The sequence below is a fragment of the Photorhabdus cinerea genome, from assembly GCF_011189575.1.
Classification (GTDB): Bacteria; Pseudomonadota; Gammaproteobacteria; order Enterobacterales; family Enterobacteriaceae; genus Photorhabdus; species Photorhabdus cinerea.
Genome location: NZ_PUJW01000009.1, coordinates 1 through 57,671 on the forward strand (window position 1 = coordinate 1; position 57,671 = coordinate 57,671).

Genomic DNA, 57,671 nt, shown 5'->3' on the forward strand with positions numbered 1-57,671 from the left:
TGTTGTTCACTCTTCAAGACTTGTCAGTATTTTTTTGTGATACCGTCTTGTGAGTGCCCACACAGATTGTCTGATTAATTGTTAAAGAGCAGGCTGCCATAAAATCGCATGTTCCCGGTCAGCCGGGTGCGTATATTACGCTGTTCGCCCGCAGAGTCAAGCGCTTATTCACGTTGCTCTGCCTGACCCCACCAGCTTTTTTCTCAGCGGGGTGTCGGTCAGTGGGGCGCATTATAGGGCGTTCTTCGGCGCTGGCAAGTGTTTATTTGAAAAAAAAATCCGCTTGATTACCAATTAATCGAAAACAACGCTAAATTACGATTTTTTACACAAAATGGAAAAAAAAGAGGCAGTTCCCTACCTCTTCATCTTCAATTTCTTCAACTTAGTATAAAATTACTGTTTTGCTATGATATGGCCATTTTCCATATCCAGAGTAACTGGTTTTCCTGGCAATAGCTGGCCGGAAAGTATCTTTTGAGCTAATGGGTTTTCAATCTCCTGCTGGATAGCCCGCTTCAATGGTCGTGCACCATAAACAGGATCGAACCCAGCTTCTGCCAACATTTCCAACGCTTGCTGAGTAATTGTAACTTGATAACCGCGTTCTTCCAGACGTTTGTACAAGCGCTGCAATTGGATATCTGCAATCTCTGATAAATGCCGACGCCCTAATGGATGGAACACAACAGCTTCATCAATACGGTTAATAAACTCAGGTCTGAAATGATGGCTAACAATTCCCATCACAATATCTTTCATTTCACTATAATTCAGGCTGCCTAAACGTTCCTGGATCACGTCCGACCCGAGATTAGAAGTCATGATTACAACTGTGTTACGGAAATCGACAGTACGACCTTGCCCATCAGTCAATCGACCATCATCCAGTACTTGCAATAAGATATTGAATACATCCGGGTGCGCTTTTTCCACTTCATCAAACAAAATAACGGAATAAGGTCGGCGACGAACAGCTTCTGTCAGATAACCACCTTCCTCATAACCAACATACCCTGGAGGTGCTCCCACCAACCGTGATACCGCATGCTTTTCCATAAATTCAGACATATCGATACGCACCATTGCGTCATCGCTATCAAACAGGAAATTCGCTAACGCCTTGCACAACTCAGTTTTACCAACTCCGGTCGGACCAAGGAACAAGAATGAACCAATCGGACGGTTTGGATCAGCTAATCCAGCGCGGCTACGACGAATCGCATTGGAGACTGCATTTACTGCTTCATCCTGACCAATAACACGTTTGTGCAATTCTTGCTCCATGCATAACAGTTTATCTTTTTCACTCTCAAGCATTCTGGAAACAGGAATACCCGTCCAACGAGCAAGAATTTCAGCAATTTCTACATCGGTAACTTTGTTACGAAGAAGTTTCATATTCTTACCTTCAGCTTGTGTGGCTGCGGCAAGTTGTTTTTCCAGTCCGGGTATTTTTCCGTATTGAATTTCAGACATCTTCGCTAGGTCACCACTACGGCGGGCCTGTTCTAGGCTGATACGGGCGTTTTCTAGTTCTGCTTTTATATGCTGAGTACCAGTAAGCTCAGCTTTCTCAGCTTTCCATTCTTCTTCCAGCTCAGAATATTCGCGTTCTTTTACAATCAGCTCTTCATTAAGCATTTCAAGCCGTTTTTTACTGGCACCATCAGACTCTTTTTTCAATGCCTGCTGTTCCAGCTTTAATTGAATGACCCGACGTTCCAAGCGGTCCAACGTTTCAGGTTTTGAATCCATTTGCATACGCAGACTAGCTCCGGCTTCATCGATCAAGTCGATAGCTTTGTCTGGCAACATACGATCTGAGATATAACGATGAGATAATGTTGCTGCCGCGACAATGGCAGGATCTGTAATCTGTACATGATGATGTAACTCATAACGTTCTTTCAGACCGCGCAAAATAGCGATAGTGTCCTCCACTGAAGGTTCTGCAACGTAGACTTTTTGGAAACGGCGTTCCAATGCCGCATCTTTTTCAATGTATTGACGATATTCATCTAGTGTTGTTGCACCAACACAGTGAAGTTCACCACGAGCCAAAGCGGGTTTCAACATATTACCGGCATCCATTGCCCCATCAGCTTTACCCGCACCAACCATAGTATGTAATTCATCAATAAACAGAATGACATTACCTTCCTGTTTGGAAAGATCATTCAGCACACCTTTCAAGCGTTCTTCAAATTCACCACGATATTTAGCCCCTGCTAACAGAGCTCCCATATCCAGAGAAAGAACCCTCTTATTTTTCAGCCCTTCTGGAACTTCGCCATTAATAATCCGTTGAGCCAGCCCTTCAACGATAGCCGTTTTACCAACCCCTGGTTCACCAATCAGCACTGGATTATTTTTAGTACGGCGTTGCAATACTTGAATAGTACGGCGAATTTCTTCGTCGCGGCCAATCACCGGATCAAGCTTGCCTTGTTCAGCTCGTTCAGTAAGATCAATGGTATATTTTTTCAGAGCCTGGCGTTGATCTTCCGCTCCCTGATCATAAACTTTTTCACCACCACGCACCTGCTCTATTGCCTTAGTGATTTTTTCTTTTGTTGCTCCAGCAGTTTTCAGTATGTCATTCAATGAGCCACGTTCTTCCAGTGCTGCCAGAACAAATAATTCAGAGGAAATAAAATTATCTCCCTCCTTTTGTGCTAGTTTGTCGCACAAGTTTAAATGACGAATTAAGTCGTTAGATGGTTGTACATCACCACCAGCACCCTGTACCTGTGGCAAACGTTCTAAAACCTGCTCAAGTTGGTTGCTGAAACGACCAGTATCGATCCCAATTGACGTTAATAATGGGCGAATAGAACCACCGTCCTGTTTCAACAGTGAGCTCATCAAGTGAATTGGTTCGATAAATTGATTATCATTCCCCAGTGCAAGGGACTGGGCGTCAGCGAGAGCAAGCTGGAATTTATTAGTAAGACGATCCAGACGCATAACACCTCCAAATACTAATCAGAATTTCGCTACTGGAGATTAGATGAGGCCATTCCTCAAATATTCAAGGTTTATTCTGAAAAGCAAATTGTGAGACATTATCTTATGCGCCAGCGGATCGCCCCATGGAATAGGTTATATCAGCCAGATTAAAGTTGCCATACGTCCGGTGATCCCATCACGACGATAAGAGAAAAACTTCTCTTTATTATTGACAGTACACTCGGCACCCCCAAAAATCGCTTTTACACCAATAGATTGCAATTTTAATTTTGCCAACAAATATATATCTGCTAAGTATTTCTCACCAAAATGCACAAAAGCTTTGCTCAGATCAGAATTCTGGACCACAAACGCGTCCATAACTTCATTGCCAACCTCAAATTCTTTCGCGCTAATCGCAGGTCCTAACCAAGCTTGAATCTGATCAGGCTTAGCTTTAAATTGCCTAATCGTATTTTCCAGTACTCCAGCACATAAACCGCGCCAACCTGCATGAGCTGCTGCAATCTCATCACCGTCAGAGCTACAAAATAGCACAGGTAAACAATCTGCTGTCATCACAGCACAAACTTGCCCAAGAATGTTGGTGTAAACCGCATCAGCTTTATTATTTTCCACTGGCTGACCATTGAGTCTCACAACACGAGTGCCATGAACCTGTTCTAACCAAACTGGCTGCTGAGGCAATTCTGCCACCTCAGCTAATATCTGCCTGTTTTGGTCAACAACATCAGGATTATCTCCAACATGCTTACCAAGATTTAAACTATCATAAGGTGGCAAGCTGATTCCGCCCAAGCGAGTAGAACTACAGGTTTTTACTGTTGTAGGTTGTGGCCAGTTTGGAAAAATAAGCGATGTCATCTACCAATCCATATCATCTTTGAACACTTCTGCATCAGCTTTTAATGCATTAATCAGAATGACCATATCTTCAGGTAGTTCAGCATGCCATTCCATTTCAATGCCTGTAATTGGATGATAGAGACGCAACATTGTTGCGTGCAATGCCTGACGATCAAAGTTGCGCATCACATCGCGAAATTCATCGGAAGCCCCTTTTAGAGGGCGAGGACGACCACCATACAGAGGATCTCCCACCAATGAGTGGCTAATATGAGCCATGTGAACACGTATCTGATGTGTTCTACCTGTTTCTAGCCTCAGACGCAAACGGGTATGTGCCCTGAAATGCTCCATCACCCGGTAGCGGGTAATAGCAGGTTTTCCCATCGGATGCACCGCCATATGCGTTCGTTTTGTCGGATGGCGTGAAATTGGCTCTTCAACTATTCCACCCGCAGTCATTCGTCCTGTCGCTACAGCTTCATATTCACGAGTAATTTCGCGTAGTTGAAGTGACTCTACTAAACGGGTTTGAGCTGGAACAGTTTTAGCTATAACCATAAGCCCAGTCGTATCTTTATCGAGGCGATGAACAATGCCTGCCCGGGGAACATCGGCTATTTCAGGGTAGCGGTATAGCAGAGCATTTAATACCGTACCATCTGGATTTCCCGCTCCCGGATGAACGACCAAATCACGCGGTTTGTTTATTACTAGAATATCATCATCTTCATAGACAATATTTAACGCAATATCCTGAGGTTCCCAACGCGCATCTTCCTCAATGATAGCATCAATTGAAACTTCTTCACCTCCCAGCACTTTTTCTTTTGGCTTATTGATTAATTTACCATTAACCTGAACTCTATCATCCAAGATCCAATCTTTTATGCGTGATCTTGAATAATCAGGGAACAATTCGGCCAAAGCCTGATCTAAACGTTGACCGAGCTGAGATTCGGCGACTGTTGCATTAAGTCGTATTTGTTGTGCCATATATTGTTTCTACACTTACGTTGAGTTTTGACGGCAGAGCCGTTTAATTTAATATAGTGTGCTATTGTAACTCGATCTTTTACCGGGAGCTTCATGGATAGTCTCCCAGAAAAACACTCATAGGATAATCAACACGTGATGATACGCATGAAATATCTAGTGGCAGCAGCCACATTGAGCCTGGTACTTTCCGGGTGCTCTGGTAATAAGAATGTTGTCCCCGACAGCACACCTTCAGAAATTTATTCTGCGGGTCAGGAAAAGCTGCAAGACGGTAACTATAAAGGTGCCATCACGCAATTGGAAACCCTCGATAACCGCTATCCATTTGGCCCTTACTCGCAGCAAGTACAACTTGATCTGATTTATGCTTATTATAAATCCTCTGACTTACCAATGGCATTAGCTTCTATTGACCGCTTTATGCGCCTAAACCCAACTCATCCCAACATTGATTATGTTCTGTACATGCGAGGATTAACCTCGCAAGCACTGGATGACAGCGCACTGCAAAGTTTCTTCGGGATCGACCGTTCAGATCGTGATCCTGAACATGCCAGGGCATCATTCAGAGATTTCAGCCAGTTAGTACGTTATTATCCTAACAGCCTGTATGCTACCGATGCCAGAAAACGTTTAATGTTTATCAAAGAGCGCCTGGCAAAATATGAACTTTCTGTTGTGGAATATTATAACAAACGTGGAGCTTATGTCGCAGTAGTAAATCGAGCTGAACAAATGCTGCATGATTACCCCGATACGCAATCAACCCTCAAAGTGCTGCCTTATATGGAAAAAGCCTATACACGTTTAGGCTTAACAGCACAGGCAGATAAAGTAGCAAAACTAATTGCTGCTAATCCAGCATAAAGAAGTATAAAATAAAACAGCAGTTCCGGCTGTTGTTTTATTTTTACTCATAAAATTCAAAAAAGGCCGTTTGTCAATAGGGTTAATAATGGCTCAACTTATCAATAATGGCTCATAAGCCCCCACCCCGCAACAGGTATTCTTCGTATTCTTATTATTAATCACAATTACTTCAACTACTTGACAAATACCTGATTAAAAGTGATTTAAATCACCTTTTTTGTGAAAAAGAATTGTATGCTGAAATCATTAAAGGCGGATCATCAATGATGAGAGGTAACTATATGATAGTGAATATTACCAGCAAAAAAATGGAAATTACCCCAGCAATTCGCAACCACGTAGAAAACCGTCTGAACAAACTAAATAAGTGGCAAGTGAATCTGATAAACCCTCATATTATTCTATCAAAAGGGCCACAGGCTTTTATAGCTGATGCAACCATAAGTATACCAAATGGTACATTGGTTGCCGGTGCAAAACATGAAGATATGTATATTGCTATCAATGAGCTGTTAGCAAAATTGGAGCGCCAGTTAAATAAAGTACAGCACAAAGGTGAAGCACGTCGTACTCACAACAGTGTTAAAGAATCAAATCTTAACCTCCAATAAAATAACTATATCCTGTCTCTAACGCGTCCAATTTGGACGCGTTTTTTTATTGACAGAAACAACGACATGAGGTTAATTAGAGTATATTGTTTATGCAGACGGTAAGTACAATGAATATAAACCTGTTTTTCTTCTCTTTCTTTTTTCACCTTCTCTTAAGGGAGGCTTTCGTCATTTAAGAAAGAACAAGAAGACGAACAGTCAGCCTCCCAATCGGGGGGCTTTTTTCTGTCCACTGTAAACATATTATTATCAGAATATGAATAACCAATTAGGAACTCATTATGGATCAAAACAATTTGCTGAAAATACGGAAAAAAGTCAGCGAACTTGATTTAAAGTTACTGGTTTTACTGGCAGAACGTCGCCAATTAGCTTCTGATATTGCGCAGACTAAACTACAGGATAATCGTCCTATAAGAGACAAGGATCGTGAACGGGAGCTGCTGGATGTTCTAATTACGAAAGGGAAAAATCACGGGCTTGATGGCTTTTATATCACTCGTCTGTTTCAAACGATTATCGAAGATTCTGTACTTACACAACAGGCATTATTGCAACAATACCTTAATCAAACACCTTACGATTCAGCCCACATTGCATTCCTTGGTCCTCGTGGTTCCTATTCTCATATCGCAGCCCGCCAATATGCTGCACGTCATTTTGATCAATTGATTGAATGCAGTTGCCATAAGTTCCAGGATATTTTTTCCTTGGTCGAAACAGGTCAAGCTGATTACGGGATGCTGCCGATTGAAAACACCAGTTCTGGCTCTATCAATGATGTTTATGACTTATTGCAACATACCAACCTGTCAATTGTAGGCGAAATAAATATTCCTATTAATCATTGCCTACTGGTTGCAAACGATACAAAACTATCGAAGATAAAAACGGTTTACAGCCATCCTCAACCATTCCAACAATGTAGCCAGTATATTAATCAATTCCCACATTGGAAAATCGAATATTGCGAAAGCACTGCCGCAGCCATGCAAAGGGTAGCTGAAGAGAATTCACCAGATATCGCAGCCTTAGGCAGTGAAGTTGGCGGAGCACTTTATCAGTTACAAGTTTTGGCTCAAAACTTGGCAAATCAACCACATAATATTACCCGTTTCATCATCGTTGCTCGTCAGCCTATTGAAGTTTCAGGACAGGTACCGGCCAAAACAACATTTATTATGGCAACTGGACAACAAGCTGGTGCATTGGTAGACGCACTTATGGTTCTAAAAAAACATAATATTATTATGAGTAAACTGGAATCCCGCCCAATTAATGGCAATCCATGGGAGGAGATGTTTTACATTGATGTTCAAGCCAACCTCCGTTCAATCAATATGCAGAACGTCTTGAAAGCATTGGCGAAAATCACTCATTCACTGAAAGTACTAGGTTGTTATCCGACAGAAAGTGTAGTTCCTGTTAGCCCATCCTAAATAAAAAAAACCGGGTACCAAGATATCCGGTTTTTTTCATTATTGGCGGTTATCATTCGCTTGCTGAAGTAATACCCGGCTCTCTTTCATAAAGCGAAATGCATAATCACCAAACCATTCACTAACGCTTTTAAAACTACTGATAAAAGCTTGTTTATCCTGATTTTCCAGTATCTCAAGCGCTTGTCCAAAACTTTGATGATAACGGCGTATCAAATCAATATTCTCTGGTGATGACATAATAATATCAGCGTAGAGCTGAGGGTCCTGTGCAAATAACCGCCCGACCATAATTAGTTCTAATCGATAAATTGGCGAGGATATTGATAATAATTGCTGCAAATCAGCACCTTCCTGTGCAAGATGTTTCCCATAAACAAATGTTGTGAAGTGGCGTAATGCTTGGATAAAACTCATGTTTTTATCATGCTGTTCAGGATTTATCTGGTACAAACAAGCCCCCCAAACCAGCAATTGTTCCAAAAACCACTGATAAGCTTTGGATTGGCGTCCATCACAGTAAACAACAACTTGTTTTACCAAACTACCTACATCAGGTCCAAACATAGGATGTAATCCCAACACAGGACCTTTATGCACATCAAGCATAGCCTGTACTGGCTCCCGCTTAACGGATGCCAAATCCACCAAAATGCAATGATCAGGCAATGGTGGTAAACGACGAATAACCTCTTCCGTTAAATGAATAGGTACACTGATAATGACCATACCTGCACCATTCAGAATCTGCTCTGCGTCAGGCCAATCCTGTGATTCCAAATTTCTGACCTTATAACCAGATAAAGTTAACAGGCGACCAAACAGTTTCCCCATTTTGCCTAAGCCACCAATAATAACTATCGGTCCCAATTGAGGGCAAAGAGTCTTAAACCCTTTATTATTTTCGCTAGTATAAGACTCCCGCATAATACGACGCAGAATATCTTCAATTAAATCCGGTGGAACACCAAAATTTTCAGCCTCTTGACGACGCGAAGCAAACATCGCAATTTCTCTATCAGGCGCATAAATTGGCAGCCCATTCTGGCTCTTTACTTCACCAACCTCTGCAACTAATTCCAGGCGCTTTGCCAGTAAAGACAGCAACGCTCTATCCACTTCATCAATCTGATCCCGCAATTGAGATAATTCAGCTACCATATTTATTACCCTGCTTTTTTCATTGTCACAATTCTTTGCGACAATTGCTGACTGATTTGCTGATGCAATTTTCTCAAAACCGCTTCTGTAGTCTGCCAATTAATACAAGCGTCGGTTACTGATACGCCATATTTCATTTCACTACGAGGTTGTTCAGAAGATTGATTACCCTCATTAATATGGCTTTCCAACATAATACCAGTAATCGATTGATTGCCTGAGACGATCTGTTCTGCTACAGAATCCAAAACTAAACTTTGGCGACGAAAATCTTTATTAGAGTTACTATGGCTACAATCAATCATCAAGGACGGCAATAATCCAGACTGCATCATTTGCTGTTCACATTCCATGACATGTTCAGAACTGTAGTTAGGTGTCTTGCCACCACGCAAGATAATGTGTCCATTTGGGTTACCATGTGTCTGTAACAAACACACTTGTCCCGACTGATTTATCCCCATAAAACAGTGCGGCATAGCAGCTGCACACATCGCATTAATGGCAGTACTTAAGCTGCCATCAGTCCCATTCTTAAAACCAATAGGCATGGATAGGCCAGAAGCCATTTCCCGGTGCGTCTGGGATTCAGTCGTTCTTGCTCCAATTGCCGCCCAACTAAACAAATCTCCCAAATATTGTGGAATATTCGGATCTAAAGCTTCTGTTGCAAGAGGTAATCCCATTTTAACTAAACAGTGAAGTAAACGGCGAGCAATATGCAGACCCGCTTCTACATTAAATGAACCATCCATAAATGGATCATTAATAAGACCTTTCCAGCCTACTGTTGTACGAGGTTTTTCAAAATAGACACGCATCACTATATACAGATTATCACTTAATTCAGAAGAAAGTGCTTTCAAACGATGAGCATAATCCAGAGCCACATCCACATCATGAATAGAACAAGGACCACACACTACCAATAAACGAGGATCGCGTCGCTGAATAATATCGGCAACTATTTTACGTGCATTTTCAATAGAATGCTGATCATCATTATTCAACGGATACTGTTGCTTTAGTTTTTCGGGGGTTATAAGAATTTGTTCATCTCTGATGTGAACATTATTTAGCGCATCTTTCTGCATGACCATTTCGGTTACCTCCTCCAATTGATATTCTGTATTAATTTATTTTTATGTATCTGACCGATAACATATCACACAAAGTAAAGAATACAATCCAATTGTGTAAATAAAATCAAAATATCGTAAATAATTTTTTACAAAATTGGTGTTTTGACCTAAAAAAAATATACAATCAATATTTATTAACAATAGAAAATTATTTCCAAAATAAATACATTAGAGATAATTATATTTTTAAATGAGAAAGTATTTTACCAAAAGAAATTAACACCAAAACACAAGTAGTAATATTTTGTTGTTATTTCTGTATATTTAAAATTAGAACCATCAAACGATAATAAAATATTTATTACACTTCATTACCAAAAGAACAAATAACATCAACCTTGAGATTCATATTTAAAAAAATCATTCAGATTCATTTATATAAAATTATTGAATTACACTAACAGAATATTAAGTAATAGTTATATTCTTATATTACTCGGCATGATTATGTAGGAAATTAGTGTCACCAACTCTTGAAAGCAAGTTATATTCCAATAAAAATTTTACACCGCTCTTTACCAAATTGAATAACTAAGGGCCGGAAAGTCCGGCCTTTCCATTAAAATATTCGTTATAGAGCTTGCTGTAAGAAAGCAACCAGTTCCTGATTAACTTTATGTGGTTGCTCCAATGTGGAAATATGACCAGCATCCTGAATCACAACGTAGTCACAGCAAAGTATTTCAGCCATCAAATAACCTTCCAAAGGTGGACGAGGAATATCCTGCTCACCAGTGATGACAAGAGCAGGAATATCCAGTTTTTCCAACAAATGAATTCTATCCTCACGCCCAAAAATCATTCTCCCTAACGGAATAATGCTATTACGTAATGTTTCTGCAGGAATTTTTACCAAGCGCTGAGTCAATTCATCCACTAAATTCTGAGTTGGTTGCTGACTGAAAAAGATTGGTACTATCTGTTGTAAAAGAGGCTCAGGAATAGAGCCAACCTGCTCTATCATATCCAGTATAGCAAAGTATTTTTTATGAGTAACTTCAGGCTCTAACCCCACAAAGGTATCCATTAGCACCAATGCTTTGACTCTGTCCGGTACCATAGCAGCTAATTCAGTTCCCCACATACCACCAGCAGATAAACCAATTACAGCAAACTCTTTAATTTTAAGTTGATCCATTAACGCCAGGTAATCTTGAGCCAAATCAGCCAAAGTCTTATGTTGCTCTGGTAATTCCGCCGAGTTTCCATGCCCCCATAGATCAGGAGCAATTACCCTATATTTTTTACTTAACACATCGATCTGTGGGGCCCACATATCGGAGTTAAACAAATAACTATGCCCCAGCAATAGCGGGAAACCTTCACCTTCATCCCGGTAAGCCATTGTTTTATTGTGTAGCTGAATAGTTTTCAAAAAAAATCCTTATGTTAGTTAGTCACGTATAAAATCATTCTAAAATACTCGAAATAATTGTCTTTAAGATTATTACGCTTAGACAATAAGACATTGTCGAATAATTCACCGATGAATTATAAATAGAAAAAAAAGAGGTCAGCAATTGCTGACCTCTTTAACGATAACTTTCGGATGTAACGAAAGCGTATTATTTTCTGCCCAGGCGCTCTTTAATACGAGCAGCCTTACCAGAACGCTCACGCAGATAGTACAATTTAGCTCTACGAACAGCACCACGGCGTTTAACATTGATGCTGTCTACGACTGGGGAGTGAGTCTGGAATACACGCTCAACGCCTTCGCCGTTAGAAATCTTGCGAACAGTGAATGCAGAGTGCAAACCGCGGTTACGGATAGCGATAACCACGCCCTCGAATGCCTGCAGACGTTTCTTTGAACCTTCTACGACCCATACCTTAACTTCCACGGTGTCACCCGGACGGAACGAAGGTACGTCTTGCTTCATCTGCTCTTGTTCAAGCTGTTTAATAATGTTGCTCATAATAATTCTCTTACCCTAGGTAAACTGATATATCAAAGACATTCCCTTCAGGGATATGTCTGGATTAACTCGTTGCTTCAGTCAGATTCCCGTTGGAACTCTGCTAGCAATATCCTTTGCTCGTCAGTCAGAGCTAGGTTTTCCAGAAGTTCAGGTCTTCTAAGCCAAGTCCGGCCAAGCGATTGTTTCATACGCCAGCGATTAATTTCAGCATGGTTACCCGACAGCAGAACTGACGGAACTTCCATACCATCTAATACCTCTGGGCGGGTATAGTGCGGACAATCCAGCAATCCATCAGCAAAAGAATCTTCCTCCGCCGATGCCTGATGCCCCAGAACTCCTGGAATAAACCGGGAAATGGAGTCAACCATAACCATCGCAGGGATCTCTCCGCCACTGAGCACGTAATCACCTATAGACCACTCTTCGTCAATCTCAGTTTGAATAACTCGCTCATCTATCCCTTCATAGCGGCCACAAATCAGAATCAGTTTCTCATTTGCTGCCAGCTCACAAACTCCTTGTTGATTGAGTTTGCGCCCTTGAGGTGAAAGATAAATCACCTTCGCACCTTCGCCTGCCGCAGTTTTTGCTGTATGAATAGCTTCTCGTAAAGGCTGAACCATCATCAACATGCCTGGACCACCACCATAAGGGCGGTCGTCAACAGTACGATGCCGGTCATAGGTAAAATCCCTCGGATTCCAGCATTCAATACTTAACAGGCCCTTTTTTACTGCTCGGCCAGTTACCCCATAATCGGTTATTGCGCGGAACATTTCAGGAAACAGGCTAATAACCCCAATCCACATTATAGCGTCCCACTCATTTCAACCGTTTATAACCGGAGTTTAAAAACCAGGGTCCCAATCTACTTCAATGGTTTTAGTAGCGAGATCGACTTTCTTGATAACCTGCCCATCAAGAAACGGGATTAGCCGCTCCTTGATACCGAATGCATCTTTCAGGTTTGCTTTAACTACCATTACGTCATTAGAGCCGGTTTCCATCATATCACTGATAGTACCCAGGCTATAACCTGCTATGTTCACTACCTGGCATCCCATAAGGTCCTTCCAGTAGTAATCACCTGTATCCAGCTCCGGTAGTTGTCCTGAATCTACGATAATTTCGCAATTAGTCAGTAAATTCGCAGCATCCCGATCATCAATACCTTTAATTTTGATGACCATATCTTGATTATGGTGTTTCCAGGCTTCCAATTCGATGTGTTGCCACCGACCTGCCCGTTGAATAAGCCACGGTTGATACTCAAAAATGTTTTCGGCGTGTTCGGTGGAAGAAAAAACTCTGAGCCAACCACGAATACCATAAGCTGAACCTAGTTTTCCCAATACAATTGGTTCCACTGGAAGCTTAAAACTGGCTTGCTTGCTCATAGTTACCACCGCGACAGATTAAGCTGCTTTTTTTGCATCTTTGATCAGTGTAGAAACACGATCAGACACAGTTGCACCCAGACCAATCCAATGTTCAATACGGTCCAGATCTAAACGCAGTGTTTCCGCATTCCCTGTTGCAATAGGGTTGAAAAAGCCAACGCGCTCAATAAAGCGACCATCACGCGGGCTGCGGCTATCGGTCACTACTACTTGGTAAAACGGACGCTTTTTTGCGCCGCCACGAGCTAAACGAATTGTTACCATAACATCCTCATTAGTTAACAAAACAGCCAGACTTCATCGAGGAATGAAGTCCGGTTGTCAGATAAAAAGCCCGAAAAGTTTACTCACTTTGGCGCAAAAAGCAATCCAAAGTGGATATTCTTCGAGACTTTATCAATTAATGGCCCATAAATCCGGGTGGCATCATGCCCTTCATACCACGCATCATTTTCGCCAAACCACCTTTTTTCATTTTCTTCATCATGCGTTGCATTTCATCGAATTGTTTAAGTAGGCGGTTAACATCCTGAACCTGGGTACCGGAGCCACTAGCAATACGTCTCTTACGGGAACCTTTGATAATTTCTGGTTTTTCCCGCTCCTTACGTGTCATCGAATTTATAATGGCTTCCATTTTTACCAGCACTTTATCATCCATCTGGGATTTCACTGCATCTGGTACTTGAGACATCCCCGGCATTTTGCTTAACATACTGGCCATACCGCCCATATTGCGCATCTGCTTAAGCTGGTCCAGAAAATCATTTAAATCAAAGCCATCGCCTTTTTTCAGTTTAGAAGCCAGTTTTTCTGCTTGGGTACGATCAACTTTACTTTCAATCTCTTCAATCAGGGAAAGAACATCCCCCATCCCAAGAATACGAGATGCAATACGATCTGGGTGGAAAGGTTCCAGTGCATCTGTTTTCTCACCAACACCCAAGAATTTAATCGGCTTACCGGTAATATGACGAATAGACAGCGCAGCACCGCCACGGGCATCACCATCGACTTTAGTCAACACAACACCTGTCAGTGGCAATGCTTCATTGAAAGCTTTTGCCGTATTAGCAGCATCCTGCCCCGTCATAGCATCAACAACAAATAAGGTTTCTACCGGATTGATGACTTCATGAACCTGTTTGATTTCATCCATCATGGCTTCGTCAACATGCAGACGACCCGCGGTATCCACTAAAAGCACATCGTAGAATTTCAATTTGGCGTGCTGTACCGCTTTCATCACGATATCAACCGGTTTTTCCTGAGCATCAGAAGGGAAGAAATCGATGCCGACTGTTTGCGCCAATGTTTCAAGTTGTTTGATAGCAGCTGGCCGATAAACGTCCGCAGATACAACCAAAACTTTTTTCTTCTGTTTTCCCTTCAGAAAGTTACCCAATTTAGCAACGCTGGTCGTTTTACCAGCACCTTGCAAACCTGCCATTAATACAACAGCTGGAGGCTGAGTAGAGAGATTCAGTTCACTGTTAACTTCTCCCATCGCCTTGACCAGCTCATTCTGAACAATTTTGACAAATTCCTGGCCGGGTGTAAGGCTCTTATTAACTTCGTGGCCTACCGCGCTCTCTTTAACGCACGAAATGAAGTCACGCACTACAGGCAATGCAACATCAGCCTCAAGTAAAGCCATGCGAACTTCGCGCAGTGTCTCTTTAATATTGTCTTCAGTCAGTCGCCCACGGCCACTGATATTGCGCAATGTGCGCGATAGTCTGTCGGTTAAATTATCAAACATTGTCTCTGCTCAATTTTTAAAAATGGGCTGCCTGTAAAGCGTATTCTGAAAATTATAACACGATGATAAAGGGATCTCTGCACAGAGATTTGCACTAATGAATTAACAACGGTTGGAGGCTACCTTTGCTGGCGCTATACTTAAGTTTTAGTTCAACCTAAAACTATCGCTAAAACGACTAACGCTATGCCAGTATTCTCTATAATTGCTTTACTCGCTTATTTACTCAGCCTGGTACTAATTATTCCCGGCTTATTGCAGAAACCAAATGGATACCGCAGGCTGGCATTGATTTCTGCGATTGTCGCCTTAATTTGCCATGCTATTGCGCTTAAATACCAAATTTTTCGCGTCAGCAGTGGGCAAAACCTCACACTTCTTAACTTGGGTTCTATTATCAGCTTGATTATCTGTATTATCATGACAATCGTCGCTTCCCATGGTCGAGCCTGGTTCTTGCTGCCCATAGTATATAGTTTTGCCATGATAAATCTGGCATTAGCTAGCCTTATGCCAGGTGAGTTTATTACCCATTTAGAAGCCAGCCTTGAATTATCCATTCATATCGGGTTAGCACTTCTTGGTTATGCGACTCTACTTATTGCCGCACTGTATGCGTTACAGCTTGGGTGGTTAGATCATAAGCTTAAAAATAAGAAACTGACTTTTACTCAAAATATGCCACCATTGATGTTCATTGAACGCAAAATGTTCCATATCACTCAGGTTGGCGTGATATTACTAACTCTGACGCTCTGTACCGGCATTCTTTATATGGATAATATTTTCAGTAAGGAAAATATCCATAAAGCCGTCTTGTCTATCGTCGCCTGGTTTGTCTACATTGTTTTATTATGGGGTCATTACCATGATGGATGGCGTGGTAAACGAGTTATCTGGTTTAACCTAATTGGTGCATTTACCCTGACACTCGCCTATTTCGGCAACCGACTATTGCAGGAAATCATGATTTATTAAAAACATGATTTCCAATCAATATTTAGAAGGAAACCTGCTTTGGAGCATGTCTCAACAAGCACATTAATCATTATCTTAATTATTATGCTTATTGTCTCTGCATATTTCTCTGCTTCAGAGACAGGTATGATGACACTAAACCGCTACCGCTTACGTCATCTGGCAAAGCAAGGAAGCCGCCCTGCCCGTAGAGTTGAGACATTACTTCGTTACCCCGACAGACTGATAAGCCTGATTCTTATCGGCAATAACTTGGTTAATATTCTGGCCTCTGCACTTGCTACTATCATTGGCATGCGTCTTTATGGCGATGCCGGAGTTGCGATCGCAACGGGGATTCTAACCTTTATCGTGCTGATATTTTCTGAAGTTATGCCGAAAACAATAGCCGCCCTCTACCCTGAAAGGATCGCTTTTCCGAGCAGTTTCCTGCTGCAACCATTACAGAAAATCATGATGCCGTTAGTTTGGCTACTAAATAAAATCACTTTAATGCTAATGCGTTGCCTTGGTATCAAACATCCTGCTAGCTCCAGTGCTGCAATCAGCAAAGATGAATTGCGTACTATTGTGAATGAAGCAGATGCTAAGCTATCACGGCATAATCAGGATATGCTGATTTCAATTTTGGATCTGGAAAAGGTAACAATTGGCGACATTATGGTTCCCCGTAATGAGATTATTGGTATTGATATTAATGATGACTGGAAATCCATCATACGGCAGTTAACTCACTCACCTCATGGCCGGATTGTGCTTTATCGTGATTCACTTGATGATGCTATTGGTATGCTCCGTGTGCGTGAAGCTTACCGACTAATGACAGAGAAAAAAGAGTTCACCAAAAGGAATCTGATTAAAGCAGCGGATAAAATCTATTATGTCCCGATCAGCACACCACTTAATGTCCAATTGGTGAACTTCCAACGTAATAAGGAAAAAGCCGGGCTTACTGTTGATGAATACGGTGATATTCAAGGGCTGGTAACTGTTGAAGACATCCTTGAAGAGATTGTTGGTGACTTTACAACATCAATGTCTCCTTCTCTGTCTGAAGAAGTTTTACCGCAAAGTGATGGCACTGTTTTAGTTGGCGGGACAACTAATATCCGCGAATTGAATAAAGCCTTTAACTGGGCATTACCTGTTGATGGACCACGAACTGTTAATGGTATGGTACTTGAAGAGTTAGGAGAAATACCTGCTCTAAATGTACAGGTACAGATTGGTAAATATAATTTTAAAGTACTTTCAATGAACGATAATGTGATTAAACAAGTTCGAGTAACTCCTATCAGCCAACTTCCTGAGCAAGAAGTACAAACAGCCTAAACAGCTGCTGAAGAGAACCCCACAAACCCCACACCGTTGGAGGTACGTAACCCGCCTCCAACGGCATATTCCTGTTAATATCTTATCTCATCACTGCAAAACTACACACGCAATTCGGTCAGTTTTTCTTCTGGCAATGCTAATTCATCATTCTTATTAACACGAACATCTGAATCAAGAATATGGCGCGCAATATCCTGAGCCTCGGCCAGTGAATGCATGTGATAAGTACCGCACTGATAAACATTCAGCTCTGGAATCTGACTCTGGTCTTTCACTTTCAAGACATCAGCCATAGCCGCTTTCCACGCATCTGCAACGCGCATTTCTGCCGGTGTACCAATCAAGCTCATATAAAAACCTGTTCGGCATCCCATTGGGGATATATCAATAATTTCAACACCATCACTATTAAGGTGGTTGCGCATAAAGCCAGCAAATAAATGTTCAAGTGTATGAATGCCCTTCTCAGGCATAACCTCTTCATTTGGTACACAGAAACGTAAGTCAAAAACTGTGATGGTATCACCATGAGGAGTTTTCATGGTCTTAGCAACTCTTACTGCGGGTGCGGCCATACGAGTATGGTCAACAGTAAAACTATCTAGTAAAGGCATTTCTTCATCTCCACAAAAAATTCAGATTTTTACAAGCACATGAAACCTTTTTATCTGCCACCGGTCGTAAAGAATGAAAGACGCGTAATTATTATCCTATTTCCTAAAAGATTCTCTTTGGTCACTTTTACTTACCAGTGGTACTAGTAACCATGTTCTTTTCTAGCATCCTGTCTGTTGTTTCAGATACTCATCAAAACTGATGGTATTTGCTTGTTCCAACGAGTCTTGTCGCTCCACGGAGGCCCTGCGTTCTATAGCGAACTGTTCGTCGCTAATAACCTCATATTCTTCATTAATCAATTGCTGATGATATTCATCTGCCAGCTCCAACCCAAAACTACCAATGCCTTGGGTTTTCATTTTTTCCAGCACACGAGCCGATAACGTCAGTGATGAATCATCAAACATAGCAATCAATTCTCCGCAAACTTTCTGATATTGTGTGCCAGAACAACTATCCAATATTACAGCAATCTGTTTCAAGTCATTGAATAATTTTTTGCCAACTTTTGCTAACGGCTCTTCCACGCTTCCACAACCAAGACTAATCACTTGCTCTGGTTTACGCCCTTCAAGGATTACCCTATTCCAGTTTTTGCGGCAACAATCTAACTCATCACTGCTCATTTCCTGCTCTTCAGCGAGCACACACCATATTAAAAATAGATCAAGAAAGCGAATTTGTGTTTCATCGACACCGATCGCTGTGAATGGATTAATATCCAATGAACGGACTTCGATATATTCCACGCCCCCGCGTAATAAAGCATCAGAAGGCGATTCATTCTCTTTTGTCACACGCTTAGGCCGAATTGGTGCATACAACTCATTTTCAATCTGTAAGACGTTTGTATTAAGCTGAATATGTTTATCACCTTGCTTAATTCCCAACTTAGCAAACTCTTCAGAGGGTTTGTGAATTGCTTTTTTCAGTTCCGCTACATAGGTTCGTAAGTTATTAAACGTAATATTCAGATCACTTTGTGATTTATTGGTATATCCTAAATTACTCATTCTTAATGAAGTAGCATAAGGCAGATAACAAGTGCCCCCTTCTATCTGTTCAAAAGACAAAGAAGTCTCTCTACCACGCAAGAATGAAGAACAAATCGCCGGAGAAGCGCCAAACAGGTACGGGATCACCCATCCAAAGCGATAGTAGTTACGGATCAGACGGAAATAGCCATCAGAGATCTTATCCTTACCACTCTCCACATCTTCAACGCCAGCCCATGCCTGCCAAAATTCAATTGGCAATGAAAAATTATAATGAACTCCGGAGATGGTCTGCATTAAAGCGCCATAACGATTTTTCAAACCTTCACGGTATAAGGTCTTATAACGACCAATATTCGATGTACCATACTGAGCCAGAGTGATGTTTTCTTCTGCATCAATAAAACATGGCATACTCAAAGGCCACATTTTTTCTTTATCCAGCACACGTGCTGTATGACGATGAATATCTCTAAGAAATGAAATAGTATTTTTTATGTCACTATCGACTGGTGTTATGAATTCCAACAATGACTCAGCAAAGTCAGTAGTAATCCATTTATGGGTAAGCGCTACGCCAAGTGCTTTTGGGTGTTTCGTTACTGCCAAATGACCATCTGTAGTAACACGCAATGTTTCACGCTCAACACCGCGACGAATTCCCTTTAAAATTGTCGGATGCGCCTCTAACCATGACAGAGCTTTTGATACGTCCGGGATCAATTCGACCTCCCGTAGTGTTTTAGAAGAATTTTTATAAGCGTTTACTTTATATTAAACAAACCAAATTGTCGCTGATTAGATATATAAGCAAAAACGTTTCCGCTTCATACAGGAAGCTAATCATGGAATTAGGAATAAAGAAAAAGCCCCGGCTAAATAGCCAGGGCTTAATATGGTGCATCCAGGAGGATTCGAACCTCCGACCGCTCGGTTCGTAGCCGAGTACTCTATCCAGCTGAGCTATGGATGCATGTCAGTTTTTCACTCTGGTAAAAAGCAGTAACTGCTTTGATTACCCGAATGGTACCTTGGATGATTTCATCTCAAGGTTAATATGGTGCATCCAGGAGGATTCGAACCTCCGACCGCTCGGTTCGTAGCCGAGTACTCTATCCAGCTGAGCTATGGATGCGTGGTCTAAATGGCGGTGAGAGAGGGATTCGAACCCTCGATGCAGCTTTTGACCGCATACTCCCTTAGCAGGGGAGCGCCTTCAGCCTCTCGGCCATCTCACCGTACGCTTTCTTTCGAACTGTGGTTTAGAACTTTTGTTTAAGCTCCTCGTCACTGCGTGGCGCACATATTACTTTCCCAGACTTATAAGTCAAACAATTTTTCTAAACCTGTGTTTGTTTGGATGCTTCACGCACAAAATGACTAGTTTAACACCAAAAAGTGTACTTTATCAGCAATAAACTATTGCATTCCCAAGTGAAGTTTATGCAAATCATTATTCGCCACAAGAGCACCATGACGTTGCTTTTTCTTACAACAGAAAAACAAAAAAAGAGGTGGCAATAGGTAGGAATTTAAGAATTAAGACCCCACAGGATATTAACAGGGGTGAGATACCTCAAAAATGGCGCCCGGTTCTGAAGAGATAGGACGCCAACTTAGAGTCAATAAGTTGTTGGCTGAGATTTTTCGGCCTGAATCCGCTGATAAATTTCTTCACGGTGAACAGAAACTTCTTTAGGGGCATTTACACCAATACGAACTTGGTTACCTTTAACCCCCAGTACTGTAACTGTTACCTCATCGCCTATCATGAGCGTTTCACCAACTCGACGAGTCAGAATAAGCATTCTTTGCTCCTTGAAAATTTAAAAGAGTCGGGTCATTAGGTTTCCCCGCTATTATCCATCAAACACCGTGAAAACGTAAAACTATGGTATATGCTTAAAGTATAAGCAATTTTGAGCGCATTTCCTACATATTATAGTTTAGCCAAAATAAATAAATATGCACTCAACCTTTTAACAATTTCACAACAAGATTTCAAGGCACCATCAAAATACCTATTATGGTGCCTTATAAACTCAGGTAATTTGGGTAATGCCGCTTATAACCGCGATGCTACCCACTCTCCTACGCTATCCAAAGCAGAAGGTAATGCCTTAACATCAGAGCCACCTGCTTGAGCCATATCAGGGCGACCACCACCTTTACCACCGATTTGCTGAGCTATAGAAGAAATTAATTCACCTGCTTTTATTCTAGCAGTCAGATCCTTTGTGACACCAACAATTAAGCTGACTTTATCATCACTTATAGTAGAAAGCACAATAATTGCCGAACCTAGTTGATTTTTCAGATCATCGACCATAGTTCTCAACATTTTAGGCTCTGTATTATTTAACTGGCTTACCAGTAATTTCACCCCCTTCACTTCTTTCGCTTTGCTTGCCAAAGAAGAGCTTTCCTGTGCTGCATTTTGATCTTTAAGTTGTTGAAGCTCTTTTTCTAGCCCCTTGGTTTTATCCAGTATTACCCGTACTTTTTCGTTCAGATTATTGATATCACCTTTCACCAATTGAGCAATATCCTGAAGAAAATCAGACTGTTGATATACAGATTCCAGTGCCTTTTGGCCTGTAATTGCTTCTATCCTACGTATACCAGCAGCAGTGCCAGATTCAGCAGTAATACGGAATAAACCGATATCACCAGTACGGCTTGCATGAGTTCCTCCACATAATTCAGTGGAAAAATTCCCCATTGACAGTACACGGACTTGCTCTTCGTATTTTTCACCGAATAATGCCATTGCTCCTTTGGCCTTTGCTTCTTCCAGATCCATCAATTCAGTAACTACAGGTGAATTCTTACGAACTTCAGCATTAACCAGATCCTCTATTTGACGGATCTGTTCTGGTTTCATCGCCTCAAAATGAGAGAAATCAAAACGAAGATATTTATCATTAACCAAGGAACCTTTCTGAGATACGTGCTCACCCAAAATCTGACGTAGTGCAGCATGTAACAGATGGGTTGCTGAATGATTTAAACGGATTGCATCACGGCGTTCTATATCAATAACAGCATTGATCTCATGGTTTACACTTAAGGTACCTTTTTCAAGCTTACCAATATGACCAATAGCGTGACCATATTTTTGTGTATCAATAACACAAAAAGCACAATCAGCATTACTCAGAATACCTGAGTCACCAACTTGTCCACCGGACTCAGCATAAAAAGCGGTCTTATCCAGTATAACAATCGCTTCTTCACCCGCTTGAATTTGGTTGACTGATTCACCATTACGAAAGATAGCGGTTACTGTTGTCTGCTGTTCGTTATGATCGTAACCAGAGAAATCACTGCGCTCATCAATCTTAATCAGTTCGTTATAATCGGCACCAAAACCACTTGATTCACGGGCACGACGACGCTGATTTTCCATTGCTACTGCAAAACCGTCTTCATCAACCTTAATATTACGTTCACGACAGACATCAGCGGTTAAATCCACAGGGAAACCATAGGTATCGTACAGACGGAATGCTGTTTCGCCATCCAGGATATCACCAGACAGTTTTACTAGTTCATCGTCCAGCAACTGAAGCCCACGTTCCAGCGTACGGGCAAATTGCTCTTCTTCTGTCTTCAAGACCTGCTCAACAATTGTTTGCTGACGTTTAAGTCCTTCTCCGGCAGCTCCCATCACTTTTATTAATGGAGCAACTAATTTGTAAAAGAAGGTATCTTTGGAACCCAGCATATTCCCGTGACGAATCGCGCGGCGGATAATACGGCGCAGCACATAACCACGGTTTTCATTAGAAGGAATAACTCCATCACAAATCAAGAAAGCGCATGAACGAATATGATCAGCAATAACCCGCAAAGATTTATTACTCAGATCATCTGTAGCACCTGTGACATTAGCTACAGCTTCAATCAGGTCACGAAACAGATCGATCTCATAGTTGGAATTGACGTGCTGTAGTACAGCCGTAATGCGCTCTAGCCCCATTCCAGTATCTACGGATGGTTTTGGCAATGGTTCCATTGTGCCATCAGCATGGCGGTTGAACTGCATAAAGACGATGTTCCAGATTTCAATATATCTGTCACCATCTTCTTCTGGGCTTCCAGGCGGTCCACCCCAAATATGGTCACCATGATCATAGAAAATTTCAGTACAAGGGCCGCAAGGTCCAGTATCACCCATTTGCCAGAAGTTATCTGATGCATAAGGAGCACCTTTGTTATCACCAATGCGGATAATTCTTTCTGCGGGTATTCCGACCTTATTTTGCCAGATATCATAGGCTTCATTATCTGTATGATAGACAGTCACCCATAATTTTTCTTTAGGCAAATTGAACCAATCTTTGCCCGTCAGAAGTTCCCAAGCATAGTTAATAGCATCATGTTTGAAATAGTCACCAAAACTGAAATTACCCAACATCTCAAAGAAAGTATGATGACGCGCGGTGTAACCTACGTTTTCTAAATCATTATGCTTACCACCGGCACGAACACAGCGCTGAGTAGTTGTTGCTCGGGAATAAGATCTTTTGTCCAGTCCAAGAAATACGTCCTTAAACTGATTCATTCCTGCGTTGGTAAACAGTAGTGTTGGGTCATTATTTGGAACCAAAGAACTACTTGGTACTACCTGATGCCCTTTAGTATGAAAAAAGTCGAGAAACGCTTGACGGATCTCAGCGGTGCTTTTGCTCATAATTGTCCCGAAATCAAGCTGGAAAAAACAGATTTATGAATTGGTCAGGTGGAATGTTTCATCACCTATTTTCAACTCACGAATAAACAAAGTGGGGATAAGATAAAATTTCTTCCATTAGAAGTAAAATCCCAGATACATCCATTCGCTGGCAACATTGTAAATCGTCTGGGTATTTTCTGAAAGCATGATCGCATTATACGGATAACACTTGCTCTCTCAAGAAAGAACCGCACTATTATTAACGCGGTTTAAGTCTGATAGTAAACTAAGTTTAGTAGTAAAAACTTTTACCGACGTAATACCTCCAATCTTTATTACACGAAACTTACTACTTCATAAGGCCATAGCTGCTTGTTCTGAATAGATCTTATACCCGTTATCTTTCAAGTTGCCTCTTTGTTGGCTGCACTCACTCACCCCGGTCACAGAGTTATCTATGCTCCCGGGGATTCGCTCCCTTGCCGTCGCGAGGCATCTTGAAATCCATTGGGTATATATAAGATTCCGCATAGGCAAAAGCAGTATATTTCACCACGTATATCCAGAATATAACGCATTACTCTCGCTTTTATCCCTGTCCGAATTAGACAGGGCCTACGGGAATTTTTGCTAATACAGGGGCTATTATCGATATAGTTAGATTAAAATTCTTCGCTATTCATCTCTTCGCTTCCGCTGTCTTCATAATCAGAAGCAGCACTGCTGAATTCGCCAGCATTATGTAACAGCATTTCGCGTAATTTTTTATCTAACTCAGTAGCAATTTCAGGATGTTCTTTCAGGTAGGTAGTAGCATTTGCTTTGCCCTGGCCAATTTTATCGCTATTGTAGCTGTACCATGCACCTGCTTTTTCCACCAGTTTATGCTTCACACCTAAGTCGATTAACTCCCCATAAGTGTTGATACCTTCACCATACATAATCTGGAATTCTGCTTGCTTAAATGGCGCGGCCACTTTGTTTTTCACAACCTTAACGCGGGTTTCACTACCAACAACCTCTTCACCATTTTTTACAGAACCAATACGGCGAATATCCAAACGGACAGAAGCATAGAATTTCAGTGCGTTACCACCAGTTGTTGTTTCAGGGTTACCAAACATAACCCCAATTTTCATACGGATCTGGTTAATAAAGATCAACAGTGTATTGGAACTTTTCAGGTTACCCGCCAGTTTGCGCATTGCCTGGCTCATCATACGTGCGGCCAACCCCATATGAGAATCGCCAATTTCACCTTCTATCTCAGCTTTCGGTGTTAAAGCAGCAACGGAGTCTACGATAATGACATCAACAGCACCAGAACGTGTCAGCGCATCACATATCTCAAGAGCTTGTTCACCCGTATCTGGCTGAGAACATAACAGGTTATCAATATCAACACCCAGTTTCTTAGCATATACAGGATCAAGAGCATGCTCAGCATCAATAAACGCACAGGTTTTACCTTCACGTTGTGCTGCGGCAATAACCTGTAATGTCAACGTTGTTTTACCCGAGGATTCTGGACCATAGATTTCAACAATACGCCCCATCGGCAGACCACCAGCACCTAACGCAATATCCAGTGACAGTGAACCAGTGGAGATAGTTTCAACGTCCATTGAACGGTCTTCGCCCAGACGCATGATGGAACCTTTACCAAATTGTTTTTCAATTTGGCCTAGTGCCGCTGCCAGTGCTTTTTGTTTATTTTCATCAATAGCCATTTTTACTCCCTCGTAAGCAATGAAAGGTTACCTCACTGCCGATGAATAATTGTCTGATACCAAAATGTTGCCTGCAATTATACTGTATAATCATACAGCATCAAGCTAATTTTTTATAATCTCTGATAGCAATGTCTTTAGAGAATAAATTGCAGCTTGCAGGCGAACTTCATTTCGATCACCGTTAAAACAACAATGGTGGGTGACAACTTCTATCCCATTTGCTGTACGGTGTGCAAACCCAAACCATACTGTACCAACAGGTTTTTTTTCACTACCACCATCAGGCCCAGCAATACCACTAACAGAAACTGCAAGATCTGCCTGCGCTGCTTTCAATGCCCCTGTTGCCATTTCTCTCACAACTGGGTCGCTGACAGCACCATGTTGTTGTAAAACCGTTTCTGATACACCAAGCATCTGATGCTTAGCTTTATTACTGTACGTCACAAAGCCCCGGTCGAAGTAAGCGGAACTACCAGCAATATCCGAGAGCGCTTTCGCTAGCCAACCACCTGTGCAAGATTCAGCAAAGGTCACCCACAATTCTTGTTGTTTCAGTTTCTTTCCCAACTCAATACTAAGCTGAGTCAAAATTTTTTCATCCATAACACACCTTTTATCCAGTAAAAGATCAATTTTTCTGAAACCGATTCCAAATCCACAAACTAGCGATTGTCAGCATAAACAACATACCAAAACCTATTCCTACAGTAACAACCGGGACACCTATTTTAATGGCCAGTGAATACAAGCCAAGCATCAGCAACATGGCTGTATTTTCACCCAAATTCTGCACTGCAATTGCATTACCAGCTCCGACTGTTTGTCTGCCTCTTTCCTGCAATAATGCATTCAGTGGAACAACAAACAAACCGCCAAAAACACCAAGAATAATTAATATGACATGAGAAGCCCAGATATTCTGCTGAGCAACAAAAATTACCACCATCACACCAATTAAAATGCCGACCGGCATACAACGGTATACTGTTTTCAGTGTAATAAGACGGGCAGCAACACCTGCACCGATAATAACCCCAATGGCTACCATCACATTGAGTACTGTTGGTGTGCTGTTATCAGTAATTCCCAGAACGACAGGTACCCATAAGACCAATAGAAATCTCAATGTTACACCCGCTCCCCAAAACAAACTGGTGCCAACCAAAGAAAACCGTGCTCCTTTGTTATGCCACAGAATACAACATGCTGAAATAAAGTCTGTCAGCATCCTTTTCAAATTCCAGTCCTTATCTTGATGGACTGCCGATAATTGAGGAATGAAAAAATTAGCAATGGCAGCGATACCATATATTGATGCACAAGCAAATAACGCGACGGTCAAGTTCCAATCAGATAAAAAACCACCAGCAACAGAACCAATGAGAATAGCCGCTATGGTTGAAGCCTCCATTAGACCATTAGCCTTTACTAAACGATCACCATCGGTCAGTTCAACCAAGATTCCGTATTTAGCCGGTGAATATGATGCTGCACCAATCCCAACCAGGGCATAACCAAAAAACGGATCATAACCCAGGCAAATACTAAGCGCCCCCAATAGCTTGAAACTATTAGCAAATAACATCACTCTGCCTTTTGCGAAGCCATCTGCTATTCGCCCCACAAAAGGCGCTAATAAGATATACGCAAGGACAAACACGATCTGCAATATCGGCTGGCTCCAGTCTGGGTAAAACTGTGCTTTCAACTGTGCCAGAATTGCAAAAAACAGGGCATTATCTGCAAAAGCAGAACAAAACTGCGATATCAATACTGCTTTCATGCCGCGGGTTAATAGCGGTTGAGCAACAACAGAGGATTTATCCACAATTGTTATTCCTGTCCAGCTTCAGTTATTTTATGTTTCATTCTGCCGAGAATAGTACAGAATCCCTGCTCATCAATTGAAACAATATCTCCAGTGTCGTACCAACCAGACTCGATATTCCCATACTCATCTTCCGCCAATGGTAGTTCCAAATGATTTGGATCTTCAACTCTCAGATACCCTTTCATCATATTCGGGCCTCGCAATTGCAAACATCCTCCTTCTTTGATACCTGCCACCGGTATCAAACGGAATTCCATTCCCGGCAAAATTCGCCCAACAGTACCTACTTTAGCCATCATCGGCACATTTAATGCAACGACAGGAGCACACTCTGTCATGCCATACCCTTCCAAAATGCGAATACCGAATTTATCTTGCCAAACGCACTTAGTATTTTCAGAAAGCTTTTCAATACCGGACACAACATAGCGAAGACGTGCAAAATCATATGGATGAGCAAAATAGGCATAATTCTCTAGGACAGTGGATGTGCCTAATAATACCGTGCAATTGCGTTCATATACCAGTTCTGGTACAACTCGATAGTGCAATGGATTTGGATAGAGAAATACCCGGCAGCCAGCTAATAAAGGAGTCAATAGACCAACAGTCAATCCAAGTGCATGAAACAATGGTAGAGAAGACATAAAACGGTCAAGTGGATTGAAATCAGTGATAGTTCTTATCTGTTCCACATTTGCCAACAAACTGGAGTGACTATGAACGACCCCTTTGGGTATACCTTCTGAACCAGACGTAAATAATATCAAAGCATCATCATCTGGCTTTTGTGCCACCATAGCTTGTTTCGGGAAAAAAAGGTGCCATAAGATCCATAACCTATCCAGAAAAGTAACCGTATCTCCCGAATCCTCAAGATAAACCCAGTTAACCCCAGTAACTTGTTCAGATAAATAAGCTAACTTCTCCTTTTTCAGAAACTGCCGGGAAGTCACAATAGTTTTGATACTGGCAATCGCTACCGCATTCTTCAATCCATGACTGTCAGTTGTATAGTTTAGTAAAACCGGTATTCTTCCTCTCAAAGATGCCCCGAATATCGCAGCTACCATAATAGTGGCATTAGGTAAAAGAAAACCAATCCGTTCCCCCTGACAGGTAAAACGCTGCAAAATACGACTGATACCCAGTGTTTTCTTGAGTAAGCTGTTATAGCTATCCTCTTTAAAAGAAATATCTTCAATACAGGGCTTAAAACGGCCAAATCGCTTTTGTGCAGTCAGTAAAGATTCAAATATTGTTTCCTGTGGACGAGCGGCCATGCGTGCACTCATCATTATTTCATGCAAACGCTCACCGGCTAAACGACGTCGTTGTTCCGAACTAGATGCATCCGGCATTGGTAACTGTGTGGCAGGCAGAATTTTTATTGTCACCTTCGGAAAAAGATGAAGTTTGAAGATACCTTTTAATCGACTAAATATCGTTTTTTCTAACCCTTCAATGCGGACAGGAACTACCACCGCTTCCGATATCGCTGCAATAAAAGCCGCACCATCATAGGTTTTCATCAAAGAACCGGTAACAGTAATTCTCCCTTCAGGGAAAACAACTATCGGCCGCCCTTTTTCTATTTCCTTGACCAATATCCTAACTGCCATTGGATTTATTGGATCTAAAGGAACTATCTCAACATAGCGCCTCACCAGTTTCATAAAACCACGATTTGCAATGCTAGAGTAGACAGCAAATACCGGCTTAGTTGGTAAAAAAAGTGTTAGTAAAACACCATCAAGAAAAGAGACATGATTAGGTGTGATAAGACATTTTGGGTAGGTAAATTGTTTAATATCCCCTTCTATTGTTAAACGAAACATTAAACGAAAAACAAACTTTAGAAATTTAAACAACATATCCGTATCTCAGCCCATTTGAAAAATAAATAGAAAATACTATAGATACTATTTATTGTTCGATACTGTAATATTCTTATTTTTCAAATAAAAAAATTCTCGAACAACGTCAGGAGATTACTCTGGGAAGAATAATTTCTTTTACATAAGCTGTAATTTTTTCCGGTGAAAGTTGCGCATTAATAATATGATTTGCACATTCACAATAGAGCTTTTCCCTTGCGGCAAGCACTTCTTCCATTTCTTCAACGATAGATTTTCCTGTCAAACTGGGACGTTGAGTATTTTCCGGCTGCTGCATCAATCGTTCAGCTAATATATCAGCTGAAGCCTGAAGATAAATCACCGTACCATTTTGTTGCATATATCGGCGATTTTCAGTTGAAAGAATGATCCCTCCACCAGTAGAAATAACGCGTTTTCTTTGACTAACTTGTTGTAAAGCCTCACTTTCTAAGTGCCTAAATTGTTGCCACCCTTGTTGGTTAACAATATCCGCAATTGTCATATTACTGGTTTGTTGAATATGATGATCGGTGTCAATAAATGTGTACGATAATTCATTCGCTAATAGTTTTCCAACTGTCGTTTTTCCTGCTCCACGTGCACCTACAATAAACAATATTTGGTTCATTGCTTGATATCCTTGGTAAATTTCATCATTAAAAATATATTAACACCCATAGTAACCAATACTTTACATTAACGTAAAATCAAAAGTTAATATATGAAAAAAGCTACCCCAAGGCATGATTCTATTGATACCTCAATTAATCAAATACACTTTTGGGGTAATAATAAGCAGATCATTCACGAATTAGATCATCACCATAACCAACCCATTTATATGTAGTTAGCGCATCTAACCCCATTGGGCCACGAGAATGTAATTTCTGAGTGCTGACTGCAACCTCAGCCCCCAAACCGAATTGCCCACCATCAGTAAAGCGAGTACTCGCATTCACATAAACCGCTGCGGAATCCACCTGACGAACAAAATAGTCAGCATTGTGCAAAGATTGCGTCAGAATCGCATCAGAGTGGGATGTACCGTATGTACGGATATGGTTAATTGCCCGCTCAATATCACTGACAATTTCCACATTCATATCTAAAGATAGCCATTCATCACTGTAATCTGCTTCTGTCACATCCACGACCTTAGCAGGACCTTCTTGCAAAAATGCCATTGCTGACTTACTAGCATGGAGGGTAACACCCTGTTCTTTCATGTTTTTGCTCAATGCAGGCAAAAAGTCTGCCGCGATCTTCTCATGTACCAGCAAAGTTTCCAAAGCATTACAGGCGCTTGGGCGTTGCACCTTAGCATTAGTGATTACAGTCAATGCCTGATTAAAATCAACACTTTCATCGACAAAAATATGGCAGACACCAATACCACCAGTGATAACCGGAATAGTTGATTGCTCGCGGCACAGTTTATGCAACCCACCACCACCACGCGGGATCAACATATCCACATAACGATCCATTTTCAGTAGCTGAATGACTAACTCACGATCCGGTTTATCTATCGCCTGTACTGCTGCGGCAGGCAATCCACTCTGTTCAAGTGCGCGCTGAATCACTTTAACTGTTGCCTGGTTGGTGTTGTGAGTTTCCTTGCCACCACGCAAAATAACCGCATTACCTGTTTTCAAACACAGAGATGCAACGTCAATAGTGACATTAGGACGCGCTTCATAAATCACCCCAACCACACCAAGGGGTACACGACGACGCTCCAGCTTCAGACCACTATCAAGCAAACTGCCATCAATTATCTGTCCAACCGGATCAGATAAACGGCATACCTGGCGAACATCATTAGCGATCACTGTCAAACGTTCAGATGTCAGTAACAGACGATCCAACAATGCTTCATGCATCCCCTGTTCACGGGCCTGAATCATATCAAGCTGATTAGCTTCGAGAATGACTGCACTTTCCTGCTCCAGCAAATCTGCAATGTGGATTAATACCTGATTTTTCTGTTTTGTATTTAGCTGTGCCAGTTGCCATGAGGCTTCTCTGGCAGCCTTTCCCATTTGTTCTAACATTATGAATCCTTAACTCACAATCATGTCGTCACGATGAACCGCAACAGCACCATATTCATAACCGAGGATTTGGCTTATCTGCTGTGAATGATGACCGGCAATCAAGCGCAAAGCATCACTATTATAGCGGCTAACACCATGTGCCAAATCCTTACCAGACAGACTACGAATGCGGATAACCTCTCCACGGGAGAAATTACCTTTAATATTTTTAATCCCTTTCGGTAACAAAGAACTCCCTTTCTCACATATTGCAGTTCCAGCACCATGGTCAACAATAATTTCACCCGCAGGAGGTGCGCCAAAAATCCAACGTTTACGGTTTTCCAGCGGGCTTACCAACCCATGGAAGCGAGTACCTACTGGGTTACCTTCAATGACATCAGAGATAACATCAGGTTTGCGGCCCGCTGCAATAATCACATCAATACCGGCACGACCTGCAATCCCCGCTGCCTGGAGTTTGGTCGCCATGCCACCCGTCCCCAACCCAGAAACACTATCACCAGCAACCATGCGTAACTCATCACTGATGTCATAAACTTCCTGGATAAGTTCTGCATTTGGATTGCTACGTGGATCAGCGGTATATAACCCTTCAATATCAGTCAGCAATAACAGCTTATCTGCTCCCCCCAAAATTGCTGCCAGTGCAGATAGGTTATCATTATCACCAACTTTAATTTCGGCAGTAGCAACTGCATCATTTTCATTGATTACAGGAACAATGCGATTATCAAGCAAAGCATGTAGAGTATCTCTGGCATTTAAAAAACGCTCACGATCTTCCAAATCTGCACGAGTCAATAGCATCTGTCCAACATGAATGCCATAAATAGAAAAAAGTTGTTCCCATAACTGAATCAACCGGCTTTGACCTACCGCAGCCAATAATTGTTTAGAAGCAATAGTAGCAGGCAAATCCGGGTACCCTAGATGTTCCCGACCTGCCGCAATAGCACCGGAAGTCACAATAATAATGCGATGGCCTTTTTCATGTTGCTGAACACATTGACGTACAAGCTCCACAATATGAGCTCGATTAAGACGACGCGATCCACCAGTCAGTACACTTGTTCCCAGTTTCACAACCAATGTTTGGCTGCTATTCATTATATTTCTGCCATTATATTTAATTCGAAAAAAACAGTGTTCAGTTTTAACAGGAGAGAAGCGTTATGCCAACAGACATAATGCTAAATCGAAAAAATGTTAGCTCAAAACAAGCTTATGCTATTAATTTCAGCTGAAACTTTCAGAACGCACTGTTTTAATTTGCAAGAGTCAGTAGCTTCGATAAAGCATTTAAGGGAATCCTATAAATTGTTTAAAAATCATCAAGTAAGAACGATTAATAACAGATTTTATTTTTCAACCATTGGCTGGTTTTTTGTAATGCCTGATCGAAACTGCTGTAAACAGGAGTCGTCGGAATAGCCAGTAATTTGCTGTCCATAGATGACATTGCTATCAGCTTCGATTCTTCTTTCGGGCTAAAAATATCATTCTGCCAGTAACCAGCAAACATCGGAACAGGACAACGCCGGCCTAACAAACCTTGTTTTTTAAGAGAATAACAACTGAGTTCGAGACGAAACGCATTTTCATCCACATTATAAATACCCAACCTACTGGCAAACATATCAAGATACATTGCCGGAGCATTTTGTTGGCGTTCAACACTATTGAGCCATTCATGAACAATAGCACCAAGAACCGCAATACCTTTAATATGTTTAGCTTCCAAATAGGCTAACCGGACAGCAACATTAGCACCAAAACGGAAACCAAAAATGCCAACCCGGGTATGGTCAATCCAGGGGATTTCACTCAATTGATGGATGACTTGCTGATGAAGAGTGCAGGTATCTTGTGTCAGCTTTAGCCGTGAAGAGTGACCAATTGAAGGCATATCCACCGTCAGCATGGCAAACCCGAGAGGAGCCAAATAATCACGGAATAGCCGATAATAATCACTTTGCAAATTATCTAAACTACCACAAACCAAAATGGTTGGAGACGGCCCTTGCGCTTGTTGAGGCAAGTGAAGGAAACCGGTCACACAACTGCCTTCTCTCAGTTTGAACTCTATTTTCCTCAACTGATAATCAGAGCAATGAGCTGCATTTTCATAAGCTTTATTTGCCAAAATAACGGCCTGCTGAGACAACTCATCACCTTTAAGATGAGGATAACCGGCAATACTATACAAGTTGGCTGCTTTCAACCAAAAACTACCAGCTTCTGGAGTTTGTCCTGTCTGCAATGCTTTCTGTTGCCAGAACATAGCCTGATGTGACCACTCAAAAACCCAGTTACCTTTACGATACCCAACCACAGTATCCAATAAATCATCATTACTGCGTTGGGAACTTGTTATGGCAATCCGGCACAGTACTTCTTCTATTTCAAACGGATCAATTCCTCGCCAAATCCACATCAGTCGGTTAATCATACGATACCAGCGCCCGTGGCTATTACCGTCCAACGTATTGTAATTACCAGCAATCAATCGGGGATAACGGTGCTTTACCAGCGTAGAAGTTTCCTGATGTTTTTGCCTTGGCTTAAAAAGTGATTCTGAAAGGTTCTGATTTGCCATAACAAATGCTAACTTTACTTACCTTCACAAATTGGTGGAACGAATACTACACCCATATCCCAAGGTTGCTCAATCCAGGTATCTTGTGGAATATCAATAATATAATCATCAACCAAAGGACGACCTGCCGGTTTTGCAAAAATAGTCACAAAATGAGCTTTTGGATACATTTCACGAATAGCCTGAGCTGTGCCACCAGTGTCAACTAAATCATCTACAACGATGAAACCTTCACCATCACCTTCTGCTTTCTTCAATATTTGCAGCCCACGCTGATTATTATGGTCATAACTAGAAATACAGACTGTATCTACATGACGGATACCCAGTTCACGCGCAAGGAGCGCCCCAGGTACAAGGCCCCCACGACTGACAGCAATGATGCCTTTCCACTGTTCGACAGGAAGCAAACGTTGTGCCAATTTACGGGCATGCACTTGCAACATATCCCAGGTTACGACGTATTTTTCGCTCATAAGAATTGATCCCGGCAACTAAGAATATTTCAGAAAAGATTTTTTGCAGAAAAAAGTTGCGCGAGATTATAGTGATTTAGGTGAGCAAAAACCAGCAGAAACAGGGAATCGACGAATCATATTATTCTGACCAAAAGAAAGTGGTATTCTGAGTTTAATAGCATCATAACGTTAATAGCTCGTAATAATAAAATCTATATCTCAGGTAGAGATTAGTATTTTCATCTTATTGAAATGCAGTCACAGGAGATTCGTCGTGTCAGAATTATCACAATTATCCCCTCAACCTCTATGGGACATCTTTGCCAAAATCTGCTCTATTCCTCACCCTTCTTATCATGAAGAAGCGCTGGCAACCCACATTGTGCAATGGGCGCAAGAGAAACACTTACATGTTGAACGTGATCTGGTTGGCAACATTCTGATCAGAAAACCCGCTAGTAAAGGGCTGGAAAATCGTAAAGCGGTTGTCCTGCAAGCACATCTTGATATGGTGCCGCAAAAAAACAACGATACAGAGCACAATTTCACAAAAGATCCTATCCGTCCTTATATTGATGGTGAATGGGTTACTGCACAAGGTACAACATTAGGAGCCGATAACGGTATTGGCCTGGCATCAGCATTGGCAGTGCTGGCTGATGACAATGTCAAGCATGGCCCGCTGGAAGTTTTATTGACCATGACGGAAGAAACCGGAATGGATGGCGCGTTTGGCCTGCAACCGGGTTGGCTTCAGGCTGATATCTTGATCAATACCGATTCAGAAGAAGAAGGCGAGATCTACATGGGTTGTGCTGGAGGCATCGATTTCACCACAACTTTAACTCTGACTCGTGAATCTATTCCAGCTAACTACAAAACACTGAAGCTGACAATCAAAGGTCTCAAAGGCGGACATTCCGGTTGTGATATTCATTTGGGACTGGGTAATGCCAACAAACTTCTGGCACGATTCCTTGCCACCCATACTGAGGAATTGGAGCTAAAACTGCTCGATTTCCAGGGCGGTACTCTGCGTAATGCCATTCCTCGTGAAGGCCATGCTATTGTTGCCATCCCCGCCGATAAAGCAGCATTGCTTACTCAACTGAAAGATAAATACCTTGGCATACTGAAAAACGAATATGCCATAGTCGAGAAGAACCTGACTATATTGCTGGAAGAAGTTGAAACCGATATTCAATCATTAACTGATGACTGCCAAAACCGTTTTATCTCATTACTAAACAGTACTCCCAATGGTGTTATCCGTATGAGTGATATCATCAAAGGTGTGGTAGAAACCTCGCTAAACGTGGGCGTTGTTGGTATGGAACAAGATAAGGTAAACATTATTTACTTAATCCGTTCGCTTATCGATAGCGGCAAATCTTATGTCATCAGTATGCTCTCTTCTCTGGCCAAACTATCAAATGCTGGGATTTCCGCTAAAGGTGATTATCCCGGCTGGCAGCCAGATGCAAATTCCCCAGTAATGCATTTGGTACGTGAAACTTATCAACAGCTATTCGATAAGACACCTAATATTATGGTGATTCACGCAGGACTAGAATGTGGATTGTTCAAGAAACCTTATCCTGATATGGACATGGTATCCATCGGGCCAACTATCACAGGCGCTCACTCCCCTGACGAACAGGTTCACATTAAGAGTGTCGGGCAATATTGGCAACTGCTGACCGCAGTCCTGAAAGCCATTCCTGAAAAAGTTTAATCAGCCCTCCCCTGCCTCGACGTGATGGTAGGGGAATTACCATTCAAGCAAAAGTTGCCGCTCAATTTCCGGGTCCTGCAAAGTCACGTGCAAACCAACTAAACGAACTCCACGTCCTTCCCGGCGAGATGTCCATGTTTTTTGAGCCAATTGCAGTAAATCTTGTTTATCCAGTAGTGGATGAACATGCTCCTGAGTTGTTAGTTGAAAATCATCAAATTTCAGTTTAACCCCCTGACGGGCAATCCGCAGATCAGGTTTAACATGACTCAATCGTTTTTCTAATTCCAGATATAAACTTTCTATTAGTTCTGTGCACTGTTCCCATTGATGAATATCTCTTGCAAGTGTCCGTTCCACACCTATTGATTTTCGCAGACGGTCTGGATTCACCAATCGCTCATCAATACCGTGACAACGATCGCAAAGTACCTGACCAAATTTCCCCAACTGTTTCACCAAAACAATTACGTCATATTTTTGTACATCAGAACAGGTTTCCAGCCCCATATTAACCAGCCGTTGTACCATGACTTTGCCAACCCCCGGAATTTTTCGCAAAGGTAAAACCTTAACAAAATCAGCCACTCGATCAGGAGGGATGACATACTGTCCATTCGGTTTATTAATATCAGAAGCGATTTTTGCCAAAAATTTCACCGGTGCAATACCGGCTGATGCCGTCAATTGTAATTCATCAAAGATGGCTTTACGGATCTCCAGTGCGATAAGAGTGGCAGACCCATAACAATGATGACTATCAGTAACATCCAGATAAGCTTCATCCAATGACAGAGGCTCTATCCACTCAGTATAACGAGAAAATATCTGGCGGATATGCTGGGAAACCTCCTTATACAGTGCCATACGCCCTGGAAGAACCTTGAGCTGAGGACAGAGTTTCAACGCCATTGCAGTAGACATTGCACTATGTACCCCAAAACGACGGGCAGGATAATTAGCCGTGCTGATAACTCCCCGTTTGTCTGCGCTGCCACCCACAGCGACTGGAACATGACGAAGTGACGGATTATCACGCATTTCAATAGCCGCGTAGAAGCAATCCATATCAATATGAATAATCTTTCGCATTCTGCTTTAGCCTATCACTAATAACTGTATAAACATACAGATTAAAAATATTAAGATCAATCAAATAACAAAATCAAGAGCACAGTATTGTTCCTGTGAAAAGGCGTTCTAAGTTGGGTTTTAAAAATCTTTTGATCAACAAGGCAAAAAGTTAATAACGGTATTAACTTTTTCTGCCCGATTCTCTTTGTGAAGTGACCTACTAAGTATAGTTATTTTATTTAGTGATATTTCATGGGGTGATTATGACAATTAAAAATAGCCAGAAACTGCAAAAAAACTCCGCAACGACGACGATACCACAAGTGAATCGTACGATTCATTATGTCTTATCAGGCATGATCGCTCTTAGTGCAGGTCTACCCAATCATCTGGCCGCACAGGAAAGTGAATCCCAAAAGACCCGGGAAAAACCGGAGAAACCAGAAAAAGTGCTCACATTTCCTGCACTTTCAGTTGTTGGTGGCTTAAATAACAGCGTCAGTGCTGGAAGTTCTGTATTAAAAAAATCGGATATTGAACGCACCCAGGCGGATAATATCGCCGAGCTGCTCGATCAACTTCCCGGCGTTTCTATGTCAGGTTCGCCTCGTCCTGGTGGTCAAACCCTGAATATTTGGGGAATGGGTGACACAGAAGACGTAAAAGTCACCCTGGATGATGCACCAAAAGGCTTCGAAAAGTATCGTCAGGGGTCTATCTTTATTGAACCTGAATTAATCAAACGGGTAGATGTCGATAAAGGCCCACATAACCTGCTTGATGGTAATGGCGGATTTGGCGGAACAGTCAAAGTGGTCACCAAAGATGCTAGTGATATGTTACGACCAGGAGAAGATTTTGGTGGATTGCTGAAATACAGTTATCACACCAATGACCGACAAAATATTTATAGCAGCGCAGTCTATGGCCGGACAATAGAAGGCTTCGCTGATGGCTTGTTATATATGAGTAAACGAGATGGCGGCAATATTAAACGACCCGATGGTACCCGCTTTGCTTTCTCTAAAAGTGATCAAGCATCTTATTTACTGAAAACGAATTTTTACCTAAACGATGCTAATACATTGACACTTTCCGCTACGCGTTCTGATTCTGGTGGCTGGCAACCATGGGCAGCAAAACGTGATGAGGCAGTTACTCCATCGGAGTTCGATGTTAAGAAATATGGTTGGGATGGAGCCTGGCGTCGTAAGCTGGTTTATCGTGATCAAACAGATCAAAACTACACCGCTAAATGGAACCTTGCACCAGAAGATAATCCATTACTTAATCTAACCGCAACTTATGCTTATTCCAAAACAGAACAACATGATAAGCGTCCAGCCAATGCAGGGGCAGTTGCTGGCATAGGAAATCTTGGTAATGAAAGTTGGATCGACTATGTGGATAATCTTGCTGATATCAATAATAAAATGGTCTTTACGACGGGAGCCATGGAGCATACGCTACTAACAGGTGTTCGTTGGCATAAAAATCAGCGTAACACACTGATGTATTACAAAACGCAGAGTAAAAATCCAGCCTATAACTACGGCTATTTCCAACCGTATCAAATGCCATCAGGAAAACAGGAAACCCATAGTTTCTATTTACAAGATGCAATAACTATTGGCAGTGTCACCGTCACACCAGGAATTCGCTATGACCATATCAAAAACACGGGCAAGGAAAATATTGCTACCGTTTATAATGATAAATCACCCAAAATAGGCCACGATTATAGCAGCGTCACCTATACCGGCTGGTCCCCCCATTTAGGTATTATGTGGAAAGCAACGCAAAACCTATCGCTATTTTCTGATATTAGCCATACATGGCGTGCTCCACTGGTAGATGAGCAATATGAAGTACAATATGCACAGTCAAGTGTTACAGCCACCAGCCGTAATTTAGATGTAGAAAGAATGACAGGGCTCCGCTTCGGTGCAATTTTGGATTTTAGTAATCTGCTAACCGCTCAGGATAGTTTACAGATCCGAACCACTCTATTTCACAACCGCGGTAAAGACGAAATATTTACCGGTCGTAGTAATGTTCATTGTAAAGCTCAAGCAAACGGCGCACCAGAATCCGCTTGCAGCAAACCTTTACCCAACTATCGTAACTTACCGGGGTACACTATTCAGGGGCTAGAAATCGAAACCTTCTATAATAGTAGTTACCTATTCGGCAAATTCTCTTTTTCAACGATGAGTGGTCAAAGGGATACCTCTCCTGTCAATCCGTGGTGGAACCGTAAAACCTGGCTTAGAGATATTCCACCTACCTCTGCCCATACCATGCTAGGTGTAAAAATTCCTCAATGGCAAATGGCTGTTGGTTGGACCGGTGATTTCGTTCGCAAACAAGACCGTTCTCCTACAGATGGTGATCCGAATGCAAGTTACTGGGAACTACCCAAAAGCAAAGGTTATGCATTACATGGTTTATTCGCTAGCTGGCAACCTGATTTTCAGCAAGGTCTTGAAGCACGTGTAACAATAAATAATTTATTTAATCGCGATTATAAGCCATACCTCAGCGAATCTGTTCCCGGAATTGGACGTAATATTAAACTCAGTGTCTCCCAGAAGTTCTGATTTCTCACTTGATAGTTCCCTCTCTATGAGGGAACTTCACTTGATAACAATAACTTGACAGCCAATGATTACATCAAAATAATAATCATTTTCATTTTCATTTTCATTTTCATTTTCATTTTCAAAAGTTATTGGAAATCATAATGGCAACCCCAAAAGCCATATCTGAAATTAATAGTTTTGCGCAACAATTTTACTTTGAACATCATGAATGGTTATACAACTGGTTATGCCATAAAGTCTCCTGCCCTTGCCACGCGGAAGATCTGACTCAGGATACGTTCCTGAATGTTCTGTCCGGTTCAAATTTGTCGAATATCCGTCAGCCACGGCCTTTTTTGGCAACGGTAGCCCGTTGCCTGATTGCCAATTATTACCGTCGGAGAAAAATTGAGGAGAACTATTTGGAGTATGTGAACTCCATACCAGAAACGACTATACCTTCTACAGAGAGCAAATTTGCTGCATTTGAACAGCTTGAAAAACTAGAAATCACCCTTGATAAATTGCCAAACCGGGTAAAAGAAGCTTTTCTACTGGCACAATTACAAGGTCTGCGTTACAGCGAAATAGCTGATCAGCTCCAGATTTCTTCCAGTTCAGTGAAACAATATTTACAACGAGCACATAACAAATGTAAAAAAATTCAAATTCTCACTTAAAATTTAAAAAACCGTGTTACATTCAAAATTGATTTCATGATGAAATCATTAATAAAGTTAATTATTTTAATTTAACTATCATTGGATATTATGGAGAAAACTATGCGACACGGAATTACCGCTACAATCCTACTTTGCTGTTCTGTCAGCGCTTTCGCAACAACACCACAAATTATCGCCCATCGTGCTGGTACGGGTGATGCACCTGAAAATACCGAGTACGCAATTTCCAAGTCCTTAGAAAATAAAGCAGATGCTATCTGGATCACTGTTCAGCTTTCAAAAGACGGCATTCCAGTACTCTATCGTCCATCAGATTTGAATAGCCTAACCAATAAAAGCGGACCTGTTTCTGCTTATAAAGCAAAACAATTGGCAAAATTCGATGCTGGTTACAAATTTAGCTCTGATAGTGACCATCCATTCCGTAATAAAGGATTAGGTATCCCAACTCTGGAACAAGTCTTAAAAAAATACCCAGATACTTTCTTCTATATTGATCTGAAATCACCGGATGCAGATCCAGCACAGCAAGCCAAAGAGCTGGAAAAAGTACTGGCCAAACAGAAGGCTTTTACTCGTACCCGTTTCTATTCCACTGACGAAGCTTACCTTAACGCATTACCAAAAGAGATTCAGCGCTTTGAAAGCCGTGACAAAACCCGCACTATGTTGGCAAATATCACCATGGCTCATCAATGCGATATCCCTGCAAATACCGACACCGCTCGCTGGTATGGTTTGGAAATGCGCCGTAACGTAGAAGTTGTTGAAAAATATACACTTGGTGAAGCGCGCTCCAAATCAGTATTAACATGGGATAACGAAGCAATGAAGTGTTTCCGTGCGAAAAGTGGTGCTAACATCACTTTATTTGGCATTAAAACTGAAGAGGATTTCAAACAGGCTAAAGAGCTTGGTGCCGATGGTGTGTTGGTAGATTCTCCCAAACTGTTCAGTACTTTTAAAACAAATTGACATCCTCCTCTGTATGAACGCATCCCTGTTTGCAAGGCTTTTGTTGTTCTGACATCGCGAGCAGTTGCAGCTCTGTTATCCACGGACCCGGTTCTTTTACCAGCAAAGATACCGCCCGTGCTCCGTGGATAAACAGTGTTCGCTGGTAGATGTCGCCACGTTTACTTATCCCCAGCAACTTCACTTTACCACCAGAACCTGTTTGTTTAGGAACCCGCCCTGTACAGCAGCCGTGGCGATCAACGGCCCTACTCTAGGGATTTCCAGTAACCTCTGACAGGTTTCATTTAAAGGTATGGAATAAATTTGTAAGTCATGCTGATAATTTTAGAATCACAGGAGTACCATGTACTCCAAAATAAAATAACTTGACAAAGGTTATCTGCCAACTCTATCTAAATATGAACAATAGATTATCGCTTTGTTATGTCACAAAGTAAATCCTGACGTTTTCTATCCTAATAATCCTAAGTATCTGTTCTTCGTATCTACGGAGATGAACCGAGAATAACAGCGTGGTCATTCGATTGGCTATCATCATTATTTACCTGTGTTTACGGGAATGAGAACCACTGGTGTTTCTGGGTGTGGTCGCAATTAAAGAAAGAGGCGTGATATTGATGAGCAAATTAGGTCCACTTGATTGTATTGACTGTCAGAATATCCTGAAACACTGGGTAGAGTTCCAATTGGTAGATGAGCAAGGCAAGCCGATCGTGAATATGCCTTACCTGTTGAGAAGTCGGGAAAATCCGCGAGATGAACGTCGGGAAGTAACGGATGGTTTTGGTGTGCTCAGGGAAGAAACCTTTCCGCCCCATCCGGTGACGTTGTATATCGGTGCTCAGGAGCTGGCGAATGAGATGGAGAGGCAGCCGTTGCGGGAAAAACGTGGTGAAGAAGCGTCGGTGGTGAAGCCAAAAGCGGAAGCTGAAGGCCATCAATATCGCTATGTGACTATCGGGCAAATCAGTGATGGGTTGCCGGTGCTTAAAGGATGGGACCCCAAAGATATCCCACCTCCCTATCATTTTCCTGATCCGGAACCAAAAGGCTATCAGGTCCATCCGTTAAATCAGCGGTATGTATTGGAAGTGTGTCCATACCGGGCCTGGGTTTTGCTGTTGCATCATCAGAAAGAGTATTCCATTGTAAATGCCTATAATCAGTGTTTGATGAGCGTGTTGGCCTACGCTGATGGGGATATTAATATTGAAGGTTCTGTTAAACATTTTTTTAACCGGCAAATGGTGGATGTTTCGAAGTTGCCTTATCAGGTGGAAAAAGCGTCGGCGGCACCTGTGGTTTATAATGTGCCGTTTAGTGAACGTTATACTCAGGTGGAGTTTATTGATTCACAAGCTGGAGATAATAAACAGGGTGATACCAAACTGTTTTATGCTGCCAGTAAGAAAGATGTGATTGTTAGTTGGCGAGGCACGGCTACTCTGGAAAATTACCTGACTGATGCCACCTTTCAACCATTGGCTTTAAGCTGTGATGATGACAAAGCATTATGCAGTGGGTTTATCCATAGTGGTAAAGTGCACAAAGGATTTTGGGAAGCGTTTAATTTGGTTGGAGAATTAATAGTCCCCAGTGATAAAACTAAAGTTACAACAGTATTCAGTGACATTCTGGACTTAGCTAAAAACAAACGATTATTTATTTGTGGCCATAGTTTGGGAGGAGCATTGGCATTACTGCATAGCGCACAACTGAAAGAACATAATCCTTGCCTCTACAGTTATGGGATGCCGAGAACATTGACCCGCAGTGCGGTAGAGGAATTGTCTTCCATTATCCATTATCGCCATGTTAATGAAGATGACCCTATCCCTTCGGTGCCTTTTGAGCAGGATATGGATAATAGATTTTTTAATTACTGGGCGCCGGCGGGGTATGAATGGGCAATGATAAAGTTGTTGCCACCGTCACCGATTTTTAAAGCCATTAAACGAGCGACTGACAGTAAAGAAATCTATTTGCATCATGGTAAGGTTGTTCATTTTTTTCAAGCTAACAGTTGCCCAGAATGGCTGATTTCCGCCAGGAATGTCCCCTTTATAACGGGTGTAACTGAAGAAGTATTGAATAACACCACCAAGCTGTATTTAATTCCTGAATTAAACCCGGAAACAGAAAAAGATTTTTCTCTGGCCGGTGAGCAGCAAAATGCGTTGTTTAATCAGCTCAGTCAACAAGAAAAAGAAGAACTGTTTGTTGAAAACAGAGGGGCTGATTTAAAAGGGGGATTTGGCTTTTCTAATCATAGCTCGTATAAATATGCGGGTTATATAGATAAGCGCCTCAGAGAGTTATGCGAACCGGATAAGATTACGGTCTATCAGGACAGTCAGCGTCAATTTAAGGCGACAATGGATAATGATAAGATGCTTATCCCTGACAACATTTACTATCGTAATCTCTATTTTCTGGATATGGACAAACAGTTAATAAAATCACTGACCGTCAGCCAACAGGAAGAATAGGGAACACTGGCCTTACAACATTACTGCGAGAAGAAGGAACTGTCAGTATGAAAATATTGAAAATAACGTTGCTCTTATTATTTCTCTATTTTATTTACTGGGCGTTTGGCGATACCTTTTTTAACTGGCTTTTTCCCTTTTCATCTGCCGGGAAGGAACAGTTAATTACCGTAGAAGGGATAGCACCGAAATATACCAAACCGTATGTGTCCGCACAGTATATATCAAGAGATTGTCTTAGATATCAGTTTGATGCTGGTATGTCACCTTATAAGGTACCGACTTATTATGGATTGGATTTGGATGTAAAAGCTGATCCACAAACCGGTTATTTTCAGGCAAAGTTACCCTTTAATGGCGGAGGCTGGTGTAAATGGAAAATCAATCAAGCCTCTGTGGCGGTGGGGTATACCGATGTTAGCCACCTGATGAAAAATGCTATTCCCTATGCGGGCACAGGATTAACTGCATTTATCAACGATGCTGCCCAAACAAATATTAGCGAAATAGCGGCATCAAATACCATAGATTTCAGTCCGGTTATTTACCCTGTTTTGAAGGTAGTTGAAGGGCGTCCGAACAGAATTTTCTTGCAGGGTGAAGTATCAAAAACGCGTTCCTTTCGGCTGAAATTAACTCCAGGAGCCGAGTGGAAAATTATCTTTAAACCCAAACTGGATGAAACCAAAATGGCAAAGGTGACTGTGACTGACGGGAAAGGCGAATGGGTTGAATATCCCGGTGGAAAAATTGACAACGGTACTCAAATAGTCGATTTTCGGTATATGTATATGTATATGTATATGTATATGTATATGAAGTAATGCTATCAGAGTTGTTCGCTATTTATCTCTAATAAGATAAATAGCGAGAGCTGACCTTAGAGCGCAATTCTGTTACGGGTTTTCATCAAGAAAACACAAAAAATTCCACCCAGTGAGATAGCTTTGGCATTCCATAGACTAGAGGAAATGAAACGTGAAGAAGTATAAAACCCATCCAGAAGTTTTAGCTGAAATGATGGAAAACCCAGAATTTAAAGCCGCTTATGAAGCTGAGGAACACAAAGAAAGATTGCAAGAAACTTTAGCTGAATGCCGTAAATTCGCTGGACCGACTCGTTCACAATTTGCTGAAAAAATGGGAGTTACTCCGCCGACATAACGAAAATGGAAAACAATGTAACAAAAGCCAGCATAGAGACATTAGCACGCTATACTCGTGCCTGTGGGGTCAAGAACCCACAAATTATGTTGTAATTCTCGTGTACAATGGGGTTTGGGGTAATTCCCAATCCCCCCTCTTTTCTTGCTTCACTATTTTTTGCAAGCGTCTGGTTAGATAAATATGAAACTTATGGTTTCAAATGGAACAATGATCAAGCTATTTAGCGCATTACAATAATGAACGGACACATATAAGGCGCATTTACCAAGTTTAAAATGAGATTTTCAGTAATCAATCCCCAATTTCTTTAAACGTGAGATCAATGTCGTTGGGTTCATTCCCAACAATTTTGCTGCGCCGTCATCACCGAAAATTTTCCCTTTACATTGTTTAACCGCAAGAGAGAAATTTTTAATTTCCAAGTCTTTCAGTTGTTGCATGGTCAGCACGTCTTCGATTTGTTGAAGTTCATTATGAATATTCCGATGCGTAGTTTCATTTTGCTGTTGATCTTGTTCTAGCAAATATTTAAAAGAAACAGCACCTTGTTTGGCTGTAATGAGTGCACGTTCAATGACATTTTGCAGCTCACGAATATTACCAGGCCAGTCATATTGCTGTAGTCCTAAAATATGCTTTTGTGAAAATGGCAGATAATTAATTTTACGTTTGTCACAAATCAACTTAGTAAAATGTGTAACCAAAAGCGGAATATCTTCTTTACGGTCACGTAAAGCAGGGGCATAAATCGGGAATACATTTAAACGGAAATACAGGTCTTCACGAAAACGTTTGTGTTTAACTTCTTCTTTTAAATTGCGGTTGGTGGCGGCGATAATCCGCACATCCACATGCCGCGTTTTTTCTTCACCGACCCGTTCAAAGGTGCCTTCCTGCAATACACGCAGCAGCTTACTTTGTAACTCTATAGGAATTTCGCCAATTTCATCTAAAAACAATGTGCCTTGGTCTGCCAATTCAAAACGTCCGACACGGTCACGCACAGCCCCAGTAAATGCACCTTTGACATGTCCGAAAAATTCACTTTCAAACAGTTCCGAAGGAATGGCGGCACAGTTGACCCGAATAAGTGGTTGCTGTTTACGGTGACTGGATTGGTGAATAGCACGGGCAATCAGTTCTTTGCCTGTACCTGATTCACCATAAATCATCACGTTGGCATCAGTTGTGGCAACTACCTCGATTTTTTCAATAATCTGTAAAATGGATGCACTACTACCAATAATTTCATGATATTGATTTTCTTGTAAAATTTCCTCTTGCAGATATTCATTTTGCTGTTCCAAGCGGCTTTTTAAATCTTGCAGTTCTTCAAGGGCATGGGTCAGTTGTTTTTCGGTATTCAGCCGATCGGTAATATCACGGAACACCACTACCGCACCAATAATTTCACCGTGACGAATCACAGGGGTACTGGTAAATTCCACTGGAAAGCAACTGCCATCACGACGCCAAAAAATTTCCTGAATACCTTCATGTACAATACCATCATGTACCGCCGCATAAATCGGGCACTCTTCTTCAGGATAGGGTTCACCATTTTCATGGGTATGGTGATGAATCTGATGGATATTGTTACCCAGAGTATCTTCAGGTTGCAGCCCCAACATTTTCGCCCCGACAGGGTTAATAAAGGTACACAAGCCTTGTTTGTTGATACTGTAAATACCGTCACCGACTGAACTCAGCAATAAATGTTTACCTGTGTCGGAGTCAATAAACAGTTCTTGTAAGGCTTGCTGTTCTTTTAAACCTGCGCTGATGACTTTATCGGTATTTTTATTGAGTTGACACAGTTCTAAATCTTCGACATCCATCAGCGACCATATCAACAAAGTTTTGTTTTTATAGGACAATGAAACGGAAGTAATATCCAACTGGATTCTTTCGCCATTTTTATCCAAGGTATACAGCTCATCGTTCCAAGCCCATCCCTTTGCCAAAGCGCCTTCGGTAAATGCCACAAGGTATGGCAGTTGTCTGAAATGACCAAAAATGGAAGTCACTGTTTTTTTAATAATTTCATGACGTTCATAACGTAATAGTTTGGTGGCACTGATATTCATATCAATAAATCGGTTTTGATATGGGTCCAGCACAATTAATGCCTGTGACGTGTGTTCAAACACCAACGGGCGAATTGAATCTTCAGAAACGACCCAATCCGAGATAAAGTCAGTTGTATTCATACTATGAATTTTCATAATTTAAGTTATGGAATTTCATAATACTACGAAAAATCGTAACTTCCCAGCAGTTCAATTTATCTCCACAAAAATATTTTTATAAAAATTAAATGTTATTTTTCAATTTGATATAAATTAACCTCTTCCCAAAAGTATAACTTGGCACAGCTCTCGCATTAATACAGTCAGACTAGACTACATGTTGGTTCATTCCCAAATAACATTGAACTAGGAGGCTGCTATGCCAAACATTGATATCGAACAATATAAAGATGGCGATTTTCTCGTTGATTATGAAGAAAAAGTGTTTGAGGACGTCAAAGCCCAGCCGGGTGAAAAAGCATTGGTGACTTTCCATACCGTTGCATTTGAAGGATCAATTGGACTGCTCAACGTGTTACAGGCAAAGCGTTTATTGCGTAAAGGCTTTGAAACAAAAATTTTGCTTTACGGCCCAGGCGTGCAGTTGGGTGTACAACGCGGTTTTCCAACTTTAGGAGCAGAAGCTTTTCCGGGTCATCTGGCCGTCAATAATCAGTTGAAAGCCTTTATGGCAGAAGGTGGCGAAGTCTATGCCTGCCGTTTTGCATTGCAAGCGATGTACGGTCAAACTGAAAAAGCGCTTATTCCAGGGATTCGTCCTATTAATCCACTGGATGTGATGGACTTAAAACTGCTGATGCGTCGTGACAATGCCTTAATCATTGATACTTGGACTGTCTAAGTAAACATAAACTATACCCTATGGATTTCAAAAAGATAACGGGTATATAAGGGGATAAGGTTATGAACCGAATAATTAAAGCTGCCGCAGTGCAATGTAGTCCAGTGCTTTATAGTCAGTCCGCAACGGTAAAAAAAATTTGTGACATTATTTTAGAGCTTGGAAAACAAGGAGTGCAATTTGCAGTCTTTCCTGAGACCATCGTGCCTTATTACCCTTATTTTTCCTTTGTACAACCGCCATTTGCCATGGGTAAAGAACATTTAAAGCTGTTGAATGAATCGGTGGTTGTACCTTCTGAAGCAACCTTAGCGATTAGTCAAGCCTGTCTTGAGGCCAACATGGTGGTATCGATTGGCATTAATGAACGTGCGGGCAGTACGATTTACAACGCGCAACTGTTATTTGATGCTGATGGTTCAATCATTCAGCATCGCCGCAAAATTACCCCAACTTACCATGAACGAATGGTGTGGGGGCAAGGTGATGGCAGCGGTTTACGTGCCATTAATTCTGCGGTGGGACGTATTGGTTCGCTGGCATGTTGGGAACATTACAACCCGTTGGCACGTTTTGCCTTAATGGCAGATGGTGAGCAAATTCATGCCGCCATGTTTCCTGGTTCGTTGGTAGGGCAAGTTTTTGCCGATCAAATCCGCGCCACCATTCAACACCATGCATTAGAATCCGGCTGTTTTGTGATCAACGCCACCGCATGGCTGCATCCTGAACAGCAACAGCAGATTATGCAGGATACTAGCTGTGATATCGGTCCAATTTCGGGAGGATGTTTTACCGCCATTGTCTCTCCCGAAGGCAAATTCCTGGCTGAACCAGTTACACAAGGAGAAGGTTATTGCATTGCCGATCTGGACTTTAGACTGATTGATAAACGCAAACGCATGATGGATTCGATTGGACATTACAGCCGTCCTGAATTGCTCAGCTTATTGATTGATCGTCGTCCAACACATGTATTACACGATCTGCAAGTTGAAACATCAGATCAAAGTCATCTCGAAAAGCTCTCAAAACTCAATGAAAAACATGTCGAAACCGTATTGATGTAAACCAATCGATAGGGGGTAAAGATGTCTGCAATACAACTATTGACCGATTTGCAATGTAATGGTCTGAAATGGGAAGGAAAATTTGGCTTGTCCCGTAAAGGCGGCGCAGGACCAAGTGATCATAAAGCGCTGAGTCTTGACGGGCAGACCATGATGATTCCTGTGCTGAACCTTGCAGCACAAGATTCTCCCTATACCGCAAGACCTGAACCGTACTCCGACAAGGTGATTGTCTTTAAAAACCGGATTCCTGTAGCGACCTTAACGGCACCGGCGCGACCACGTTTTTATGATTTAAAAACCGCTGAAGGCATTGCCTACGAACAAATTGCAACCTTACATAGCCGTGATGTGTTGGCAACAACGGTGTTACAGCATTGCATTCGTATGAAGGACAAAGCAACTGCATGCCAATTTTGCTCGATTGATCAGTCTTTAAAAGAGGGTCGAACTTTGATCCGTAAACTCCCGGAACAATTGGCAGAAGTGGCGAAAGCAGCCGTTGAACTAGATGGTGTCAAGCAAATGGTGATCACCACCGGTACGCCAAATACGGGAGATCGTGGAGCCAAAATTTTATATGACTCAGTTAAAGCGATTAAGGCGCAAGTAGATTTACCGATACAAGTACAGTGCGAACCACCCGATAATTTTGCCTGGTTTCAGCGTTTAAAAGATGCAGGAGCGGTATCGATTGGCATGCACCTTGAGGCAGTGAGCGAGCATGTACGGCAGAAAATTATGCCGGGCAAAGCCGAAGTATCGTTGGAAAAATATTTTGCGGCATTTGAGGCTGCCGTTGCGGTGTTCGGTCGAGGACAAGTCAGTACCTACATTTTGGCCGGTTTGGGCGATACCGAACTGGAAATCATCGAGATGACCGCCAAGCTAACCGAAATTGGGGTATACCCATTTGTGGTCCCATTTGTGCCGATTCGAGGTACCCCCTTAGAGCATCACCCTAAACCCGATCAAGCCTTTATGCAGTCGCTTTACCCGAAAATTGGACAGCAACTCAAACAGCATGGTTTGAACTCGGAAAATACTCAAGCCGGCTGTGCCAAATGTGGCGCTTGCTCTGCGCTGAAAGCATATGAATAAGGAGAGTGTGATATGGAACTTTCTCACTATTCTTATGAAGGTCTGAAACCATTTCTTAGCGATGACATTGCCATCAAAATTGTGTCAGAAGATTGGGAACGTCGCCAATATTATCGTTTGCGTGAAATGACCTTTCGCGATGAACAGAAAATCTTGCAAGAAGATCATGACGAATATGATGTTAAAGCATTAGGTATCGTTGCCATTGGGAAAATATTTGGTGAGCATGACCGAGTGATTGGTGCCGTGCGGATTTTCCCTGATGGCGAACAGACATGGTATGGCGGGCGTTTATGCGTAGAACCTTTATATCGACGTCGCCACATCATTGGTAAAGCGTTAATCAATACCGCGGTATCGACCGCCAAAAACCTGGGATGCCGTACTTTTTTAGCCACCGTGCAAAGTCAAAATGAACACTATTTCCAAAGGTTGTGTTGGGATAGTTTGCGTCAGTTGACCGTTGCTAACATTCCACATGTATTGATGCAGGCACAGATTGAAAACTATCCATTACCGCATGTCCCGATGCAAACCTATATGCAGAAGGAGACGCAATGATGGAACTCAATCAATTACTCGAAACGTTAAAACAGACACCCGCTATGCAGTCCAAACAGGCGATAGCTAACCGTGTTTCAATCAATACAACTTGCCATGTGGATTCATTGGATAACTTATATACCTATCCCGGAGATGACACAGCGGCAGTGTTGCTAAATGGTCAATATATATTGCACGCCTGTGAAGGCATGTTACCCAGTTTTGTGGCCAATCATCCTTATTTTGCAGGATGGTCAGCGGTCATGGCGAATATTAGTGATATTGCCGCAATGGGTGGTCGGGCATTGTCAGTAGTGAACAGTTTTTGGCATAACAATAGCGAACATGCCCAGTTGTTAATGCAAGGTATGCAGGATGCTTGTCGTGCTTATGGTGTGCTATTAGTCGGTGGACATACCAATTTCGGCGTAGTTTATCAGACCACTTTATCCGTTGCGATTCAAGGCATGGCGCAAAAACTGCTCTCAGTGTTGCATGTCAAACCACAACAAAAAATTCTGATTGCTTTAAATTTACAAGGACAATTCCACCCCAATACCACTTATTGGAAATGCTTTGAGCGGGTGCCTGACCGCATTTTACAGTCACAGATTGCCCTGTTGCCGCAATTAGCAGAGGCAAATCTGGTTCATGCCGCCCGTGATATTAGCAATGCCGGCATTTTAGGCAGTTTGTTGATGCTGCTCGAAGCTACGGCATCGGGAGCACATATCAACTTAAATACCATTCCTAAACCTGATGATGTGGACTGGTTTAAATGGCTACAAATTTTCCCCAGTTTTGGTTTTTTACTGACTGCCGATGCAAATGAATGTGAAGAAATTATCGAGCTGTTTCATCGTCAGGGCATTACCTGCGCGGTGATTGGTGAAACCAATGTCAGTGGTGCAGTTGCCGTGCAACAACAACAACAGTGCGACATATTTTGGGATTTTAACAACCAAATGTTTACCGGTTTTTGTTATGCCGATGCTTTAAAAAAGTTACCGGCTCAATCCATACAAATTGATCCTAAAAGTCAGCAGGAGTCGATGTTATGCCCAGTGTGAATTTTACTGTGAAATGGCCTGATGGGAAGTTGACTCAATATTACTCCCCCTCAACAGTAATTTATGAATATCTGTCCAGTGGTCAACGTTATCCAAGTACACAGTTCTTACACCAAGTTGAAAATGGTCTGCACGCCGCATCGGAAAGGGTACAGGCGCGCTATGGCTTTTCCTGTAGTTCGGCCATGGATAATCTGGCCCTGATCAAACGCCAGGCCAAACTCTTCGGACTAAGTCCGGAAGATCAAATTGAAGTTATTGAAATGACAAATCAATGAGAGGAATATTCCATGTTAAGTATCCAAAATCAAATGTTACAGCCCAATTATGATGTGGTGATTGTTGGTGGTGGTCAGGCTGGTTTATGTATCAGTCATTATTTACAAAAAGCAGGCATTGACCATGTGATATTGGAAAAAGAATCCGAATTGACCCATAGCTGGCGTCGTAAACGCTGGGATAATTTTACCTTAGTGACTCCGAACTGGCAGTGTCTATTGCCTGAACATCCTTATCAGGGAAAAGACCCTGACGGCTTTATGACAAAGCCTGAGATTGAGGCATATCTTGATGAGTTTATTGAAAAAACAAATCCTCCTACCATTTTAAATATTCAGGTAGAACATGTGAAAAAAGTGGCGGCACATGAGTTTGTCATTAAAACCAATCACGGTACAACCACAGCCAAACAGCTTGTCGTTGCAGCGGGTGGGTATCACACTCCGATTTATCCAAAACTAAGCGATGCCTTGCCGGAGCATGTGAAAGTGATGCATTCGGAAGAGTATTTAAATGCAGATCAACTGCCTGAAGGTGCGGTGTTGGTGGTTGGGTCAGGGCAGTCCGGTGCACAGATTGCCGAAGATTTACATCTGGCAGGCAAAAAAGTCTATTTATCGACAGGCAATGCACCACGTTGTGCCCGATTCTATCGCGGTAAAGATGTGGTGAAGTGGCTGTTTGATATGGGTTATTACGAAACTACTGTCAACAATCATCGTTATAGTGAAGAAGTACGTAACAGCACCAACCACTATGTCACTGGGCGTGATGGTGGGCGTGATATTGACCTGCGTAAATTTGCCTTAGAAGGTATGCAACTGTTCGGATATTTTGATGACTTTAAAGAAGGTCAATTCTGGTTTAGTCCAAATTTATCAGAAAACCTGGACAGTGCCGATGCCACTTATAATCGCATTAATGCCTCGATTGATGAGTATTTAGAGAAAAACAATATTGTAACCGATGAACCTTCATCGGTGTATCAACCTGTTTGGCAACCTGAACAGGAAATCACCCACATTGATTTAGCAAAAGAAAACATTACTTCCGTGATTTGGTGTATTGGTTTTAGACCAGATTATTCATGGCTTGATTTAGATATTTTCCAAGCCAATGGTTATCCAGAGCATGATCGCGGTATTACCATTGATCCAGATGTCACATTTATTGGTTTACCATGGTTATATACATGGGGTTCTGGACGTTTTCTCGGGATCGATCAGGATGCCGCCTATGTGGTGCAGCATATTGGGCAACAAATAAGTCAGCAAAATATACATATGTTATCTACTTTAATTAAAGGTGCTAAATCTGAAATTAAAGGTAAAAGAATATCACATTCAGGGGAGCCCATATAAAGGCATAACGACGAGTCATTAGCATCTCTCTATTATTTAACGTTGATAATATCGATCATTTCAACAATTGATGACATAATCATTATAAGAATAATAGTTCCCCAAAAACATATCATAAGTGTTTTATATTTATTCCCTGATATTTATCTGAGAATTAACTAATGTAAAAATCATATCTAATTCATCACTAATGTATTAATATATAATAAGAGAAAAACTTTCAGTCATTATTAAATTCATACTAAATAATATACCTCTTCGATAAATAAAGTACTTTGGCCTTTAGCTAAGGATAAAAAACATGAAAAATGACACTTTATATGACCCTATTGCACATCTTTACGAGAGCTTTTCAGATGCTGCTGACCATATCAAAGTAGAAATCAGAACTATCTTCAATCTGGCAGGAGATATACACGGGAAATCAGTGTTAGATTTAGCCTGTGGATATGGTCTCTTTAGTCGAGAATACAAAAATCGTGGTGCGTCAAAAGTCATTGGAGTCGATATATCAGATAACATGATAGCAATTGCGAAAAGCAAATCACAACAATCCGGTGACGATATCGAATTTCACGTAAGAGATGTCTGCAAGATGGAGTCATTTGGCAAATTTGACATAGTCAATACAGCCTGGTTATTCTGCCATGCAGAATCTATTGAAGACCTTGAAACTATGTTCCGTGTCATTGCCGCTCATCTCAAGCCTTCCGGTAAACTAATTGCGTATACCGTTGAACCTGATTATCGATTAGAAAAAGGGAATTATGAAAATTATTGTATAAAAATTCTGAGTGAAGAACCCGTGAAAGACACAACCCTCCTGAGAGCTGAATTTCTTACCATACCACCCAGCCCTTTCACTATGTATCATTGGAGTCGTGAACAATATCAAGCAGCGATCCAAAAAGCGGGGTTCAAACAATTTAGATGGCAAAAACCAATGCTGTTAAAAAGCGATATTGATAATCATCCCCTAGGTTTTTGGGATGATTATCAACGAAATTGCCTTGATACAGCTCTTGTCTGTCAGTTTTAACCAGATAACCCCGAAATCAGCGGTCTTTCCTACACAAATCCCCCGATGAAAATCGAGGGATTTTTTTGAATTTCCTTCGAGCCGCTTTCCCCAGCGCACTGGAAAGCCCCCCCAAATTTGACGATCAATTTAAATTAGGAAAAATGAGAAAACCTAAGAATCAGTTTAATACAAATGGAAAAGTTTAAATATGCAACAATAAACGGAAAAACAATACATTTATCAATAACTCTCCTCCGTTTATTTTATATTTATTTAACCAACCTGACCATTTAAAATCGCTAATATAAATAGATTAAAACTTTTATATAACATGTGTATTTAACTCAATAAATTAATTTTTCAGATAAATATTAATTTGCGCTTAATAGAAACCCATTAAACATTAAAAAAATTAAAAATAAATCAGCGAGAAAAACATGAGATAAACAGGTTCATATTAAAATATTTTCTCACCGTTATGTTATGAATAAAACCATGATAATTAAACTTAATAAAAAGCAAACGCTTCTCAAAAAAAATAAATAGATGAATAGCTTTAATAACGAATATCTTTCATAAAACACAAAGACTCTCATTTACCTGTTCGAGTTAATAGTTTTATTTATCGAAGATAGTTGAGAGAACAGAGTTTAAAACATTCTTAATTTATCATTTTCATGCTTATATATTCATTATTGTTTCATCAGGTTAAATCAGATTTGAGTATGAGGATTTATTCTGTCACTCAGTTTTAAGCATTATAAAAATCCGAGCCTTTAAAGGGCCTAAGTCTATGGTGCTCTCTCATCAGGGATTATTTTAGTCATGATGATGCAGGAATATAATGGCTGACGCGTTGCACTTATCCAACTTTTTGCTATTGTGTAACCGATATGGCTTTTTTTTGCGCAATGATGTTATACTCAAATTGGAAACTCCGTCCGTTAAATACCGATGTGACGAGTTTTGATTTTAAGAACATTAAAGGAAGTTTCACGATGACATATAAACGATACAACCCCTCTTGGGAAGGCTATATGGGGGATTTTCTAACAGGTAATGTTGGGATTAATCAATTTAGGAACCAATATCAGTTCTTTGATGCGATTGATCTTGAGAAACAGTTAAACGAGAATACAACGTATATTGCATTGCTATCCTTAGAGGAAGCGAAAAATGTTTTAGAGGATATTGATTCTCCAAAATCCAAAAGCCCATTTATGAAGAAAATATTTTCGGTTGCCGATCCCATATCACCCTATGCAGGTAATATACGTGACGCTTTTGACTTTACAAATGTAGTAAGAGAATTTAAAAGATTAGGGATTAAAGCTACAGAGTATGTTGGTCAACATGGGCAAAAATATATTAAAATTTCAGGTCATGCGGGACTTAGAAAAATCATCACGGCTTCAAGATACAGCGCTTCTAACATGAAGATAATATCTATGGGGATAGGGCAACAGGGAATAAATAATGGCATAGTTAAGGGAGTTAAATTCAGTATATTATTTTCCGCAGCTTATCGAACGGTTGAATACATCTTCAAAGATGAATATACACTGGCTGATTTCTTAGGCAATATTGCAGTAGATCTGGCTAAAGCGGCAGTGGCAGCTTTTGCTTCTTGGGCTGTGGGTGTTACTCTTTCATTTTCATTTGTGACAGGAGCCAGTGTAATTATTGTGGCTGGTGCAATGCTTTTTGTAGGTGTTCTAACGACATATGCACTTGATTATATAGATAAAAAATTCAAAATTAGTGAAACTGTGATTAATTTGATCAAGAAAGAAATAGAAAGAAGACCAAGAACACCAGAAGCTAATTTCAATCAATTTCTTCATAACTGGGGGAATTATGGCAAATAAGAAAAATATCTTACCAATAATCTGTGCTTTTGCTATTTTTATTTTAGCGCTATCAGGTTTCTTTTTGACTGGGGAAAATTTAATCTCATTAGTTAAAATGGAGGATAAAATAACATTCTCAGGCCATGTTTTTATAATATTTTTCTCTTTTCCTTTTATTTCATATCTTATGATTTTATCTATTCTTGTTAATATAACTGGTCGTTATCCTAAGCATCATGATACCTATGTTAAATATTCAGCCGTAATAGCTTTTTCTTCATTTATTTTAAGTTTCCCTTTATCTTTTTATGTAGATTATAAATTAAAAAATGAAAATTATTTAATATGTAAAAGAATATCCCTGGCGTCACCTAATACCTATGTAAAAGCTATTAAGCTATGTGATTAATACTATTGTGTTTGATTAATTCATAACTGGAGGGATTATGGTAAATAAAAAAGATTTTGCATATTATAGGCGCTTTTGCTTTTCTTATTCTAACGTTATTTACTTTTTTTCGGGCTGGGAAAATTTAATTTCCTTAGTTAAAATGGAAGATAAAATAATATTCTCAGGCCCTGTTTTTATGCTATTTTTTTGATTTTCCTTTGCCTTCGTATTTTATGATGTTTACTATTTCCTTTAATATAATTGGCCGTTGTCCAAAATATCATGATAATTTTATTAACTGTTTTTGGGTGATAGCTATTTTTTCATTCTTTTTAAGTTTCCCCCTGTCTTTTTATGTGGATTATAAATTAAAAAGTGAGAATTATCTGGTATGTTGGTATGTGAAAAAATATCCTAGAGGTCGCCTAATACCTATGTGAAAAACATTAAGCTATGTGATTAATATTATTGTGTTTAATTTATTAATAACTTGGCTTATGGCAAATAGAAAAGAGCTTGTACATACCCGATTAAACTCGCTTTACACTGTTTTAATCGGTCATATTTAAGAAATACTAAAACCAATTCATGTCGCTACTTTTCAAATCATTTTCGTGCCCTGTTAACGCTTAAATATCCATTCAACCCACTTTTTATATCCATTTCCTCCCCAAATACTAAAAGTTCGCTTTACTCTCAATTATACCCGTCATCTTTCAAGTTGCCTCTTTGTTGGCGGCACTCACTCACCCCGGTCACAGAGTTATCTATGCTCCCGGGGATTCGCTCCCTTGCCGTCGCGATACATCTTGAAATCCATTGGGTATAGCATTCAGGAAGGAGAATTCCGCCGATTTGTTAAACTCAGATAATCCGATGCTTCTCTAACTGAGCCTGCCGAGCCGCTTCACGCGCTATACGCCTCTTACGAACATCACAAGGTTCTGGGCAATCACATACTTTCTCTACTCCAATGCTGCTTAAACCACCGCAGCTTCCTTGTATGCTCTTACGTTTAATCATGTAGCCTAACGACATTCCCGCAAAAGC

At 41.2% G+C, this 57,671-nt stretch carries 48 protein-coding genes, 3 tRNA genes, 4 pseudogenes and 1 other annotated feature (1 of these 56 running past the window's edge); of the genes and pseudogenes, 24 read left to right on the top strand and 31 right to left on the bottom strand.

Features of this window, described 5'->3' with window-relative positions:
- Window positions 1–396: 396 nt before the first annotated feature.
- The 3 genes from clpB to rluD all read right to left on the bottom strand — a co-directional run bounded on the left by clpB (window position 397) and on the right by rluD (window position 4,815).
- Entirely contained in the window at window positions 397–2,970 is a 2,574-nt protein-coding gene (gene clpB, locus C5469_RS10050) for an ATP-dependent chaperone ClpB (RefSeq protein ID WP_166305649.1), read from the bottom strand.
- Between the two features lie 135 nt (window positions 2,971–3,105).
- Window positions 3,106–3,837, bottom strand: coding sequence for a purine nucleoside phosphorylase YfiH (gene yfiH / locus C5469_RS10055; protein ID WP_166305652.1), 732 nt, complete (start codon window positions 3,835–3,837; stop codon window positions 3,106–3,108).
- A complete protein-coding gene (gene rluD / locus C5469_RS10060) occupies window positions 3,838–4,815 on the bottom strand; it encodes a 23S rRNA pseudouridine(1911/1915/1917) synthase RluD (RefSeq protein ID WP_166305655.1) in 978 nt (325 codons plus the stop codon).
- A gap of 147 nt (window positions 4,816–4,962) precedes the next feature.
- Here rluD and bamD point away from each other — a divergent pair, with 147 nt between their 5' ends.
- The 3 genes from bamD (at window position 4,963) to pheA (ending at window position 7,741) form a co-directional block, all read left to right on the top strand.
- A complete protein-coding gene (gene bamD, locus C5469_RS10065; RefSeq protein ID WP_207628931.1) occupies window positions 4,963–5,685 on the top strand; it encodes an outer membrane protein assembly factor BamD in 723 nt (240 codons plus the stop codon).
- A gap of 284 nt (window positions 5,686–5,969) precedes the next feature.
- Window positions 5,970–6,299, top strand: a complete 330-nt coding sequence (gene raiA, locus C5469_RS10070) for a ribosome-associated translation inhibitor RaiA (protein WP_166306072.1) — start codon at window positions 5,970–5,972, stop codon at window positions 6,297–6,299.
- 109 nt (window positions 6,300–6,408) lie between these two features.
- Window positions 6,409–6,529, top strand: a sequence feature (Phe leader region).
- Between the two features lie 54 nt (window positions 6,530–6,583).
- Window positions 6,584–7,741: a bifunctional chorismate mutase/prephenate dehydratase gene (gene pheA, locus C5469_RS10075; protein WP_166305658.1), complete on the top strand. Its 1,158-nt coding sequence runs from the start codon at window positions 6,584–6,586 to the stop codon at window positions 7,739–7,741.
- Between the two features lie 39 nt (window positions 7,742–7,780).
- Here the strand turns inward: pheA and tyrA are convergent, their stop codons facing one another.
- The 8 genes from tyrA to ffh form a co-directional block, all read right to left on the bottom strand.
- Complete coding sequence (gene tyrA, locus C5469_RS10080) at window positions 7,781–8,902, bottom strand: bifunctional chorismate mutase/prephenate dehydrogenase (protein ID WP_166305661.1); 1,122 nt, start codon at window positions 8,900–8,902, stop codon at window positions 7,781–7,783.
- A gap of 5 nt (window positions 8,903–8,907) precedes the next feature.
- Window positions 8,908–10,002 carry a 3-deoxy-7-phosphoheptulonate synthase gene (locus C5469_RS10085; RefSeq protein WP_166305664.1) on the bottom strand — a complete coding sequence of 365 codons (1,095 nt, stop codon included), beginning with the start codon at window positions 10,000–10,002 and terminating at the stop codon, window positions 8,908–8,910.
- A gap of 613 nt (window positions 10,003–10,615) precedes the next feature.
- A complete protein-coding gene (locus C5469_RS10090) occupies window positions 10,616–11,419 on the bottom strand; it encodes an alpha/beta fold hydrolase (RefSeq protein WP_166305667.1) in 804 nt (267 codons plus the stop codon).
- 190 nt (window positions 11,420–11,609) lie between these two features.
- Complete coding sequence (gene rplS / locus C5469_RS10095) at window positions 11,610–11,963, bottom strand: 50S ribosomal protein L19 (RefSeq protein ID WP_166305670.1); 354 nt, start codon at window positions 11,961–11,963, stop codon at window positions 11,610–11,612.
- Window positions 11,964–12,040: 77 nt separating this feature from the next.
- A complete protein-coding gene (gene trmD, locus C5469_RS10100; RefSeq protein ID WP_166305673.1) occupies window positions 12,041–12,778 on the bottom strand; it encodes a tRNA (guanosine(37)-N1)-methyltransferase TrmD in 738 nt (245 codons plus the stop codon).
- Window positions 12,779–12,817: 39 nt separating this feature from the next.
- On the bottom strand, window positions 12,818–13,366 hold the full coding sequence (gene rimM / locus C5469_RS10105; protein ID WP_166305676.1) for a ribosome maturation factor RimM: 549 nt from the start codon (window positions 13,364–13,366) through the stop codon (window positions 12,818–12,820).
- 18 nt (window positions 13,367–13,384) lie between these two features.
- Window positions 13,385–13,633 carry a 30S ribosomal protein S16 gene (gene rpsP / locus C5469_RS10110; RefSeq protein ID WP_054480063.1) on the bottom strand — a complete coding sequence of 83 codons (249 nt, stop codon included), beginning with the start codon at window positions 13,631–13,633 and terminating at the stop codon, window positions 13,385–13,387.
- 136 nt (window positions 13,634–13,769) lie between these two features.
- A complete protein-coding gene (ffh, locus tag C5469_RS10115) occupies window positions 13,770–15,131 on the bottom strand; it encodes a signal recognition particle protein (protein WP_054480064.1) in 1,362 nt (453 codons plus the stop codon).
- A gap of 186 nt (window positions 15,132–15,317) precedes the next feature.
- Here ffh and C5469_RS10120 point away from each other — a divergent pair, with 186 nt between their 5' ends.
- Entirely contained in the window at window positions 15,318–16,109 is a 792-nt protein-coding gene (locus tag C5469_RS10120; protein ID WP_166305679.1) for a cytochrome C assembly family protein, read from the top strand.
- 39 nt (window positions 16,110–16,148) lie between these two features.
- Window positions 16,149–17,441 carry an HlyC/CorC family transporter gene (locus tag C5469_RS10125; protein ID WP_166305682.1) on the top strand — a complete coding sequence of 431 codons (1,293 nt, stop codon included), beginning with the start codon at window positions 16,149–16,151 and terminating at the stop codon, window positions 17,439–17,441.
- Between the two features lie 101 nt (window positions 17,442–17,542).
- On the opposite strand, the gene luxS is transcribed toward C5469_RS10125, so the two are convergent.
- The 16 genes and pseudogenes from luxS to gpt form a co-directional block, all read right to left on the bottom strand.
- Entirely contained in the window at window positions 17,543–18,058 is a 516-nt protein-coding gene (gene luxS, locus C5469_RS10130) for an S-ribosylhomocysteine lyase (protein WP_166305685.1), read from the bottom strand.
- Window positions 18,059–18,220: 162 nt separating this feature from the next.
- Window positions 18,221–19,780: a glutamate--cysteine ligase gene (gshA, locus tag C5469_RS10135; protein ID WP_166305688.1), complete on the bottom strand. Its 1,560-nt coding sequence runs from the start codon at window positions 19,778–19,780 to the stop codon at window positions 18,221–18,223.
- Between the two features lie 173 nt (window positions 19,781–19,953).
- A tRNA-Arg gene (locus tag C5469_RS10140) sits at window positions 19,954–20,030 on the bottom strand.
- Window positions 20,031–20,115: 85 nt separating this feature from the next.
- Window positions 20,116–20,192, bottom strand: a tRNA-Arg gene (locus tag C5469_RS10145).
- Between the two features lie 10 nt (window positions 20,193–20,202).
- Window positions 20,203–20,295, bottom strand: a tRNA-Ser gene (locus C5469_RS10150).
- Between the two features lie 384 nt (window positions 20,296–20,679).
- Window positions 20,680–20,865, bottom strand: a complete 186-nt coding sequence (csrA, locus tag C5469_RS10155; protein WP_002209449.1) for a carbon storage regulator CsrA — start codon at window positions 20,863–20,865, stop codon at window positions 20,680–20,682.
- Window positions 20,866–21,122: 257 nt separating this feature from the next.
- On the bottom strand, window positions 21,123–23,753 hold the full coding sequence (gene alaS, locus C5469_RS10160; RefSeq protein ID WP_166305691.1) for an alanine--tRNA ligase: 2,631 nt from the start codon (window positions 23,751–23,753) through the stop codon (window positions 21,123–21,125).
- A 644-nt stretch (window positions 23,754–24,397) separates the two neighbouring features.
- Window positions 24,398–25,465, bottom strand: a complete 1,068-nt coding sequence (gene recA, locus C5469_RS10165) for a recombinase RecA (RefSeq protein ID WP_166305694.1) — start codon at window positions 25,463–25,465, stop codon at window positions 24,398–24,400.
- Between the two features lie 105 nt (window positions 25,466–25,570).
- Window positions 25,571–26,074, bottom strand: a complete 504-nt coding sequence (gene pncC / locus C5469_RS10170; RefSeq protein WP_166305697.1) for a nicotinamide-nucleotide amidase — start codon at window positions 26,072–26,074, stop codon at window positions 25,571–25,573.
- A gap of 25 nt (window positions 26,075–26,099) precedes the next feature.
- Entirely contained in the window at window positions 26,100–27,254 is a 1,155-nt protein-coding gene (gene lplT / locus C5469_RS10175) for a lysophospholipid transporter LplT (RefSeq protein ID WP_166306075.1), read from the bottom strand.
- 56 nt (window positions 27,255–27,310) lie between these two features.
- A pseudogene (gene aas, locus C5469_RS10180) lies at window positions 27,311–29,176 on the bottom strand (bifunctional acyl-ACP--phospholipid O-acyltransferase/long-chain-fatty-acid--ACP ligase); the annotation flags it as partial.
- A gap of 109 nt (window positions 29,177–29,285) precedes the next feature.
- Window positions 29,286–29,810 carry a shikimate kinase AroL gene (gene aroL, locus C5469_RS10185; RefSeq protein ID WP_166305703.1) on the bottom strand — a complete coding sequence of 175 codons (525 nt, stop codon included), beginning with the start codon at window positions 29,808–29,810 and terminating at the stop codon, window positions 29,286–29,288.
- A gap of 172 nt (window positions 29,811–29,982) precedes the next feature.
- Window positions 29,983–31,236 carry a glutamate-5-semialdehyde dehydrogenase gene (gene proA / locus C5469_RS10190; protein ID WP_166305706.1) on the bottom strand — a complete coding sequence of 418 codons (1,254 nt, stop codon included), beginning with the start codon at window positions 31,234–31,236 and terminating at the stop codon, window positions 29,983–29,985.
- 9 nt (window positions 31,237–31,245) lie between these two features.
- Entirely contained in the window at window positions 31,246–32,349 is a 1,104-nt protein-coding gene (gene proB, locus C5469_RS10195; protein ID WP_166305709.1) for a glutamate 5-kinase, read from the bottom strand.
- 238 nt (window positions 32,350–32,587) lie between these two features.
- On the bottom strand, window positions 32,588–33,838 hold the full coding sequence (gene frsA / locus C5469_RS10200) for an esterase FrsA (protein ID WP_166305712.1): 1,251 nt from the start codon (window positions 33,836–33,838) through the stop codon (window positions 32,588–32,590).
- Between the two features lie 14 nt (window positions 33,839–33,852).
- Window positions 33,853–34,314 (bottom strand): xanthine phosphoribosyltransferase, encoded by a 462-nt coding sequence (gene gpt, locus C5469_RS10205; protein WP_166305715.1) that lies wholly within the window; start codon window positions 34,312–34,314, stop codon window positions 33,853–33,855.
- A gap of 256 nt (window positions 34,315–34,570) precedes the next feature.
- Here gpt and pepD point away from each other — a divergent pair, with 256 nt between their 5' ends.
- On the top strand, window positions 34,571–36,031 hold the full coding sequence (gene pepD, locus C5469_RS10210) for a beta-Ala-His dipeptidase (protein ID WP_166305718.1): 1,461 nt from the start codon (window positions 34,571–34,573) through the stop codon (window positions 36,029–36,031).
- Between the two features lie 36 nt (window positions 36,032–36,067).
- Here pepD and dinB read toward each other — a convergent pair whose 3' ends face one another.
- Window positions 36,068–37,123 carry a DNA polymerase IV gene (dinB, locus tag C5469_RS10215; protein ID WP_166305721.1) on the bottom strand — a complete coding sequence of 352 codons (1,056 nt, stop codon included), beginning with the start codon at window positions 37,121–37,123 and terminating at the stop codon, window positions 36,068–36,070.
- Between the two features lie 245 nt (window positions 37,124–37,368).
- Here dinB and C5469_RS10220 point away from each other — a divergent pair, with 245 nt between their 5' ends.
- The 3 genes from C5469_RS10220 to C5469_RS10230 all read left to right on the top strand — a co-directional run bounded on the left by C5469_RS10220 (window position 37,369) and on the right by C5469_RS10230 (window position 41,345).
- Window positions 37,369–39,705: a TonB-dependent hemoglobin/transferrin/lactoferrin family receptor gene (locus C5469_RS10220; RefSeq protein WP_166305724.1), complete on the top strand. Its 2,337-nt coding sequence runs from the start codon at window positions 37,369–37,371 to the stop codon at window positions 39,703–39,705.
- A 143-nt stretch (window positions 39,706–39,848) separates the two neighbouring features.
- Window positions 39,849–40,367, top strand: a complete 519-nt coding sequence (locus C5469_RS10225) for a sigma-70 family RNA polymerase sigma factor (RefSeq protein ID WP_166305726.1) — start codon at window positions 39,849–39,851, stop codon at window positions 40,365–40,367.
- A 102-nt stretch (window positions 40,368–40,469) separates the two neighbouring features.
- Window positions 40,470–41,345 (top strand): glycerophosphodiester phosphodiesterase family protein, encoded by an 876-nt coding sequence (locus C5469_RS10230; RefSeq protein WP_166305729.1) that lies wholly within the window; start codon window positions 40,470–40,472, stop codon window positions 41,343–41,345.
- A 64-nt stretch (window positions 41,346–41,409) separates the two neighbouring features.
- On the opposite strand, the pseudogene C5469_RS10235 reads toward C5469_RS10230, so the two are convergent.
- Window positions 41,410–41,633, bottom strand: a pseudogene (locus tag C5469_RS10235) (transposase); the annotation flags it as partial.
- A gap of 332 nt (window positions 41,634–41,965) precedes the next feature.
- Here C5469_RS10235 and C5469_RS10240 point away from each other — a divergent pair.
- From C5469_RS10240 to C5469_RS10255, 4 genes and pseudogenes are all read left to right on the top strand, one after another.
- Window positions 41,966–43,837 carry a lipase family protein gene (locus C5469_RS10240; RefSeq protein ID WP_166305732.1) on the top strand — a complete coding sequence of 624 codons (1,872 nt, stop codon included), beginning with the start codon at window positions 41,966–41,968 and terminating at the stop codon, window positions 43,835–43,837.
- A gap of 47 nt (window positions 43,838–43,884) precedes the next feature.
- Entirely contained in the window at window positions 43,885–44,661 is a 777-nt protein-coding gene (locus C5469_RS10245; RefSeq protein ID WP_166305735.1) for a hypothetical protein, read from the top strand.
- Window positions 44,662–44,730: 69 nt separating this feature from the next.
- Window positions 44,731–44,829: pseudogene (locus C5469_RS10250) on the top strand (type II toxin-antitoxin system RelE/ParE family toxin); the annotation flags it as partial.
- A 28-nt stretch (window positions 44,830–44,857) separates the two neighbouring features.
- A pseudogene (locus tag C5469_RS10255) lies at window positions 44,858–45,096 on the top strand (helix-turn-helix domain-containing protein).
- Between the two features lie 192 nt (window positions 45,097–45,288).
- On the opposite strand, the gene C5469_RS10260 reads toward C5469_RS10255, so the two are convergent.
- Complete coding sequence (locus C5469_RS10260; RefSeq protein ID WP_207628921.1) at window positions 45,289–47,214, bottom strand: sigma 54-interacting transcriptional regulator; 1,926 nt, start codon at window positions 47,212–47,214, stop codon at window positions 45,289–45,291.
- Between the two features lie 238 nt (window positions 47,215–47,452).
- On the opposite strand from C5469_RS10260, the gene C5469_RS10265 reads away from it, so the two are divergent.
- From C5469_RS10265 to C5469_RS24225, 11 genes are all read left to right on the top strand, one after another.
- The gene (locus C5469_RS10265; RefSeq protein WP_021326334.1) at window positions 47,453–47,935 is read left to right on the top strand and encodes an MSMEG_0572/Sll0783 family nitrogen starvation response protein; all 483 of its coding nucleotides are present in this window, start codon (window positions 47,453–47,455) and stop codon (window positions 47,933–47,935) included.
- A 62-nt stretch (window positions 47,936–47,997) separates the two neighbouring features.
- Window positions 47,998–49,005 (top strand): Nit6803 family nitrilase, encoded by a 1,008-nt coding sequence (locus tag C5469_RS10270; protein WP_166305741.1) that lies wholly within the window; start codon window positions 47,998–48,000, stop codon window positions 49,003–49,005.
- Between the two features lie 21 nt (window positions 49,006–49,026).
- Window positions 49,027–50,106, top strand: coding sequence for an MSMEG_0568 family radical SAM protein (locus C5469_RS10275; RefSeq protein WP_166305744.1), 1,080 nt, complete (start codon window positions 49,027–49,029; stop codon window positions 50,104–50,106).
- 12 nt (window positions 50,107–50,118) lie between these two features.
- Window positions 50,119–50,667 (top strand): MSMEG_0567/Sll0786 family nitrogen starvation N-acetyltransferase, encoded by a 549-nt coding sequence (locus C5469_RS10280; protein WP_166305747.1) that lies wholly within the window; start codon window positions 50,119–50,121, stop codon window positions 50,665–50,667.
- The gene (locus C5469_RS10285) at window positions 50,664–51,719 is read left to right on the top strand and encodes a sll0787 family AIR synthase-like protein (RefSeq protein WP_166305750.1); all 1,056 of its coding nucleotides are present in this window, start codon (window positions 50,664–50,666) and stop codon (window positions 51,717–51,719) included. Before C5469_RS10280 ends, C5469_RS10285 begins: the two co-directional genes overlap by 4 nt.
- Window positions 51,707–51,997: an MSMEG_0570 family nitrogen starvation response protein gene (locus tag C5469_RS10290; RefSeq protein WP_166305753.1), complete on the top strand. Its 291-nt coding sequence runs from the start codon at window positions 51,707–51,709 to the stop codon at window positions 51,995–51,997. Before C5469_RS10285 ends, C5469_RS10290 begins: the two co-directional genes overlap by 13 nt.
- Window positions 51,998–52,009: 12 nt before the next feature.
- Window positions 52,010–53,359 (top strand): MSMEG_0569 family flavin-dependent oxidoreductase, encoded by a 1,350-nt coding sequence (locus tag C5469_RS10295; protein ID WP_166305756.1) that lies wholly within the window; start codon window positions 52,010–52,012, stop codon window positions 53,357–53,359.
- Window positions 53,360–53,660: 301 nt separating this feature from the next.
- On the top strand, window positions 53,661–54,398 hold the full coding sequence (locus tag C5469_RS10300) for a class I SAM-dependent DNA methyltransferase (protein ID WP_166305759.1): 738 nt from the start codon (window positions 53,661–53,663) through the stop codon (window positions 54,396–54,398).
- Window positions 54,399–55,378: 980 nt separating this feature from the next.
- The gene (locus C5469_RS10305; RefSeq protein WP_166305762.1) at window positions 55,379–56,248 is read left to right on the top strand and encodes a hypothetical protein; all 870 of its coding nucleotides are present in this window, start codon (window positions 55,379–55,381) and stop codon (window positions 56,246–56,248) included.
- Entirely contained in the window at window positions 56,238–56,639 is a 402-nt protein-coding gene (locus C5469_RS10310; RefSeq protein WP_166305765.1) for a DUF1240 domain-containing protein, read from the top strand. The genes C5469_RS10305 and C5469_RS10310 overlap by 11 nt, the downstream gene beginning before the upstream one ends.
- A gap of 218 nt (window positions 56,640–56,857) precedes the next feature.
- Complete coding sequence (locus tag C5469_RS24225; protein WP_339414145.1) at window positions 56,858–57,061, top strand: DUF1240 domain-containing protein; 204 nt, start codon at window positions 56,858–56,860, stop codon at window positions 57,059–57,061.
- A gap of 424 nt (window positions 57,062–57,485) precedes the next feature.
- On the opposite strand, the gene nqrM is transcribed toward C5469_RS24225, so the two are convergent.
- Window positions 57,486–57,671, bottom strand: the 3' portion of a protein-coding gene (gene nqrM / locus C5469_RS10320) for a (Na+)-NQR maturation NqrM (RefSeq protein WP_166306078.1). 42 nt of this gene lie beyond the right edge of the window; only the last 186 of its 228 coding nucleotides appear in the window; its start codon lies off the right edge, out of view; it ends in the stop codon at window positions 57,486–57,488.

Coding starts and splice junctions, on each gene's coding strand:
- clpB (WP_166305649.1), bottom strand. CDS start 2,970: ATGCGTCTGGATCGTCTTACTAATAAATTCCAGCTTGCTCTCGCTGAC.
- yfiH (WP_166305652.1), bottom strand. CDS start 3,837: ATGACATCGCTTATTTTTCCAAACTGGCCACAACCTACAACAGTAAAA.
- rluD (WP_166305655.1), bottom strand. CDS start 4,815: ATGGCACAACAAATACGACTTAATGCAACAGTCGCCGAATCTCAGCTC.
- bamD (WP_207628931.1), top strand. CDS start 4,963: ATGAAATATCTAGTGGCAGCAGCCACATTGAGCCTGGTACTTTCCGGG.
- raiA (WP_166306072.1), top strand. CDS start 5,970: ATGATAGTGAATATTACCAGCAAAAAAATGGAAATTACCCCAGCAATT.
- pheA (WP_166305658.1), top strand. CDS start 6,584: ATGGATCAAAACAATTTGCTGAAAATACGGAAAAAAGTCAGCGAACTT.
- tyrA (WP_166305661.1), bottom strand. CDS start 8,902: ATGGTAGCTGAATTATCTCAATTGCGGGATCAGATTGATGAAGTGGAT.
- C5469_RS10085 (WP_166305664.1), bottom strand. CDS start 10,002: ATGGTCATGCAGAAAGATGCGCTAAATAATGTTCACATCAGAGATGAA.
- rplS (WP_166305670.1), bottom strand. CDS start 11,963: ATGAGCAACATTATTAAACAGCTTGAACAAGAGCAGATGAAGCAAGAC.
- trmD (WP_166305673.1), bottom strand. CDS start 12,778: ATGTGGATTGGGGTTATTAGCCTGTTTCCTGAAATGTTCCGCGCAATA.
- rimM (WP_166305676.1), bottom strand. CDS start 13,366: ATGAGCAAGCAAGCCAGTTTTAAGCTTCCAGTGGAACCAATTGTATTG.
- rpsP (WP_054480063.1), bottom strand. CDS start 13,633: ATGGTAACAATTCGTTTAGCTCGTGGCGGCGCAAAAAAGCGTCCGTTT.
- ffh (WP_054480064.1), bottom strand. CDS start 15,131: ATGTTTGATAATTTAACCGACAGACTATCGCGCACATTGCGCAATATC.
- C5469_RS10120 (WP_166305679.1), top strand. CDS start 15,318: ATGCCAGTATTCTCTATAATTGCTTTACTCGCTTATTTACTCAGCCTG.
- luxS (WP_166305685.1), bottom strand. CDS start 18,058: ATGCCTTTACTAGATAGTTTTACTGTTGACCATACTCGTATGGCCGCA.
- csrA (WP_002209449.1), bottom strand. CDS start 20,865: ATGCTTATTCTGACTCGTCGAGTTGGTGAAACGCTCATGATAGGCGAT.
- alaS (WP_166305691.1), bottom strand. CDS start 23,753: ATGAGCAAAAGCACCGCTGAGATCCGTCAAGCGTTTCTCGACTTTTTT.
- recA (WP_166305694.1), bottom strand. CDS start 25,465: ATGGCTATTGATGAAAATAAACAAAAAGCACTGGCAGCGGCACTAGGC.
- pncC (WP_166305697.1), bottom strand. CDS start 26,074: ATGGATGAAAAAATTTTGACTCAGCTTAGTATTGAGTTGGGAAAGAAA.
- lplT (WP_166306075.1), bottom strand. CDS start 27,254: ATGAAAGCAGTATTGATATCGCAGTTTTGTTCTGCTTTTGCAGATAAT.
- aroL (WP_166305703.1), bottom strand. CDS start 29,810: ATGAACCAAATATTGTTTATTGTAGGTGCACGTGGAGCAGGAAAAACG.
- proA (WP_166305706.1), bottom strand. CDS start 31,236: ATGTTAGAACAAATGGGAAAGGCTGCCAGAGAAGCCTCATGGCAACTG.
- proB (WP_166305709.1), bottom strand. CDS start 32,349: ATGAATAGCAGCCAAACATTGGTTGTGAAACTGGGAACAAGTGTACTG.
- frsA (WP_166305712.1), bottom strand. CDS start 33,838: ATGGCAAATCAGAACCTTTCAGAATCACTTTTTAAGCCAAGGCAAAAA.
- gpt (WP_166305715.1), bottom strand. CDS start 34,314: ATGAGCGAAAAATACGTCGTAACCTGGGATATGTTGCAAGTGCATGCC.
- dinB (WP_166305721.1), bottom strand. CDS start 37,123: ATGCGAAAGATTATTCATATTGATATGGATTGCTTCTACGCGGCTATT.
- C5469_RS10220 (WP_166305724.1), top strand. CDS start 37,369: ATGACAATTAAAAATAGCCAGAAACTGCAAAAAAACTCCGCAACGACG.
- C5469_RS10225 (WP_166305726.1), top strand. CDS start 39,849: ATGGCAACCCCAAAAGCCATATCTGAAATTAATAGTTTTGCGCAACAA.
- C5469_RS10230 (WP_166305729.1), top strand. CDS start 40,470: ATGCGACACGGAATTACCGCTACAATCCTACTTTGCTGTTCTGTCAGC.
- C5469_RS10240 (WP_166305732.1), top strand. CDS start 41,966: ATGAGCAAATTAGGTCCACTTGATTGTATTGACTGTCAGAATATCCTG.
- C5469_RS10245 (WP_166305735.1), top strand. CDS start 43,885: ATGAAAATATTGAAAATAACGTTGCTCTTATTATTTCTCTATTTTATT.
- C5469_RS10260 (WP_207628921.1), bottom strand. CDS start 47,214: ATGAATACAACTGACTTTATCTCGGATTGGGTCGTTTCTGAAGATTCA.
- C5469_RS10265 (WP_021326334.1), top strand. CDS start 47,453: ATGCCAAACATTGATATCGAACAATATAAAGATGGCGATTTTCTCGTT.
- C5469_RS10270 (WP_166305741.1), top strand. CDS start 47,998: ATGAACCGAATAATTAAAGCTGCCGCAGTGCAATGTAGTCCAGTGCTT.
- C5469_RS10275 (WP_166305744.1), top strand. CDS start 49,027: ATGTCTGCAATACAACTATTGACCGATTTGCAATGTAATGGTCTGAAA.
- C5469_RS10280 (WP_166305747.1), top strand. CDS start 50,119: ATGGAACTTTCTCACTATTCTTATGAAGGTCTGAAACCATTTCTTAGC.
- C5469_RS10285 (WP_166305750.1), top strand. CDS start 50,664: ATGATGGAACTCAATCAATTACTCGAAACGTTAAAACAGACACCCGCT.
- C5469_RS10290 (WP_166305753.1), top strand. CDS start 51,707: ATGCCCAGTGTGAATTTTACTGTGAAATGGCCTGATGGGAAGTTGACT.
- C5469_RS10295 (WP_166305756.1), top strand. CDS start 52,010: ATGTTAAGTATCCAAAATCAAATGTTACAGCCCAATTATGATGTGGTG.
- C5469_RS10300 (WP_166305759.1), top strand. CDS start 53,661: ATGAAAAATGACACTTTATATGACCCTATTGCACATCTTTACGAGAGC.
- C5469_RS10305 (WP_166305762.1), top strand. CDS start 55,379: ATGACATATAAACGATACAACCCCTCTTGGGAAGGCTATATGGGGGAT.
- C5469_RS10310 (WP_166305765.1), top strand. CDS start 56,238: ATGGCAAATAAGAAAAATATCTTACCAATAATCTGTGCTTTTGCTATT.
- C5469_RS24225 (WP_339414145.1), top strand. CDS start 56,858: ATGTTTACTATTTCCTTTAATATAATTGGCCGTTGTCCAAAATATCAT.